Genomic DNA, 57,264 nt, shown 5'->3' with positions numbered 1-57,264 from the left:
CACGCCCTGCACCTCGACTGCCGTGACCTGTCCATCCGCCAGGTCCCCTTCGACTTGGCCGCCCAGGGGCTCGAACTGCTGGTCGTCGACACCCGCGTGAAGCACGCACTCGGCGACGGGGCGTACGCCGAGCGGCGCGAAGGGTGCGAGGAGGGCGCGCGGCAGCTCGGGGTGTCGCACCTCCGGGACGTCGCGTACGAGGGGCTCGAAGCGTCTCTCGCGCGCCTGGCGGACGAGCGCGTGCGCCGTTACGTGCGCCATGTCGTCTCCGACGACCACCGTGTCGATCAGGTCATCGCGCTGCTGGACGCGGGTGACGTCCGGGCCATCGGTCCCGTCCTCACCGACGGCCACGCCTCGCTCCGGGACGATCTGCGGATCTCCTGCGACGAGCTGGACCTGGTCGTCTCCACGGCCAACGCCGCGGGGGCGCTCGGCTCGCGTATGACGGGGGGTGGCTTCGGTGGCTCGGCGATCGTGCTGGTCGAGTCCGGTGACGTGGACACCGTCACCAAGGCGGTGACGGAGGCCTTCGCGGCAGCGGGCTTCACGGCACCGCGCGTGTTCCCGGCGGTACCGTCGGCCGGGGCCCGCCGCCTGAGCTGACCCGTCCCAACTCCAGGGGCTCCGCCCCTTCGACCCCGTTCGGTTGTGTGTCGGGTGCGGGTGAGTGGGGGCTGGTCCAAAAGATTGCGCAGTTCCCCGCGCCCCTGACGGCGCGGGGCTTCGCCCCGCGATCCCCCGCCCGCCCTGATTCGTTTGGCTGCGGGTGGGTGGGGGCTTGTCGCGCAGTTCCCCGCGCCCCTGAAAGGGGCGCGGGGAACTGCGCAATCTTTTAGGGGGGTCTGGGGGCGCAGCCCCCAGGGATGGGACGGGTAGGGGCGGCGGGGGCGAGGAAAGTCCTGGTCAGGGCAGGTGTTTTGTCAGCGTGTACTCCGTGGCCCCCGGTGGATAGTCCGGAATCACGCACACCACCTCGTACCCCTGCTTCTTGTAGAAGTCGGGGGCCTGGAAATCCCATGTTTCCAGGCGGGAGTTGAGGCAGCCGCGCTCGGCGGAGGCGAGGTGTTCGGCCTCGGTCAGGAGGCGGGTGCCGAGGCCCGTGCCGCGGTGGGGCGCGTCGACCCAGAGGTACGTCACGTGGAGCCAGGTCGCCCACGTGTGGCCCACCAGGCCGCCGGCGAGGGCGCCCGTCTCGTCCAACGCCCAGATATGGAGCGGAACTTCGCGTTCACCCGGGGTTCCCCGCAGCGCGCGGAGGATCGGAGACGCCGCCGTGTTGGTGTCCCGCAGTCGCTTGCGGAGCAGATCGCGGCGGTCCTTGTCGTCTCCTGTCTCAATACGAAACATACGGCTCACCATAAACGCGCTGGCCAACCAGTTCTGCAAATTACCTTCCGCTCCCCGCCCCCGGCCTTACCCTGATGAACAGCGCCGGTGGGGGCCGGTGCTGATCAGGGGGCGAGACAGTCGGGTACGACGCCCGTAGTGGGGGTAGCAGTTCCAGCACGGCGGCGGCCGTGTGGCTGTGGCGCCCTGCTTTCCGAGTCGTCAATGGCTCGGGATCACTTCGGGCGCCGTACCCGCACCGGCCGTCCCCCGACAGTGGGGGTTTCAGAGTGGTTCGCATCCGAGTACTGGTCGTCGACGACCACCGCATCTTCGCCGAGTCGCTCGCTGCCGCCCTCGCGGCCGAGCCCGACGTCGACGTGTCCGCAGCGGGCAGCGGTCCCGCCGCGCTGCGCTGCCTGGAGCGCGCGGCGGCGGAAGGCCGCAGATTCGATGTGCTGCTCGTCGACGCGGACCTGGGCGGCAATCTGCCCGGCATGCGTCCGGCGGTGCCCGTCCAGGAGAGCAACGAGGACGGGCTGGTGGACGGGATTTCCCTGGTCGCCGGGGTGCGGTCCGGGCAGCCGAGCGTACGGACCGTCGTGCTCGCCGAGAAGGACGATCCCCGGCGGGCGGCTCTGGCGCTGCAGGCCGGTGCCTCCGGCTGGGTCGCCAAGGACTGTTCGCTGTCGCGGCTGCTCACCGTCATACGGGGGGTGCTGCGGGACGAGACGCATCTTCCGCCCGCCCTGCTCACCGGGGTGCTGCGCGAGCTCACCGCCGCGCGCAAGCACCGCACCGAGAGCGAGCGGCTCGTCGAGTCGCTCACGCCCCGGGAGCGCGAAGTGCTGCGGTGCATGGTCGCCGGGCTGGGGCGGAAGGCCGTCGCGGAGAGGCTTTACCTCTCGCCGCACACCGTCCGGACGCATATGCAGAACGTCCTCGGGAAGCTCGGTGTGCACTCGACCCTCGCCGCCGTGGCGCTCGCCCGGCGGGCCGGGGTCGGGCCCGTCGACCTAACCGGGGATGTTGTCGAACGGGGCGGTCAACTGGCGTAGCAGGCCCGCCAGTTCACCTCGCTGGGCCCTGCTGAGCTCCGCCAGGATTGCGCGCTCCTGGTCGAGGAGACCGGCCAGTGCCTGGTCGGCGCGGTCCTGGCCCTCTTCCGTGAGGCGTACGAGCACGCCCCTGCGGTCGCTCGGGTCGGGGAGGCGCTCCACCAGGCCCTTCTTCGTCAGCCGGTCGATGCGGTTCGTCATCGTGCCCGAGGTGACCAGGGTCTGGGTCAGCAGCTGCCCCGGCGAGAGCTGGTACGGGGATCCCGCGCGCCGAAGCGCGGTCAGGACGTCGAACTCCCAGGGCTCCAGGCTGTGCTCGGAGAACGCGAGACGGCGCGCACGGTCCAGATGCCGGGCCAGTCTGCTCACCCGGCTGAGCACCTCTAGTGGTTCCACGTCGAGGTCCGGGCGCTCCCGGCGCCATGCTGCGACCAGCCGATCGACCTCGTCCTCCATGACGATCAGTGTAGTGGTTGTGTCGACATGAAGTCTCTTGATGTGGAGAGTCTTGACGTCGAGATAGCTTGCTGTGAGAGTTGTGCGAGTGGAGGCCCGAACGGTCCTCACTCTCACGACGCCGGTGACTTTCGAGGAGGCCCACCCCATGCCTGCCAGCACCAACCCCGCCTGGGACCCCAGCCAGTACCTGCGTCACGCCGAGCACCGCGCCCGCCCCTTCGCCGACCTCCTCGCCCACGTCCCGCGACTGCCCCGCGACCCGGCCCGCATCGCCGACCTCGGCTGCGGCCCCGGCAACGTCACCACCCAGCTCGCCGACCGCTGGCCCGCCGCGCACATCACCGGCTACGACAACTCCGCGGAGATGCTCGCCAGGACCGGGGAGCACGCGGGCCCCACGACCGGCGGCGGCCGCCTCGACTTCGCCCACGCCGACCTCACGAGATGGGCGCCGGCGGACACGTACGACCTGATCGTCTCGAACGCGGCGCTCCAGTGGGTGCCGGGGCACCTGGAGTCCTTCCCGGCCTGGCTCGACGCGCTCGCCCCCGGCGGCACCTTCGCCTTCCAGGTCCCCGACAACATCGACGCGCCCCTGCACGCCCTGATGCGCGAACTCGCCGCCACCGCCCGCTGGAAGGACCTCCTCGACGGCGTCCTGCGCCACGAGGACTCGGTCCACCACCCGCTCGTCTACCTGGACCGGCTGACCCGGCTCGGCTGCGACGTGGACGTCTGGGAGACGACGTACATGCAGCTGCTGGCCGGCGAGGACCCGGTCCTCGACTGGGCGAAGGGCACGGGGCTGCGGCCCGTCCTCACCGCCCTCGCCGACCGGCCGGCGGACCGCGACGCCTTCGTCGCCGAGTACCGGGAACTGCTCCGCGACGCCTACCCGACGCAGCCGTACGGCACGGTGCTGCCGTTCCAGCGCCTGTTCGCCGTCGCCAGAAAGGCCGCCTGATGCTCGCCGCCGTCGACCATGTGCAGCTCGCCGCGCCGCCCGGCTCCGAGGACCGGCTGCGTACGTACTACGTCGATGTCCTCGGCATGACCGAGATACCCAAGCCGCCCGTCCTCGCCGCCCGCGGAGGCTGCTGGTTCCGGGCGGGCGCCGTGCAGCTGCACCTGGGGATCGAGGACGACTTCCGGCCCGCGAGGAAGGCGCACCCGGGGCTGCGGGTCACGGGCATCGAGGCGTACGCCGCGCGGCTGGCCGCCCACGGGGTGCCGGTCACCTGGGACGACAACCTCCCTGGCCACCGCCGTTTCTACTCCGAGGATCCGGTGGGGAACCGGCTGGAGTTCCTTGAGCTAACCGGCTGATGGCTCTCAGGGCGTCCGCCCCAGCCCCAGCATGCGTCTGATTTCCTTGTGCGGGATGCCCTCGCCGAGGGTTCCCTCGGCCTTGCGTCGCTGGTAGTCGGCAACGGCCAGGGCGTCTTCGAAATCCTCGATCACCTGGGGCGAGATCAGGAGCGCGGCGACGCGTCCGTGATCAGTGAGGGCGATGGTCTCGCGGCCGTAGGCCACACGGCGGACCAGGTCGTCGAGCTGAGAGCAGGCCGCACTGATCGCGATCTCGGTCATGCTCACACGGTTCCACAAGATCAACCCAGTGGTCCCCTGATTCAACTCTTCCGATGACCTATCAACCGCGGCTTGGGCTCCAGCCCGTCCAGGCCGTGCCACGCCAGGTTCACCAGATGGGCGGCGACCTCCGCCTTGCGGGGCTTGCGGACGTCCAGCCACCACTGGCCGGTCAGGGCGACCATGCCGACCAGGGCCTGGGCGTAGAGCGGGGCGAGCTTCGGGTCGAAGCCGCGGCTCTTGAACTCGCGGCCCAGGATGTCCTCCACCTGCGTCGCGATGTCCGAGATCAGCGACGCGAAGGAGCCCGTCGACTGGGGGATCGGGGAGTCGCGGACGAGGATGCGGAAACCGTCCGTGTACTCCTCGATGTAGTCCAGGAGGGCGAACGCGGCCTGTTCGAGGAGCTCGCGGGGGTGCCCCGCCGTCAGCGAACCCGTCACACCGTCCAGCAGGCGGCGCATCTCGCGGTCCACCACCACCGCGTACAGGCCCTCCTTGCCGCCGAAGTGCTCGTACACCACCGGCTTCGAGACGCCCGCCTTCGCCGCGATCTCCTCCACCGACGTGCCCTCGAACCCCTTGGCCGCGAACAGGGTGCGGCCGATCTCCAGCAGCTGCTGACGGCGCTCGGCACCGGTCATGCGGGTGCGGCGCGCACGCCGCGGCTTTTCATTGCTGCTCGGGGTGCTGCTGGAGTCGGTCGCCACGCCTTCAATCATGCCGCGTCGGCGGTTTCCGTCTTGCCTCGGGAGCCGCTGCCGTCGGTGTTCCGGCGGGAATCGATACGCGAGCGTGATGGCCAGCGCACGTCAGAGGCCCAGCCGAGCTGCTCGCACCAGCGGATGATCCGCGCCGAGGAGTCCACCTGGCCGCGCATCACACCGTGCCGCGCGGACGTCGGGTCGGCATGGTGCAGGTTGTGCCAGGACTCGCCGCAGGACAGCACGGCCAGCCACCACACGTTGCCCGAACGGTCACGCGACTTGAAGGGGCGTTTGCCCACCGCGTGGCAGATCGAGTTGATCGACCAGGTCACGTGGTGCAACAGCGCCACTCGAACGAGTGAGCCCCAGAAGAAACCCGTGAACGCGCCCCACCACGACATCGTCGCCAGACCGCCGATCAGCGGCGGAAGGGCCAGCGAGAGCATGGTCCAGTAGATGAAATGGCGTGAGATCGCGCGGATCGCCGGGTCCTTGATCAGATCCGGCGCGTACTTCTCCTGCGGCGTCTGCTCCTCATCGAACATCCAGGCGATGTGTGCCCACCACAGGCCCTTCATCAGCGCCGGAACCGTCTCGCCATAACGCCACGGCGAATGCGGGTCACCCTCCGCGTCGGAGAACTTGTGGTGCTTGCGGTGATCGGCGACCCAGCGCACCAGCGGCCCCTCGACGGCCATCGAACCGGCGATCGCCAGCGCGATCCGCAGCGGGCGCTTCGCCTTGAACGAACCGTGCGTGAAGTAGCGGTGGTAGCCGATCGTGACGCCGTGGCAGCCGAGGTAGTAGAAGAACACCAGCAGGCCGAGATCCAGCCAGCTCACCCCCCAGCCCCACGCCAGCGGCACCGCCGCGAGCAGCGCCAGGAACGGGACGGTGATGAAGAGGAGAAGTGTGATCTGTTCGAGTGACCCCTTCTTCTCGCCGCCCAGTGTGGCGGACGGGAGCGGAGTGCCGTCGTCGTGCGCCTGCGGGGCGTCGTCGATCACATCGGAGCTCGTGGTCATGGGCGTCCCCTGTGGGGTTCGAGGGTGCGGAGAGTGGCCGGATGCGGGATTCCACGGTCCTCCCGGCGTCTGACGGGAAGACCTACGGGTCCGTAACCTACGGCGTCGTAAGTATGGCAGCGCGTAGCCCGGCGGCAAGAGCCCGTGAGCCTGCGCGTCCGCATGGACACCTATCCTTGGAGTCGGTCGGACAGCGCGGTCCGTTCTGAATTCTTCCCGGATGCCACGTCCCCTAAGCGGCACCCGCCGCGCGGTCGCCACCCGGGTTCCCTCCCAGACGAGCCTCAGACGAGATTCCAGACTCTTCAGAACTCTTCAGACGAGCTTCCACACTGCAAGGAGCCGCACCTGTGAGCAGTGCCGACGACCAGACCACGACGACCAGCAGCGAGCTGCGCGCCGACATCCGCCGCCTCGGCGATCTGCTCGGTGAGACCCTCGTCCGGCAGGAGGGCCCCGAGCTCCTGGAACTGGTCGAGAAGGTCCGCCGCCTGACCCGTGAGGACGGCGAGGCCGCCGCCGAGCTGCTGCGCGGCACCGAACTGGAGACCGCGGCCAAGCTGGTCCGCGCCTTCTCCACCTACTTCCACCTGGCGAACGTCACCGAGCAGGTGCACCGCGGCCGCGAGCTGCGCGCCAAGCGCGCCGCCGAGGGCGGGCTCCTCGCCCGTACGGCCGACCGGCTCAAGGACGCCGACCCCGAACACCTGCGCGAGACGGTCAAGAACCTCAACGTCCGCCCGGTCTTCACCGCACACCCGACCGAGGCCGCGCGCCGCTCCGTCCTCAACAAGCTGCGCCGGATCGCCGCGCTCCTGGAGACCCCGGTCATCGAGGCCGACCGCCGCCGCTACGACACCCGACTCGCCGAGAACATCGACCTCGTCTGGCAGACCGACGAACTGCGCGTCGTCCGCCCCGAGCCCGCCGACGAGGCCCGCAACGCCATCTACTACCTCGACGAGCTGCACGCCGGCGCCGTCGGCGACGTACTGGAAGACCTGACCGCCGAACTGGAGCGCGTCGGCGTCGCCCTCCCGGACGAGACCCGCCCGCTCACCTTCGGCACCTGGATCGGCGGCGACCGCGACGGCAACCCCAACGTCACCCCCGCCGTCACCTGGGACGTCCTGATCCTCCAGCACGAACACGGCATCAACGACGCCCTGGAACTCATCGACGAGCTGCGCGGCTTCCTGTCGAACTCCATCCGCTACACCGGCGCCACCGAGGAACTCCTGGAATCCCTCCAGACCGACCTGGAGCTCCTCCCCGAGATCAGCCCCCGCTACAAGCGCCTCAACGCCGAGGAGCCCTACCGCCTCAAGGCCACCTGCATCCGGCAGAAGCTGGAGAACACCAAGCAGCGCCTGGCCAAGGGCACCCCGCACGAGCCCGGCCGGGACTACCTGGGCACCGGCGAACTGCTCCACGACATGACGCTGATCCAGACGTCACTGCGCGAGCACCGCGGCGCCCTGTTCGCCGACGGCCGCATGAACCGTACGATCCGTACGCTCTCCGCCTTCGGCCTCCAGCTCGCCACCATGGACGTACGCGAACACGCCGACGCCCACCACCACGCGCTCGGCCAGCTCTTCGACCGCCTCGGCGAGGAGTCGTGGCGCTACGCGGACATGCCGCGCGAGTACCGCGCCAAGCTGCTCGCCAAGGAACTGCGCTCGCGGCGCCCGCTGGCACCGACCCCGGCGCCGGTCGACGCCGCCGGCGAGAAGACCATCGGCGTCTTCCAGACGGTCAAGAAGGCGCTGGAGGTCTTCGGACCCGAGGTCATCGAGTCGTACATCATCTCGATGTGCCAGGGCGCCGACGACGTGTTCGCTGCCGCCGTCCTCGCCCGCGAGGCCGGACTCCTCGACCTGCACGGCGGCTGGGCGAAGATCGGCATCGTGCCGCTCCTGGAGACCACCGACGAGCTCAAGGCCGCCGACACGATCCTTGAGGACATGCTCTCGGACCCGTCGTACCGCCGTCTCGTGGCGCTGCGCGGGGACGTCCAGGAGGTCATGCTCGGGTACTCGGACTCGTCGAAGTTCGGTGGCATCACGACGTCCCAGTGGGAGATCCACCGCGCCCAGCGGCGCCTGCGCGACGTCGCCCACCGCTACGGCGTACGGCTGCGGCTCTTCCACGGCCGCGGCGGCACCGTCGGCCGTGGCGGCGGTCCCTCCCACGACGCGATCCTCGCGCAGCCCTGGGGCACGCTGGAGGGCGAGATCAAGGTGACCGAGCAGGGCGAGGTCATCTCCGACAAGTACCTCGTGCCCTCGCTGGCCCGCGAGAACCTGGAACTGACGGTCGCGGCCACGCTGCAGGCCTCCGCCCTGCACACGTCCCCGCGCCAGTCCGACGAGGCGCTGGCCCGCTGGGACGCCGCCATGGACGTGGTGAGCGACGCCGCCCACGCGGCCTACCGCAGGCTGGTCGAGGACCCGGACCTTCCGACGTACTTCCTCGCCTCCACGCCGGTGGACCAGCTCGCCGATCTGCACCTGGGCTCGCGGCCCTCCCGCCGCCCCGGCTCGGGCGTCTCGCTCGACGGTCTGCGCGCCATCCCGTGGGTGTTCGGCTGGACCCAGTCCCGGCAGATCGTGCCCGGCTGGTACGGCGTCGGCTCCGGCCTGAAGGCGCTGCGCGAGGCCGGTCTCGACACCGTGCTCGACGAGATGCACGGCCAGTGGCACTTCTTCCGCAACTTCATCTCCAACGTAGAGATGACGCTGGCCAAGACGGACCTGCGGATCGCCCAGCACTACGTCGACACCCTCGTCCCGGACGAGTTGAAGCACGTCTTCGAGAACATCCGGGCCGAGCACGAGCTGACCGTGGCCGAGGTGCTGCGCGTCACCGGCGAGGCCGAACTCCTCGACGCCACCCCGGTGCTGAAGCAGACCTTCTCCATCCGCGACGCCTACCTGGACCCGATCTCCTACCTCCAGGTCGCCCTCCTCAAGCGCCAGCGCGACGAGGCTGCCGCCGGCGCCGAGCCCGACCCGCTGCTCTCGCGGGCCCTGCTCCTGACGGTCAACGGCGTGGCGGCGGGCCTGCGCAACACCGGCTGAGCACCCCCTCCGCAAACGGGCGGTGCCCCCATGCTCGTACGAAGCATGGGGGCACCGCCCGTTTCACGGCTGTGGCTAGTTCTGGCCGGCCTTGCGGCGGCGGAACACCAGGTAGCCGCCCGCACCGACCAGCGCGGCAGCGGCAGCCGAGAGGAGACCGACCGGGGCGCTGCTGCCAGTCTCCGCGAGGTCGCCGCCGCCCTGGGCGGACGGGGACGAGGAGACGGAGGGCGCCGCCTCACCGGAGGACGAGGACGCCGACGGGGCCGGGGAAGCGCTCTCGCCGACCGTGCTCGACGGCGAGGCCGACGCGGACGGCGTGGCCGACGTCGACGGCGTGCTGCCGCCGCCACCCGAGTCCTCGCAGTCCGTCCAGAACACCTTGTGCTTGGCGGCACCGTTCTCGCCGTCGAAGTTCCAGAACAGCTTGTAGTGGCCGTCGGGCAGCGACAGGTCGTTCGTACGGCCGTGGCCCTCGGCGTCGAGGGTGATCTCGCCGGACTTCACGGTCTCGCCCTTGGAGTCGGCGGTCGGAGCCCAGGCCTCGATGTGCCAGTCGACCTCCTGGACGCCGTCGAAGCCGAACGCGTCGAGATAGAACGTGCAGACGTGCGGCTCGTTCTTGCGGAGCTCGTCGCCGGTGGTGGCGTCGTGGATCTTGACGGTGCCGTTGTCGCCGGGAACGGTGGCGTGGGCGGCGGTGGGCGCGATCAGCAGCGCTGCGGAGATGCCGGCGACAAGCGCGCCGGCGCGAGTGAGGGTACGCATGGGCAGTCCATCTTCGGGCGGGGAAACGGAAGATGTGGAGGGGGCGGCTCAGCATCCATTTCCGATGGGGACGGGTCAAGCGGCAGAACGTCCCCCGTGCACCATGCGTTGCGGATCGCCCCGGTAATCGCGCATCACAATCAGAGAACGCACAGGTTTTCCATGAGCATGTGGATGCCGGACATGCGGACGCAGTGACATGCGGACGTACCCCAGGTCACAGCGCCAGGAACGTCACCGTCAGCAGCGCCAGCCCCGCCCCGCCCAGCACCCAGGCCACCCGGGTCATCCGCAGACCCCCCGCGACCACCACCGAGGCGAGCAGCAGGGCGCCCGCGAGAGGGACCCAGGCGTAGAGGATCCCGGCCGGGCCGGAGCGGACGACGTCATCGCTGCCGGGCTTCACGGTGACCGTGTAGACCTGGCCCTTCTTCACCGCCACCGACTGCTCGATACGCACACGCGCCCGCGCCTTCGAACCCGAGGACGCCGGAGTGTACGGACCCGTACAGACCCCCTTCGAGCACGCCTTCACCACCATCGTGCCCTGCTCGCGGCCCTTGCTCAGCATCACGTGCTGGGCGGTGCCCCAGGAGGCCCAGACGCCCGCGATCAGGATCAGCCCGGCGACCGCGCCCATCGCCGCGAGCCGCCCGAACCGCAGCGCCGCGTACGCGCCCTGGCGGGAGCCTTGACTTGAGGTGACGGCAGGCATGGCGGGGATCATTGGCCATGGCCGTGCACCCGGTCAACTCCGGTGGGGGACAAGTCAGCAGTTGTACGCGTACTTCGACCGGCTACGAGTTGTACGTGCCCTGCGCCCGCTCCAAGCCGTCGATCACGAGGCACTCCACGGCATCCGTCGCGCGGTCCACGAAGTAGCCGAGCTCCTTGCGCTCCGCCGACGCGAAGTCCTTCAGCACGAAATCCGCGACCTGCATACGGCCCGGAGGGCGCCCGATACCGAACCGCACCCGGTGATAGTCCGGGCCCATCGCCTTCGTCATCGACTTCAGGCCGTTGTGGCCGTTGTCGCCGCCGCCCAGCTTCAGCCGCAGCACGCCGTAGTCGATGTCCAGCTCGTCATGGACGGCGACGATGTTCGCCACCGGCACCTTGTAGAACTCCCGCAGCGCGTTCACCGGACCGCCGGACAGGTTCATGAACGACATCGGCTTGGCCAGGATCACCCGACGGTTCGCCGGACCGGGCGGGCCGATACGGCCCTCGATCACCTGCGCCTGCGCCTTCCCGGCCCGCTTGAACTTGCCGCCGATCCGCTCCGCCAGCAGGTCGGCCACCATGAAGCCCACGTTGTGCCGGTTCATGGCGTACTCGGGGCCGGGGTTGCCGAGGCCCACGATCAGCCAGGGGGCATTGGCATCGGTCGTCACGTCCGTGTCTCCCATGTGTCCTTGTTACGCGCCGTGTCCTTGATACGCGGCAGCCGCCGCTCCCGGTCGGAGCGGCGGCTGACACGGATGAAGATTCCCGGGGGAATCAGGCCTCGGCGCCGGCCTCGGCCTCGCCCTCCGCGGGGGCCTCCTCCGCCTGGGCGGCCAGGACCTGGAGGACGACCGCGTCCTCGTCGATCGCCAGCGTGGTGCCCGCGGGGAGCGGGATGTCCTTGGCGAGGATGGACGCGCCGGCCTCAAGACCCGCGATGGAGACGGTGACCGACTCCGGGATGTGGGTGGCCTCGGCCTCGACCGTCAGCGTGTTCAGCACGTGCTCGAGCAGGAAGGAGCCCGGCGCCAGCTCGCCCTCGGTCTGGACGAAGACCTCGACGGTGACCTTCTCGCCGCGCTTCACGAGGAGCAGGTCGACGTGCTCGAGGAAGCCCTTGATGGCGTCACGCTGGACGGCCTTCGGGATCGCGAGCTCGGTCTTGCCCTCGATGTCCAGGGTGAGCAGGACGTTCGGGGTACGCAGGGCGAGCTGCAGCTCGTGGCCCGGCAGCGCGATGTGGACCGGCTCGGTGCCGTGGCCGTAGACAACCGCGGGAACCTTGCTCGCGCGGCGGATGCGGCGGGCGGCGCCCTTGCCGAACTCGGTGCGGGTCTCGGCGGCGAGCTTGACCTCGGACATGTTCACTCCTCGTAGATCAGTTGGGGAAGGTGGTCACCCGGCCAAAAACAATCGGCCTGCTACGAAGAGCGCGTCGATAACGGACCGCCGTACCCGCCTCGTAAAGCGGTACGGCCTCCCTCGCCGAGCAACTGTGACAGCTTACTCGGCGGGGAGGCCGTACCAGAAATCGATCTACGGGATCGACCGGTGGAGCGGGGGCTTACTGCTCCTACTGCTCCTCGAACAGGCTCGTCACCGAACCGTCCTCGAAGACCTCGCGCACCGCGTTCGCGATCGTCGGCGCGATGGACAGCACCGTGATCTTGTCGAGCTCCAGCTCGCCCGGCGTCGGCAGCGTGTCCGTGAAGATGAACTCGCTGACCTTGGAGTTCTTCAGACGGTCGGCGGCCGGGCCCGAGAGGACACCGTGCGTGGCCGTGACGATGACGTCCTCCGCGCCGTGCGCGAACAGGGCGTCGGCGGCCGCGCAGATCGTGCCACCGGTGTCGATCATGTCGTCGACGAGGACGCAGACGCGGCCCTTCACATCACCGACGACCTCGTGGACGGTGACCTGGTTGGCGACGTCCTTGTCACGGCGCTTGTGCACGATCGCGAGGGGCGCGTCGAGACGGTCGCACCAGCGGTCGGCGACGCGCACACGGCCGGCGTCCGGGGAGACGACCGTGAGCTTCGCCCTGTCGACCTTCGCGCCCACGTAGTCCGCGAGGATCGGCAGCGCGAAGAGGTGGTCGACCGGGCCGTCGAAGAAGCCCTGGATCTGGTCGGTGTGCAGGTCGACCGTGAGGATGCGGTCGGCGCCCGCCGTCTTCATCAGGTCGGCGATCAGACGCGCCGAGATCGGTTCACGCCCACGGTGCTTCTTGTCCTGACGGGCGTAACCGTAGAAGGGCACGATCACGGTGATGGAGCGGGCCGACGCGCGCTTCAGCGCGTCGATCATGATCAGCTGCTCCATGATCCACTTGTTGATGGGAGCCGTGTGGCTCTGCATCAGAAAACAGTCGGCGCCGCGGGCGGACTCCTGGTAGCGGATGTAGATCTCGCCGTTCGCGAAGTCGAAGGCCTTCGTCGGGACAACCCCGACACCCAGCTTGTGGGCGACCTCCTGGGCAAGCTCGGGGTGGGCGCGGCCGGAGAAGAACATCATCTTCTTCTCGCCGGTCGTCTTGAACCCGGTCACAGCACTGTCTCCTCAGAGGTGTCTCAGCCGGTGCATGAAGAGGCCGTCTCAACTGGAGTGCGAGAGGCGTCCTCAGCTGGGGGGTGCGGGTGTGCACTTATCACGGTACGCCGTGTCAGACGCACCTGTTTCCGGTCAGGCTTCGCCTTCCGGCTCCCGGGAAGCCTCCGCCGCCGCCTTCGCGGCCGCGCTCCCCGGACGCTTACGGGCCACCCAACCCTCGATATTCCGCTGCTGGCCACGGGCCACGGCCAGCGAACCGGGCGGCACATCCTTGGTGATGACCGAGCCCGCCGCGGTGTACGCGCCGTCCCCGATCGTGACAGGAGCCACAATCATGTTGTCCGCACCGGTACGGCAGTGCGAGCCGACCGTCGTGTGGTGTTTGTCCTGTCCGTCATAGTTCACGAAGACGCTGGCGGCACCGATGTTGGTGTACTCGCCGATCGTCGCGTCGCCCACGTAGGACAGATGCGGGACCTTCGTGCCCTCGCCGATCCTCGCGTTCTTCGTCTCGACGAACGCACCGACCTTGGCCTTCACACCGAGGCGAGTACGCGGCCGGAGATACGCGTACGGCCCCACGTTCGCCTGCGGCCCGACCTCGGCGCCGTCGGCGACCGAGTTGTCGACACGGGCCCCCGCGCCCACCTTGGTGTCCTTCAGACGGGAGTTGGGGCCGACCTCGGCGCCCTCACCCAGGTGCGTCCTGCCCTGGAGCTGGGTCCCCGGGTGCACGATCGCGTCCTGCTCGAAGGTGACCGTGACATCGACCCAGGTGGTGGCCGGATCGATCACCGACACCCCGGCGAGCATGGCCCGCTCCAGCAGCCGGTCGTTGAGAATGCGGCGGGCCTCGGCGAGCTGCACCCGGTTGTTGATGCCGGCGATCTCACGGTGGTCGGCGGCCACGGCCGCGCCGACGCGGTGCCCGGCCTCACGCAGAATCCCGAGGACGTCGGTCAGATACTCCTCGCCCTGGCTGTTGTCCGTCCGCACCTTCCCGAGGGCGTCCGCGAGAAGCTGCCCGTCGAAGGCGAACACCCCGGAGTTGATCTCACGGATCGCGCGCTGCGACTCGCTGGCGTCCTTGTGCTCCACGATCGCGGTGACCGCGCCGCTGGCACCGTCCCGCACGATGCGGCCGTAGCCGGTGGCGTCGGGGACCTCGGCGGTCAGCACGGTGACGGCGTTGCCGTCGGTCGTGTGGGTGGCGGCAAGCCTCTGCAAGGTCTCGCCGCTGAGCAGCGGGGTGTCGCCGCAGACCACGACGACGGTGCCGTCCACGGTGCCGCCCAGCTCCTCCAGGGCCATGCGTACGGCGTGGCCGGTGCCGTTCTGCTCGGCCTGCACCGCCGTCCGTACGCCCGAGTCGGTCTCCGTGAGATGCGCGACGACCTTCTCGCGGGCGTGGCCCACCACGACGACCAGGTTCTCGGGGTCCAACTCGCGCGCGGCGGCGAGCACATGGCCGACGAGGGAGCGGCCACAGATGTCGTGCAGGACCTTGGGTGTGGCCGACTTCATACGGGTGCCCTCACCCGCTGCGAGAACGACGACGGCTGCCGGGCGATTGGCGCTCACGGGTATGCCCTTCGGCTTCGGATGGCTGGGGTGTGGACATCCGCAGGATACCGGGGCGTATCAGGGGTGACATGAGAGCGGGCCCTGACAGAGCTGTCAGGGCCCGAATCGAGCATGGCTCCCCCGCCAGGACTTGAACCCGGACAGATGGCACCAAAAGCCACAGTGCTGCCAATTACACCACGGGGGATCAAACTCGGCTAAACCGGACATTTGGTCAGGTCGCCGAGTCGGCACCCAACACTATGCCGTACCAGGCGCCTTCAATGCGACGGTACAGATCGGCACTCTGGCGAACGTAGATCACGAGGCAGCCCCGGTAGTTGTCGCCGACGTTCTTGCGGACCGTCTTGGGGTTGTGCTTCTTGAGGGTCGTCTTGTTGAAGAGGTGGCTGTCGCCTCCGATGTGATCGGCCCAGTAGCGCTCGGCCGCGGCCACATCGGCGGATTCGTGGATCATCACGCGGAAGCGCAGACGGTCCCGCTCGACCTGGAGGAGATTGAGCCAGGCGAGGAACACGGAGATCATTCCCGGGTCGCTGTTGACGAAGAGGACCTGCTCTCGGCGGCTGTAGGGCTTGTCTTTGGCGCCCTCTGCCCAGTAGAGGCCGACGCCGAGGAGGAAGAGCTCGCGGTCGGAGAGTTCTCCGATCTCTGCGGCAGCCGCCCGTTTGGTTTCCTCGCGTTCGCGGTCCTGTGAGGCGCGCAGTCGTGCGAGCCCCGCGTTCATGCGTGCGCGCTGTTCCTCCGGGGTGCAGCGGGGTTCCGGGTGAGGCAGATCTCGCACCCAGAGCGATACCGAACTCTTCGAGCACCCGAGCTCCGCCTGGATCTCGTTGTAGGTCCAGCCTTGCTGACGCAGCTCGCGAGCCCTGTCGCGCAGGTCGTCCTTCGCGTTCGGGCGCTTCGTCCATTCCGGGGGCGGCTCGCCCTCGACGAGGCGTTGAAGGGTCTCCTTGTTGTGGACCTGGAGCTCGTCGCGGATCTGCCGAAGGCTGAACCCCGCTCGCCGCAAGGTCACCGCCCGCTCCCGCAGCCCCTCGAAATCCGCGTACTTGCCCTGTGCGTGTGCCATAGGCATACCGTCCGGGCGGAATGGAGGCTTCCGGGGTCGAACGGTGAGCGATTCAGCAGTTCGAGGGATACCGGCAGGTTTCGCTTCTGTTCGATTGCGGAGCGTGGTGTAGGCCAGTAGCCGAAACTCACCGGAAAAGGGGCGGGGGCCGACCGTAGGCTGGAGGCATGACCACGACGGGGGAAGAGCACACCGCGGCCGGGACCGGGCCGTGGTGGTGGGTCAGGTGGCGCAGTGCGGTGCTCGACGCGAGTCTGGCGCTGGCGTCGGCGGTCGAATGCGCGGGCGAAGGGATTCGGTTCGCCCATGACGCGGGGTTGCCCGTTCCGGTGGGGGTGGGGTTCGGGGTTGTCGCCGGGTCCGTGCTGCTGCTGCGGCGGAAGTGGCCGATCGCCGTCGTGCTGGTGTCCATCGCCATCACGCCCGCCCAGATGGGGTACCTCATGGGCCTCGTCGGGCTGTACACGCTCGCCGCGTCCGAGCTGCCGCGGCGGATCATCGGGGCGCTGGCGGGGATGTCCTTCGCCGGGATGCTGATCGTCACGTACGTGCGGGCGCACCAGGGTGTGGTGCGGGGGGACGTGACCATGGGGGACTGGTTCGTCCCCTTCGCTTCTCTTACGACCGCCATCGGGATGACGGCTCCGCCCGTTCTGCTCGGGCTGTACATGGGGGCGCGGCGGCGGCTGATGGAGAGCTTGCGGGAGCGGGCGGACTCGTTGGAGCGGGAGCTGATGCTGCTTGCCGAGCGGGCGGAGGAGCGGGCGGAGTGGGCGCGGAACGAGGAGCGGACGCGGATCGCCCGTGAGATGCATGACGTGGTCGCGCATCGGGTGAGTCTGATGGTGGTGCATGCGGCGGCGTTGCAGGCCGTGGCTCGGAAGGATCCCGAGAAGGCCGTGAGGAACGCGGCGCTGGTCGGGGACATGGGGCGGCAGGCGCTGACCGAGTTGCGGGAGATGCTGGGGGTTTTGCGTACGGGGGACGGGTCGGGGGCGGGGTCGGCGGCGCGGGTGCAGCCGGTGCCGTCTGTGCCGTCTGTGCCGCTGGCGGCGGTGGGGGTGGCTGCTGCTGCGGCGGCGTCTCGGGCGGCCGGTGATTCCGGGTCCGCGGAGGGGCCGTGCCTTGCTGAGCTGGACGAGCTCATCGGGCAGTCGGCGGCTGCGGGGATGGTGGTTGATCTGTCGGTGGAGGGTGATGCGCGGGCCTATGCGCCGGAGGTCGAGCAGACGACGTACCGCGTGGTGCAGGAGGCGTTGACGAACGTCCACAAGCACGCGGCGGGTGCGAAGACGTATGTCCGGCTGGCTCATCGGGTTTCCGAGATCGCGATGCAGGTGGAGAACGAGTGCCCGCCGGAGCCGGGGGCGGTGTCGTCGGTGCATCTGCCCAGTGGGGGGAATGGCCTGCTGGGGATGAAGGAGCGGGTTGCCGCGCTGGGGGGCGTGTTTGTGTCCGGGCCTACTGATGGGGGTGGGTTTCGGGTGTCTGCGGTGATTCCGACGTAGGTGTTTTGTTGGGGGGGCGGGGCGGCTCGGCGGTTTGTTGTGGGGCGGGGCCGTGCCGGTACGTCCAGCCCGTCGCCGGTGGGCATTGCTGTTTGCTGCCACAGCATGAACTTGGCCATAACCACGTAAGCGACGGGCTGGACGTACCGGCACGGCCCCTTCTGTGCGTCGCCGACTGCGGGTGCGTGTAACGCGACGGTTCCTGGAGCGCCCCGTAAGGGGCGCGGGGAACTGCGCGACAAGCCCCCACCCACCCGCAGCCGACGAACAACCCCACTGCTACTTGCCGGAGGCCTTGGCGGCGGGGGCGAAGGAAGTCTGTGGGGTCAGCCGGCGGTGAGGCGGGGCGGTTCTATGCCGGAGAGGAGGGTGGTGAGGGCGGTGTCGATGTCGGGGCCGAGGTACCAGTCGCCGGTGTGGTCGAGGGTGTAGACGCGCCCCTCGGCGTCGATGGCGAGGAGGGCGCGGGTGTCGGGCTCCTCGCCGAGGGGGCACACCTCGGTGTCCAGCGCGCGGCCGAGGTCGCCGAGGGTGCGGGCCATGTGGAGGCCGTGCAGGGGGTCGAGATGGAGGGCGGCGGGGGCGACCTGACGGCCGGGGCCCTGCGCGGTGACGCGGAGGCCGCCGAACTCCGCCCACGCTTCCACGGCCGCGGGGAACACGGAGTGCCGGTGCCCGGCCGGCGACGCGTGTCCGCGCAGCGCGTCGGCCCAGTACTCGGCCTGCTTTATGTCCCAGCGCCCGGGCTGCCACCCCGCGGAGCGCAGCGCGGCGTCCACGGGTACGGAGAAGCGTGTGGAGGAGGAGCGGTCGGCGTGCATCTGCCCTTCGTTCGTCGAGGGTTGGGACATCGGCGTGGCGGGACGCCGTCGTAGTCGTGCGTGAGTGGGTGTCAGGCGTCCGGGGTTGCCGGGTCGACGATGCGTACGCCGAAGTGGTCGCTGAGTGCCGTGCAGGAGCGGCAGGGTGCGGCGAAGCTGCCGTGCAGGGGGTCGCCGTCCTCGCGGATGCGGCGGGCGGTGAGTTTGGCCTGCTTGAGTGCCTTGCGGGCCTCGCCGTTGGTCATCGGCTTGCGGGCGGCACGTTTGCTGCGGGCGGCGTCGACGGAGGCGATGTGCCGGGAGATGAGGATGGCCTCGGCGCAGCGGCCGGTGAAGCGGTCGCGCTGTGCGCTGGTGAGGGTGTCGAGGAAGTCCTGCACCAGCGGGTGGAGGGCAGGGGGCTGGTCGCCGCGGGCCGCTGTGCCGGTGAGGGTCGCGCCGCGTACGGAGAGGGCGGCGGCGACGGTGGGAAGTATGCCGTCGCGGCGGTGCAGGAGGGTGGGGGCGTGGGGTGCCTCGGCGCTGCTCCAGCCGACTCGTGGGTCCCCGGACGTGCCCGTATGCGTCGCGTTCATGATCGTTCTTCCCTCCCATGCATCCCCCGGTGCGGAGACAGACTGCCAAATGGCGTGGCGGGTGCGGAAGCTGGGGCGGTGCGACACGCCCGGTCTTCGTCGTACCGTCACGGCGGGGTGACGGCAGGTCACGGAACCGGAGGCCCGGTGACCGGTGTCGTTCAACCGCATAGGCTGTCGACATCCACGATCCATACCGCTATTGAGAACGCCGCAGGGGGCAACCGCCATGACGACAGGTCGGCTCGGGCAGCAAGCCGCGCCGCCGAACGCGGCCTACGCCGGGCAGGTCGTGCATTTCCCGGATCCGGTCCGGGCCGCCCGCCACCCCAGAGGTGTGCGGATCGACGAGCACGGCTACCCCGACTTCTCGCTCTACGCGCGTGCCGCGGCGGAGATCGCCGAGCCTCCTGAGGGTTTCGGTGTCGACGAGTTGAGGCTGACCGACTATGTCTCGGCGAACGCCGCGCTGGCCGCCACCGGGCATGACTTGTGGGACACGATTCCGTCGGTGGCGACCCCGCACGGCTGGACCTGGCACCACGTGCCGGGTACGCGGCGGTTGGAGCTGGTCCCCGTCGAGGTGAAGGCGTTGCTGCGGCATCACGGCGGTATCGCGACCTCGGCTGTGGACCAGAACAAGCGGGGCACGCGGCCGTTGCAGGAGACGCGGCCCGCGCACTTCGGGCTGCCGAAGGCGTCGGTCGCGGTGACCGAGCAGCAGGTGCTGGGGGTCGAGGAGGATCTCGGCTATCGGCTGCCGGGTGCCTATCGGTCCTTCCTGAAGGCGGCGGGCGGGTGTGCGCCGGTGGGTGCCGCGCTCGATGCCGAGTTGGGGCTGCTGGTGGATCAGCCGTTCTTCACGGTGCGCGACGAGGCGGCCGTCAATGACCTCGTCTATGTCAACAAGTGCCTGCGCGACCATCTGACCAAGGATTACTTGGGTGTTGGTTTCGTCCAGGGCGGGTTGTTGGCCGTGAAGGTGAAGGGCGACTCGATCGGGTCGGTCTGGTTCTGCGCGTACGACGATGCCCGCGACCAGGACGCCTGGGCGCCGGCGGAGCGGGTGCAGCGGCTGCTGCTGCGCTGCGGTGACGACTTCGACCAGTTCCTGTCCCGGCTCGCGGGCAATCCGCCGGAGCTGGAGACGGTGGCGAACCTGATGGTGGACGGCGGCTTCGCGCGCGCCGTGCCCGTCTCTTCAGTGTCTTCGGCGTCTTCAGTGTCTTCGACGTCCTCGGTGGGGGAGTGAACTTCCGATGGTGACCTTCGCGCAGGCGCAGGAGCGCGCGGAAGAGTGGATCAACGGGGATGTGCCCGGGTACCAGCATCGTGAGGTGCGGGTGCGCGAGTTCGAACTCGGATTCGTGGTGTGGGCCGAGGACCGTGTGGACGGTCCGCGCTCCGACGGGGGTGCGCAGCGGCTCGTCATCGCGCGGGACAGTGGTGAGGCCACGCTGTGGCCCGCGCTGCCGGTGGGTGAGGTGATTCGCCGGTACGAGGAGGAGTACGGGGTGCCGGACGCGTCCCCGGAACCGGCGCCGGCGCCTCCGGCCCGGGTCGACCTGAACCAGACGTCGTTCCTGTTGAGTCCCCCGGAGTGGCTGCAGGAGGCCGCGGACAAGTTGGGGATTCCGGATCGGCGGGCGGGTGCGGGTGCGGGCGCGTCCGACGGGGCTGGGTCTCGTCCGGCTGCCGCTTCCGGTGCTGTTCCGGGCGGGGATGCGTCCTTGGGTGGCGGGTCCGTGAATGGGGCTTCCGGGAGCGGGAGTTCGGTGCCGGGTGTGCCCGGGCAGTCGGGGGCGCCCGGGGTGCCTTCCGCGCCGGGGGTGCACGCTGCGCCTTCCGCGCCGGGTGCGCCTTCGGCTCCCGGTGGGGGTACGCCGTGGCCCGCGGCCGCGGCCGCCGACGAACCGGGCTCGGGTCCGCAGGACGCCGTGACGCCGGGTGTGCCCTCCGCGGCGACCCCGTGGGCGGGGACCGACACGAACGCCGACGCCGGTGACGACCGTTCGGTACCGCTTCCGGCGACCGTGTTCGCGCCGCCGCTCACCGATCTCGACGACGCCCACACCCCGCCGCCCGCCGCGACGCCGGATGCCAAGACCGCCCTGATGTCCGGGGGCAGCCAACTTCCGCGCACGGCGCTGGCGCCCGCGGTCGACGCCCCGAACGCGCCGCTCCCGTCCGGCCCTTCGCAGGGGCCGGGCATGCAGGGTCCCGGAGCGCCTCAGGGTGCGACGCCGCCGGTCGCGCCCTCGTACGGCTATCCGCAGGGGCCGGGTGGTGCGCCGGGTACGCCGCCGCCGGGTGCTCCGCAGGGTTCGGCCGTCCCCGGTACGCCTCCTCCTGGTGCGCCGGTTCCTGGTGGTGCGCAGGGCACGCCTCCGCCTGGTGCGCCCGCGTACGGGTTCCCGCAGGGGCCGGGTGGGGTGCCGGGTACGCCGCCGCCCCGCGCACCGCAGGCTCCGGGCGCCCCTGGCACGCCTCCGCCCGCCGCGCCCTCGCGCCCCCTGCCGCCCAACGCCGGTGACATCGCCGACGCCGCGACCAGCAAGGCGCAGGCGCCGCCTCGGGGGGCGCGCGGTGCTGGAGCGAGCGCGCCGCATCCGCCGAGCGCCCCCGGTGTGCCGGGTGCGCGGCCGGGGGGTACGCCGCCTCCGCAGTCCGGGCCGGGAGCTCCGGGCACCCCCGCGGGCGGGTACGTGCCGACACAGCTTGTCTCGCAGCTCGGTCCGGACGGACCCGAGGGGCTTGCGGGTGCGCCTTCCGCGCCCGGCGCACCGAGTGCGCCCGGGGCGCCCGGTGCTCCCGGTGCGCCGCAGCCTCCCGGTGGTACGCCTCCGGGTGGTGTTCACCATGCTGCGACGATGTTGGCGGGGCCTGCGGTGGGCGGGCCCGGCGCGCCGTTGCCGCCGGGCGCCCCGGGTATGCCTGGTGCGCCGGGCGCGCCCATGCCTCCGGGCGCTCCTGGTGTTCCCGGTGCGCCCGGCGTGCCTGGTGCTCCGGGGCAGGTCGGGGCGCCTGGTGCTCCTGGTGCGCCGCAGCCTCCCGGTGGTACGCCTCCGGGTGGTGTTCACCATGCTGCGACGATGTTGGCGGGGCCTGCGGTGGGCGGGCCCGGCGCGCCGTTGCCGCCGGGCGCCCCGGGTATGCCTGGTGCGCCGGGCGCTCCTGGTGCGCCGCAGCCTCCGGGGGGTACGCCTTCGGGTGATGTTCACCATGCCGCGACGATGCTGGCGGGGCCGCCCGTTGGTGGTCCCGGCGCGCCGCCGCCCCCGCAAGCCCCCGGTATGCCGATGGGCGCCCCCCAGCCGTTGCCGGGACAGCCCATGCCGGGGCAGCCGATGCCTCCCGGTCAGCAGCCGCCGGCGTACGGCTATCCGCAGGCGGGGCAGCCGACGGTCGGGCCCGGCTACCAGGCCGTACTGCGGTATCGCGCGCAGGACGGTTCGGAGCAGCAGCTGATTCGGCGTTCGGCGCCGGGTACGCCGCATCCGGAGTGGCAGATCCTGCATGAGCTGCGGGCGATGAATGTGCCGCCGCAGCAAGTGTTGGAACTGCACACGGAGTTGGAGTCGTGTGAGCTGCCGGGCGCGTACTGCGCGCGGATGATCCGGGAGACGTGGCCGCAGGCGCGGATCACGAGCATCGCGCCGTACGGTACGGACCACGCGAGCCGTCAGCAGGGCATGCACCAACTGCTGGCGCACCAGGGTGAGTTGCATCAGGTGGCGGACGGGCCGGCGCGTCCGGCGCCGGTGCGGGCGCCGATTCCGCCGGTGCAGCCCGCGCCGCCGATCCCGCCGGAGGCGATCGGGCAGGAGATGGCGGCGGCGTTCGGGCCGGGGGTGTTCCGGTTCGACCAGGCGGCGGTGTCGCGGCAGGGTGTGCCGAACATCGTGGCGCACACGCTGGTGGTGGCCGGACTTCCGGTCGACATGGGGCCGTTCTTCTGGGCGCAGGCCCAGCCGGGACGTCCGGTGCCCACGCTCGCCGAGCTGGCGCAGGAGCGTGGGGTGCAGGCGGCCTCGGACGCGGGCTCGTACCTCGTCATGGGCAGCGACTTCGGCAAGGCGATCTGTGTGCAGTACGGCACGGCGAACATCGTGGCCGTGCCGGTGGAGGCGGGTCCGGGCGGTGCCCCGGTGCCGCCGCAGTTCGTGAACACGGGCCTGCCCGAGTTCGCGCGCTGCCTGGCCCTGCTCGGCCGTATGTGGCGGCTGCGCTTCGGGCTCAACCAGGAGCAGGCGGGCCGCTGGACCGTCGACTTCCAGGCCCAGCTCGCCTCCCTCGACCCGGCGGCGCTCGGTTCGCCGGAGAGCTGGTGGTCGGTTCTGCTGGAGCAGATGTGGGATGGGCTGCTGTAAGTCCGCCGACATGGGCGGGCATAAGTAGGCAGACATGTTGATGAGGCGCTCGACCTGTGTGACGGGTCGGGCGCCTCTTTCGTGTGGTCATGAGTGCGGGGGTTCCCGGGCGGCGATGTCGTCGTGGTGGGGCCGTATGAAGGGCGAACAGTTCCCGTTGGTGGTGCCTCGCGACGGTGCGATTCCGGCTTCTGACCTCAAATGACTCATCTTTGGCCGGATGGATGGGCGGAGTGTCGCGTTATGAACACTTCCGTGTGATCCATCAAGATGTGCGCGAAATCGTTCGTCATTTCGTGTGTGTCAGGTGGAGAGGGGTCCGAGGATGAGCAGCGCATCGGTGTCGCCGCACGGCTTCATGGCTGTACGGGGGCGTGGTTACCGTCCCGAGCAGGTCGACGCGTACGCCGCGGAGCTCTCCCGGGACCGCGACGCCGCGTGGGAGCGGGCCGCGCGGCTGACCGTGCTGGCCAAGGAGATGGACGCCGAGGCGGAGCGGCTGCGCGAGGTCGTGGCGCGGCTCGCTCCGCAGACGTACGAGAAGCTCGGGGAGCGTGCCCGGCGGATCTTCGAACTCGGCGAGGAGGAGGCCGCGTCCGTACGTGACACCGCGCGCCGCGAGGCCCAACGGGTCGTCGACGAGGCGGAGGCGGCGGGGCGGCGGGTGCGCGAGGCCGCGCAGGCGTACGCCGACGAGGTGCGCGGCGACGCCGAGGAGCGCGCCCGGCAGCGGATGCTCGCCGCCCGTGCCGAGGCCGACGAGGCGCGGATCTCGGCCCGCCGCGACATCAAGGAGAGCCGTGGGGAGGCGCTGGCCGCGTTGCGGGAGATGCGGCACCGTACGGAGGGGCTGCTCGGTGAGCAGGAGAAGGAGTACGCCGAACGGTGGGCGGAGACGGAACGCGCGGCCGTCGAGCGGGAAGCCGCGCTCGACGCGCACCATGTCGAGCGGGTGGCGCGTGCCGAGGCGGGGCTGTCCGAGGCGGAGCGGGCGTTCGCCGAGGCGGAGGAGTCGGCTCGGCGGCGGCAGGAGGATGCCGTGGCGCGGGCGGAGGAGGTGCTGGTGGAGGCGCGGGTGCGGGAGGAGCGGATTGCTCGGGAGACTGAGCGGGTGTTGCGTGAGCACGGGGAGCGGTGGGACGACGTGCGGGCACATATGGACCATGTACGGACGAGTCTCACCGCCCTGACGGGGCGCGCCCCCGCGGAGTAGGCGGGCGCCGGCTCCCTCTAACCTCCCCTCCTCACCGCCCCCGCCAGAATCCACCCCTCCACCGCCTCGTACTGCCTCCTCTGCTCCTCCGCCTTCCGCCGCCCCGAAGCCACCGTCCCCAGCCACCCGTACGCGAAGCCCAGCGGGATGGACACGATGCCCGTCGTGGTGAACGGGAACCAGTTGAAGTCGGCTTCGGGGAAGGCGGAGGTGGGGGAGCCGGAGACGAGGTTGGTGCCGGGCATGAGGAGGAGGACGGTGAGGGTGCCGCCGATGAGGGTGGCGAGGAGGCCGGTGCGGGTGTAGCGGCGCCAGAAGAGGCTGTAGACCAGCGCGGGCGCTATCGCGGAGGCGCCGAGGCAGAAGGAGAGGGTGGCCAGGGGCTGCAGGCTGCGGTGCTGGACGAGGGTGGCCAGCAGGATTGTCGGGGCGCCGACCGCCAGGGCGGAGAGGCGTGCCAGGAGCATCTCGCGCCGGGGGGACAGTTCGTCGTCGTGGCGGCGGCCCCGCAGCAGCCCGCTGCGGGCGAAGACGTCGTGGGCGAGGGAGTTGGCGCAGGCGAGGATCATCCCGGCGACCGAGGCCAGCAGCGTCAGGAAGATCGCCGTGGTGACGGTGGTGAACAGGAGGGTCTCGAACGTCGAGACGTCCGGGCCGAACGCCGCGCGCGAGCCCAGCAGATACGCCGTGTTGCCCTGCGGATCCGCGCCCGCGATCGTCCCGCGCCCGATCAGCGCCGTGGCGCCGAACCCGACGACCGTGATGACCAGCACGAACAGCGCCACGCACGGCACCGCCCAGGACATCGAGCGGCGCACCTGCCGGGCGCTGCCCGCCGTGTACATGCGCATGGTGACGTGGGGGAGACAGGCTCCGCCGAGGACGACGGTCAGCTCCGAAGTGATCATGTCCAGGCGGGGGTTGGAGCCACCGGCGAACTGGAGGCCCGAGTGGAGGAACGCGGAGCCCACGCCGCTGTTCTGGGCCGCCGCGTCCAGCAGGGCGCCCGGGTTCCAGTCGAAGCGGCTGAGGACGAGTACGGCGACGACGGCGCCCGACCCGAGAAGCATCACGATCTTCAGGATCTGGATGAGGGCGGTGCCCTTCATGCCGCCGATCGCCGCGTAGCTGATCATCAGCGCGCCCAGCCCGATGACACACCCCGTCTTGAGGGAGTCGTTGGAGAAGCCGAGGATGAACGCCAACAGGTCCCCGGCGCCCGCTAGTTGCACCAGCATCAGCGGCAGCAACGCGACGAGGGTCACCGCACACGCCGTGATACGGACCGCGCGGCCCGGCATCCGTCGCGCGAGCGCGTCACCCATGGTGAACCGGCCCGCGTTGCGCAGCGGTTCGGCCAGCAGGAACATCAGCAGCATGAGGGAGAGGGCCGTGCTGAGCGCCAGTACGACACCGTCGTATCCGGCCAGCGCGATCACTCCGCCGGTGCCGAGCACGGTCGCCGCGGAGATGTAATCCCCGGCGATGGCAAGACCGTTGCGCATCGGCGACAGCGATCCGTACCCCGTGTAGAACTCATCCAGGTCGTCACGGTCGGGGCCGGTCATCACGCACAGCAGCAGCGTGATCGTGGCCACCGCCGTGAACGCCACCAGCGACATGGCCTGCGCGGAACTGCTGAACCCGGTCAACCCGTTCAAGCCGGTCACCCCGTTCGAGCCGGCCAACTCGTTCAAGCCGTTCACGCCGTTCAATCCGTTCGACCCCGTCATCGTGCCGCCTCCCGCTTCGCGTCCAGTTCGGCCTGCTTGCGGATCCGGTCCGCGATCGGGTCGACGCGCCGGCGCGCCGTGTACTCGTACAGCCCGATCGCCAGGCAGGTGACGGGCACTTGCAGCAGCCCGAGCAGCAGCCCGGTCGACAGCCCGCCGGACACCGTGCTCGTCATCAGTCCCGGCGCGAACGCCGACAGGAGGAGGAACAGGGTGAAGTACCCGAGCGCGGTGAGCGTCGCCACGCGCCGCTGCCACCGGTACGCGCCGCGCAGGAGCCGGATGTCGCTGTGGTGCCCCAGCGCGTGGTGGCGCGGCAGGCGCTGTCTCGCGGGTTCGGGCGGCGGGGGTTGCCAGGGATAGGTGACGTAGGAGGGGGAGTAACTGGTCGGGGACTCAGGGAACTCCGGGGACTCAGGGAACTCCGGAAACTCTGGGAACTCCGAGGACTCCGCGAACTGTTGGTACTGGTACGACGGTTGGTACGACGGTTGGTACGGCGGTGGGGACGACGGGCGGTGCGGCGGTGGTGATGAGGATCGGTACGGCGGCGGGCGTGGTGGCTGGTACTCGGGGGACGAGAACGCGTCTGGCATCCCGTTTCTCCTTGCGTGGCTCGGGCCCGGTGCGGACCGCAGGGAGCTGGGGGGTGAGCAGCGCGCACGCTACTCGCAGGTAGCCAAGGTGCGCGGCGCTTTCGCCAAACTGAGTGGTCGGTATGCGCTTACTTCCGTGACCTGGGGTGTTACCCGCGTTTACGCACATCCACCCGCGTGGCTGAAGGGGCGCGATCTGCTGGTGGGGCAGCCGGGTCGAGCCGGGTCCTTCTACGATGATCCGGTGGAACTCCGGCAGATGCGGTACTTCGTGGCGGTCGCCCAGGAGCTCCACTTCGGGCGCGCGGCGGCGCGGCTGCACATCTCGACGCCCACGCTCAGCCAGCAGATCAAGGCGGTGGAGCGTGAGGTCGGCGCGCCGCTGCTGATCCGGCACAGCCGCGGTGTCGACCTCACACCCGCCGGCCGGGTCCTGCTGCGCGCGGCCCAGGACGTGTTGCGCTCCGCGGAGGAGGCGCTGCGCGCGACCCGGCGTACGGCGGGCGTCGCCGCGCCGGTGCTGCGGCTCGGGCTGCTCAACGGGGTACCGCCGTGGTTGCCCGCCCGGATCGAGGACGTACTGGCGGCCCGGGTGCCCGGCTGCCGGACGGTCATGACGGGCGGCACCACGGCCGCGCAGGTGCGGCTGCTCGACGCCGGTGAGGTCGACCTGGCGCTGCTGCGCTCCCCGGTGACCCTGCCCGCCGCCCTGCGGCAGACGCCGGTCGCCGAGGAGGAACTCGGGGTGCTGATGTCGGCGGGGCATCCGCTGACGGACCGCGACACCCTCGACCTCGCCGATCTGGCGGGGCAGGAACTCATCCTGTTTCCCCGGGAGTCGGCACCGGGCCTGCACGACCGGGTGCTGGAGACCCTGCGGTCCGGCGGCGCCGGCATCGCACTCAGCGACAGCGCGATGGGCCATGCGCAGCTGCGGTCGGCACTTCCGCTGCTCCCCGCCGCGATCGGGCTGAGTTCGGCGCGCGGGGCCGCCCTGCCCGACCTGGCGTGGCGGCCGTTGCGGGGGCGGCCGCTCGTGGTCGGGTACGCCGCCGCCTGGCACTCCGAGAGCCGGGACCCGGCGGTGCACGCCGTCCTCGCGGCACTGTCCGGCGGCAGGGTGGAACCCTCCTGACCAGCGGCGTTAGCGTGCGCCTCACGCCAATTCGGGAATACGACATGGACGCTCGGCCGACGCCGGTGATCTCCTGCGGGCATGCCTGAATCTGTGTCTGCACCGGTATCAGCGGTACCTGCACCGGTATCTCCGGTACCTGCACCGGTATCTCCGATGCCTGCATCCGTACCCGCACCTGACACCTCGCCCGAACGCATCGTCATCGTCGGCGGCAGTTCCGGAATGGGCCTGGCCCTGGCCGAGAGCGCGCTCGCCGGTGGCGCCGACGTCACGATCGTCGGCCGGTCCCCGGAGCGACTCGCCGCGGCCGAACGGCAGTTGGGCGGGGGCGACCGGCTGCGCGCAGTCGCCGCCGACATCACCAGCGAGCCCGACACCGAGCGGCTCTTCAAGACGGTCGGGGAGACGGTCGGCGCGATCGACCACGTCGTCCTCACCGCGGCCGACGCCACCGGCGCCTATCAGCCGATCACCTCCTTCGACCTGGAGGCCGGACGCCGGCTCGTCGACTCCAAGCTGTTCGGGGCCGTGCTGCTCGCCAAGTACGCCGCGCCGCACCTTACTTCGGGCGGATCGATCACCTTCACCTCGGGGATCGCCGCCTACCGTCCGGCCCCCGGCGGCTCGATGGTCGCCGCGGTCAACGGTGCCCTCGCCTCGCTGACGTACGCCCTCGCCCTGGAGCTCGCGCCGATCCGCGTGAACGCCCTGTCGCCGGGCTGGGTCGACACCCCCATCTGGGACACCATCGCCGGTGACGGGAAGCAGGCGCGGCTCGACGCGATGGCGCAGCGGCTGCCGGTCGGCCGGATCGGCGCGCCGCACGACATCGCCGAGGCCCTGCTGGCGTTGATGCACAACAGGTTCATCACCGCGACAGTGCTGCACGCCGACGGTGGCCACCGCCTCGTCTGAAGGGCCGCCGGGGCCGTCCCGGCCGTCGGGGCCGCCCGGTCCATGGCCCCCTCGGACTCCCCCGGACTTCCTCGGACTCCCTCAGTCCCCAGGGTTGTTGAGCACCGGAAAGCGGCGCGGTGCGACGAACAGCAGGATCAGGAAGGAGAGCGCGGCCGCGCAGGCCGCGCCCAGATAGACGGCGTGGACGGCGTCGGCGACCGCGTGCCGCAGATGTTCGGTGGGGACGCCCGAGTCCAGGGCGCGGGTCACCGAGTCGAGGTCCCCGGCGCCGCCGAGCCGCGCGGCCAGTACCCCGTTGGCGACCGCGCCGAACAGGGCGGCGCCCATGGTCTGTCCGGTCTGGCGGCAGAAGAGGACTGACGCGGTGGTCGTGCCGCGTTCGGCCCAGCCGACGGTCGACTGGACGCCGATGAGCAGGGGGAGCTGGAACAGGCCCAGCGCGCCGCCCAGCAGGAGCATCAGCAGGGCGGGCTGCCAGGGCTCGCCCGGATAGGGCAGGAAGGGGAAGGCGAGCAGGAGCAGGGTGGCCGTGCCGATGCCGAGCATCGCGGTGTTGCGGAAGCCGATGCGCCGGTACACGTGCTGGCTGAGCGCCGCGGACACCGGCCAGCTCAACGTCCATACGGAGAGCACGAATCCGGCGGCGATGGGGGCCAGGCCGAGGACCGCTTGCGCGTAGGTGGGCAGGAAGACCGTGGGCGCGACCATGAGCAGGCCCAGCGCGCCGAGCGCCAGGTTCACCGCCGCGATCGTACGGCGGCGCCACACCCAGCCCGGGATGATCGGCTCGGCGGCCCGCCGCTCGACCACCACGACGACCGCGACCAGGGCGAGTCCCGCTCCGAACAGGGCGATCGAGGGCGCCGACAGCCAGTCCCAGGCGACGCCGCCCTGCACCAGCGCGGTGAGCAGGACGCCGCCGCAGGCGAAGACGGCGAGGGCGCCCGCCCAGTCGATCCGAGGGCGGTGAGTCGTCTCGCGTACGGGCTCGTGCAGATGGCGGGCGATCAGCCACAGCGCGAGCGCGCCGATCGGCAGGTTGATGAGGAAGATCCACCGCCAGTCGGCGTACGCCGCGAGGACTCCGCCCAGCGCGGGACCCGCGACCGCCGAGGTCGCCCACACGGTGGACAGCTTGGCCTGGATCTTGGGGCGTTCCTTGAGCGGGTAGAGGTCGGCGGCGAGCGTCTGCACCGTGCCCTGGAGGGCGCCGCCGCCCAGGCCCTGCACGATGCGGAAGGCGATGAGCGCGGCCATGTTCCAGGCGGTGGCACAGAGCAGGGAGCCGGCGAGGAAGAGGGCGGCGCCCGCGACGAGGACCGGTTTGCGGCCGAAGGTGTCGGAGAGTTTGCCGTAGACGGGGAGCGTGACCGTCACGGCCAGCAGGTATCCCGAGAACAGCCAGGAGAAGACGGAGAAGCCGCCGAGGTCGCCGACGATCTGCGGTACGGCCGTCGAGACGATGGTGGAGTCGAGCGCGGCCAGCGCCATCGCGAGCATGAGAGCGGCGACGACGGCGCGGCGCCGGCGGGTGTTCGGTGACGCGCCGACCGTGCCCGTATCCGCGGCCCGTATGCCGGTTTCCCCCTGGTCCACGAGATTCCTTCCCCCTGCATCTATCTGCCGAAGGCCACTCTCCCACTTGAGTCTCCCGCCGCGGGAGGGTGGACGCTCGGCGGGCTCAAGGGTGGAGGCGACCCCGAGAGGGACTCCTCCGAAGGGTGGAGGACCCCTAGGGGGATCTCCGTACCAGGGGTCGGGGAGGGTTCCTCCCGCTGGAGGAGGAGACCGGGTACGTGCCGTCCTTAACCTGGCTTTACGCCGCTGGGGGGCGGCGCACCGAACCCGCGAGGGTGGGGTTTTCCCCAGCAAAAGACTGCGCTGAGCACCAGCGCGCTCGACCCCTGTGCGGGACCAGACTCATCGGCGTAACCAGTTCTCGCGATTTACCCGCTAACCGAAATAGGAGACATACCGTGACATCGGCTGTGACCATTCCCAGGCACGGGGGCACTGGAGGGCGTACGGCCGTTGCCGCACGGGCGCGGCAGGTCGTGAAGGCGTACGGGTCGGGGGAGACCCGGGTCGTCGCCCTGGACCACATCGACGTGGACATCGCGCGGGGCCAGTTCACCGCGATCATGGGCCCCTCGGGGTCCGGCAAGTCCACGCTGATGCACTGCCTCGCCGGGCTCGACACCGTGACGAGCGGACAGATCTACCTGGACGAGACCGAGATCACCGGACTCAAGGACAAGAAGCTCACGCAGCTGCGCCGGGACCGGATCGGCTTCATCTTCCAGGCGTTCAACCTGCTGCCGACGCTGAACGCGCTGGAGAACGTCACGCTGCCGATGGACATCGCGGGCCGCAAGCCGGACAAGGGCTGGCTGGACCAGGTCGTGGAGACCGTCGGGCTCGCCGGCCGCCTCAAGCACCGCCCGAACCAGCTCTCCGGAGGCCAGCAGCAGCGTGTCGCGGTGGCCCGTGCGCTGGCCGCTCGGCCCGAGATCATCTTCGGTGACGAGCCGACCGGAAACCTGGACTCCCGTGCGGGGTCCGAGGTGCTGGGCTTCCTGCGCCGTTCCGTGGACGACCTCGGCCAGACCATCGTGATGGTCACGCACGACCCGGTGGCGGCCTCGTACGCGGACCGTGTGCTGTATCTCGCGGACGGCCGCATCGTCGACGAGATGCACCAGCCGACGGCCGACCAGGTCCTGGACCGGATGAAGGACTTCGACGCCCGGGGGCGTACGTCATGACCGTCCTGAAGACCTCGATGCGCAACTTCTTCGCGCACAAGGGACGCATGGCCCTGTCGGCCGTGGCGGTCCTGCTGTCGGTGGGCTTCGTCTGCGGCACGCTGGTGTTCACGGACACGATGAACACGACGTTCGACAAGCTGTTCGCGGTCACCTCGTCCGATGTGACGGTGCTGCCCAAGGCGGCCAAGAGCGACGACACCCCGCAGAACGGCAAGCCCGAGTCGCTGTCGGCCTCCGTACTGGAGCAGGCGAAGAAGGCGAACGGCGTCAAGTCCGCCGAGGGCGCGGTCAGTTCGATGAACGTGACCGTCGTCAACAGCGACAACAAGAACATGGGGTCCAGCAACGGCGCCCCGACCATCGCCGGCAACTGGACGAAGAACGACCTGCGGTCGATGGAGATCACCTCCGGGCATGCCCCGCGCGGCCCGACCGAGGTGATGGTCGACGCCGACACCGCAGACAAGCACCACCTGAAGATGGGCGATGAACTGCGCACCATCTCGGTCACCGGTGACTTCAACGCGAAGATCGTCGGTATCGCCACCTTCAAGGTGACCAACCCGGGTGCGGCGGTCGTCTACTTCGACACCGCCACCGCGCAGCGCGAACTGCTCGGTGCCACCGGCCGGTTCACGCAGGTCAACCTCGCCGCCGCGTCCGGTGTCAGTGACGCGCAGCTCAAGCAGAACGTCTCCCAGGCGCTCACCGGGTCGTACAAGATCCAGACGCAGAAGGAGAACGCCGACGAGAACCGCAAGGGCGTCGGCGAGTTCATGAATGTCATCAAGTACGCCATGCTCGGCTTCGCCGGGATCGCGTTCCTGGTCGGCATCTTCCTGATCATCAACACCTTCTCGATGCTGGTCGCCCAGCGCACCCGCGAGATCGGCCTGATGCGCGCCATCGGCTCCTCCCGCAAGCAGGTCAACCGCTCCGTGCTGGTCGAGGCGCTGCTGCTCGGCTTCTTCGGCTCGGTCCTCGGTGTCGGCGCGGGCGTCGGTCTCGCGGTCGGCCTGATGAAGATCATGTCGTCGATGGGCATGGACCTGTCGACCCGCGACCTGACGGTGAAGGCGACCACTCCGGTCATCGGTCTGATCCTCGGTGTCGTCGTCACGGTCCTCGCCGCCTACCTTCCGGCCCGACGCGCCGGCAAGGTCTCCCCGATGGCCGCGCTGCGCGACGCCGGCACCCCGGCGGACGGCAAGGCCGGTCTCGTACGCGGTCTGATCGGTCTGGTGCTGACCGGCGCCGGAGCCTTCGCGCTCTACATGGCGGCCACCGCCGACAAGGCGACCGACGGTTCGCTGGTGCTGGGCGCGGGTGTCGTCCTCACCCTGATCGGCTTCGTGATCATCGGCCCGCTGCTCGCGGGCGGCGTGGTCCGGGTCATCAGCGCCGTGCTGCTGCGGATGTTCGGCCCGGTCGGCCGGCTCGCCGAACGCAACGCCCTGCGCAACCCGCGCCGCACCGGCGCCACCGGCGCCGCCCTGATGATCGGCCTGGCCCTGGTCGCCTGCCTGTCCGTGGTCGGCTCGTCGATGGTGGCCTCGGCGACGGACGAGCTCGACAAGTCCGTCGGCGCGGACTTCATCGTCCAGGGCAACCAGAAGATCGTGCAGCAGGCCGAGAAGGCCATGGAGGCGACGCCGGGCCTGGCGCACGTCACCCGCTACAAGGAACTCAATGCCGAGCTGACCTCCCCGGACGGCAAGGTCGACGAAGACGGGCTCACCGCCGCCGATCCCTCCTACGCCCAGGACCTGCGCCGCAAGACGACCGCCGGTGAACTGTCCGCGGCCTACGGCAAGGACGCCATGTCGGTCGGCTCGAAGTACGCCGACAAGCACGGCGTGAAGCTCGGCGACACCCTGACCGTCGCCTTCAAGGGCGGCAGCACGGCGAAGCTCAAGGTCGCGGCCATCACCGACGACGACGTCGCCATCGACCAGGGCGCCCGGTACACCAGCATCGAGACGATGAAGAAGTACCTGCCCGCGAGCAAGGTCCCGCCGAACACGATCATGTTCGCCAAGGCCAAGGACGGCCAGGAGAAGCAGGCGTACGCGGCCCTGAAGAAGTCCATGGAGAAGTACCCGCAGTACCAGGTCCGCGACCAGACGGACTACAAGCAGGAGTTGAAGGACCAGATCGGCCAGCTCCTGAACATGGTCTACGGCCTGCTGGCCCTCGCGATCGTCGTGGCGGTCCTGGGCGTCGTGAACACCCTGGCCCTGTCGGTCGTCGAGCGCACCCGCGAGATCGGCCTGATGCGCGCCATCGGCCTCTCCCGCCGCCAGCTGCGCCGCATGATCCGCCTGGAGTCGGTCGTCATCGCCCTCTTCGGCGCCCTTCTCGGCCTCGGCCTGGGCATGAGCTGGGGCGCCACCGCCCAGAAGCTCCTCGCCCTGGAGGGTCTGAAGGTCCTGGAGATCCCCTGGCCGACCATCATCGGCGTCTTCATCGGCTCGGCGTTCGTGGGCCTGTTCGCCGCCCTGATCCCGGCGTTCCGGGCGGGCCGGATGAATGTGCTGAACGCGATCGCCACCGACTAGCGGCCGACAGGCCGCCGCACAGCCACCGCGAACGGGGGTTGCGGGGGACGCGGGCCCGGTCCGAGGAGAGTCGATCTCCTCGGACCGGGCCCGCGGCGTGTCCGCTAGCGGCGCTTGAGGAGTACGTAGCCGTAGCGGGCGCCGACGACGGCGTACTCGGCGTGCGGGTGCAGCTGACGGGCGTACGCCTGGACGTCGTGGATCCCGTGGGAGGTGTTGTCCAGGGCGATGAAGTCCGGGGTGACTCCGTGGGCGGTGCCGACCCAGAAGACCCGGCAGCGCGAGGTGAGCCGGCTGCTCGGCCCGGTGTTCGCCTCGACACTCGCCCCGTCCGGGACGCGCGCCAGCATCCGCTCGACGGCACTCACGCGCGCGGGTTTGCGATAGGCCTCGGGGTCGGTCAGCAGGGACAGCGGGAGCGTGGTCGTCAGCGCGAGGGAGGCCGCGGCGACGGCGGCGGGCAGGTGCAGCGCGTACGAGCGCAGCCACGGGCGCGGGCTGTAGCGGGCGCGGGAGAGCGCGTCGGCGAGGGCGAGCGAGAGGACCGGCATCAGGACCGCGCTGTAGTGCCAGTCCGTGCCCCAGTAGTGCGCGTCGGAGGAGAGGAAACGCCAGCCGAGGGTCGGCAGCGCGACCAGGAGGAGCGGGGAGCGCAGGGCGAGCAGGCCGGTGGTGGGGATCAGCAGCCAGGCGAGGGTACGGAGTTTGGTGCCGATGCCGTCGAGGAGGTGGCTGCCGCTGAAGGGGTTGCTGCCGTTGAGGGGGTTGCCCGGCGCGCCGACCTTGTCCCAGTAGACGTAGGTGTCCGCGGTGTTGAAGGCCGGTATCACCACGGTGAGGGTGACCACCGCGGCCAGTACGCCGAGGGCGGCGACCCCGAGCGCGCACAGGGCCGCCCGTCGGGACTCGCGCCGGGCCCGCACCGCGACGACCACGGCGATCGCGGCGACCGTGAACCCCAGGTCCTCCTTGACGAACACCAGGGGCAGGGCCCACAGCAGGGCCCCGCGCCGGCGCCGGGCCAGAAGCGCTTCGAGGGCGAAGGCGATCAGCGGGACGGCGAAGCACACCTCGTGGAAGTCGAAGTCGACGGCCCGCTGGAGCCCCCACGACAGCCCGTACGCCACCCCCAGCGCCAGCCCGCGGTGCCGCCCGAGCAGCCCGGCCGCCGCCCGGGTGACCGGCACGGCGGACAGGGCGAGCAGTGCGGCCTGCGCGACCAGGAGGGTGACGGGGGTCGGGAACATCCGGTACGCGGGCGCGAGCAGGGCCGTGACCGGGCTGAAGTGGTCGCCGAGGATGTTGGTGCCCGGGCCCTTCAGATCGGCCACCGGGGCCTGGAGGTGGGCGTACGCGTGGACCGCCTGCTCGAAGATGCCGAGGTCCCAGGACTTGGTGGCCAGATGCCGGTACCGGCCGATGGACAGCGCCGCGTACGCGAGGAACAACAGCACGGCCAGGAGGTACGGGTCGCGGGGGCGCCGGTCACGGGCGGGGCTTGCCGTGACCGGCGGGGGTATGTGGGCTGCTGCCGGGGCGTGGTCCTGCGGGGTGACGAGGGGCGCGTGCACGTGGGGCGGGTCCTTGGGCGGCTGGGGCTGGGGCTGGGCGGCTTCTGCGGGCGCCGCGGGTGTCTCGCCCCCGCCGCCCCTACCCGTCCCATCCTCCAGGGGCTCCGCCCCTTCGACCCCACCGGGTGGTTCGTCGGGTGCGGGACGGTGGGGGTTGCTCGCGCAGTTCCCCGCGCCCCTCAAGAGCGGGGCTTCGCCCCGCAATCCCCCGCCCGCCCCGGGGTCTTTTAGGGGCGCGGGGAACTGCGCAATCTTTTGGACCAGCCCCCACCCACCCGCAGCCAAGGAACCGGCCCCCGGGGTCTGGGGCGGAGCCCCAGGAACGGGATGGGACGGGTAGGGGCGGCGGGGGCGAAAAAGGCCACGGCGTCCGCGGCCACGCCCTGATCGGCAGGCGTTGTCCACAGGCCCGGCACGCCGCAGCCGGGCGACGTAGGCTGGGAACCCCCGGCCCGTCCCACGTGTCGGGCGGTTCGCGTTGCCCACTCCCCGGGATGGAAGCCCTTCATGAGCCTGCACGGTCTGCTCGACGCCGTCGTCAAGGACGCCGCCCTCGCGGAAGCGGTGAAGGCCGCCACAGACGGCAACCGTACGCACATCGACCTGGTCGGCCCACCCGCAGCCCGCCCCTTCGCGCTGGCGGCCCTGGCCCGGGAGTCCGGCCGCCCCGTACTGGCCGTGACGGCGACAGGCCGCGAGGCCGAGGACCTGGCCGCGGCACTCCGCTCCCTCCTCCCGGAGGAGGGAGTCGTCGAGTACCCCTCCTGGGAGACGCTCCCGCACGAGCGGCTGAGCCCGCGCAGCGACACCGTCGGCCGCCGCCTCGCCGTCCTGCGCCGCCTGGCACACCCCCGCCCCGACGACCCGGACACCGGCCCCGTCTCGGTCGTCGTCGCCCCCGTCCGCTCCGTGCTCCAGCCGCAGGTCAAGGGCCTCGGCGACCTGGAGCCGGTGGCCTTGCGCACGGGCACGACCGCCGACCTGGGCGAGATCGTCGAGGCGCTCGCGGCAGCCGCGTACTCCCGGGTCGAGCTCGTCGAGAAGCGCGGCGAGTTCGCGGTCCGCGGCGGCATCCTGGACGTCTTCCCGCCCACCGAGGAGCACCCGCTGCGCGTGGAGTTCTGGGGCGACGACGTCGAGGAGATCCGTTACTTCAAGGTCGCCGACCAGCGCTCCCTGGAAGTCGCCGAGCACGGCCTGTGGGCGCCGCCCTGCCGCGAACTGCTGCTCACGGACGACGTACGGCAGCGGGCGGCGCGCCTGGCCGAGGAGCACCCGGAGCTGGGCGAGCTGCTCGGCAAGATTGCCGAGGGCATCGCCGTAGAGGGAATGGAGTCGCTGGCTCCGGTCCTGGTCGACGACATGGAGCTGCTGCTCGATGTGCTTCCCGAGGGCTCGATGGCCGTCGTGTGCGACCCGGAGCGGGTGCGGACGCGGGCCGCGGACCTGGTGGCGACGTCGCAGGAGTTCCTGCAGGCGTCCTGGGCGGCCACGGCCGGCGGCGGCGAGGCACCCATCGACGTGGGCGCGGCCTCCCTGTGGTCCATCGCGGACGTACGGGACCGGGCGCGCGAGCTGGACATGATGTGGTGGTCGGTGTCGCCCTTCGCCGCCGACGAAGAGCTCGACGCGGACACCCTCAAGCTGGGCATGCACGCCCCCGAGACCTACCGCGGCGACACCGCCCGCGCACTCGCCGACACCAAGGGCTGGCTCGCCGACGGCTGGCGCACGGTGTACGTCACCGAGGCGCACGGCCCGGCCGCCCGTACCGTCGAGGTCCTCGGCGGCGAGGGCATCGCGGCCCGCCTCGAGACCGACCTCACCGGCATCAGCCCCTCCGTCGTGCACGTCTCCTGCGGCTCGATCGACTACGGCTTCGTCGACCCCGCCCTGAAACTCGCCGTCCTGACGGAGACCGACCTCTCCGGCCAGAAGGCGGCCGGCAAGGACGGCGCGCGGATGCCCGCCCGCCGCCGCAAGACCATCGACCCGCTGACCCTCGAAGCGGGCGACTACATCGTGCACGAGCAGCACGGCGTCGGCCGCTACATCGAGATGGTGCAGCGCACGGTCCAGGGCGCCACCCGCGAGTACCTGGTCGTGGAGTACGCGCCGGCCAAGCGCGGCCAGCCCGGCGACCGCCTCTACATCCCCACCGACCAGCTGGAACAGATCACCAAGTACGTCGGTGGAGAGGCCCCGACCCTGCACCGCCTGGGCGGCGCCGACTGGACGAAGACCAAGGCGCGCGCCAAGAAGGCGGTCAAGGAGATCGCCGCGGACCTGATCAAGCTGTACAGCGCGCGCATGGCGGCTCCGGGGCATGCCTTCGGCTCCGACACGCCGTGGCAGCGCGAGCTGGAGGACGCCTTCCCGTACGCGGAGACCCCCGACCAGCTGACGACGATCGCCGAGGTCAAGGAGGACATGGAGAAGACGGTCCCCATGGACCGCCTGATCTGCGGCGACGTCGGCTACGGCAAGACGGAGATCGCGGTCCGCGCCGCCTTCAAGGCCGTACAGGACGGCAAACAGGTCGCGGTCCTGGTCCCCACGACCTTGCTGGTGCAGCAGCACTTCGGGACGTTCGGCGAGCGCTACTCCCAATTCCCCGTGAACGTACGGGCGCTGTCCCGCTTCCAGACCGACACGGAGGCGAAGACGGTCCTGGAAGGCCTGCGCGAAGGCTCGGTGGACGTCGTCATCGGCACCCACCGGCTGTTCTCGTCCGAGACGAAGTTCAAGGACCTGGGCCTGGTCATCGTCGACGAGGAGCAGCGGTTCGGCGTCGAGCACAAGGAGCAGCTCAAGAAGCTGCGCGCCAACGTCGACGTACTGACGATGTCCGCGACCCCGATCCCGCGCACGCTGGAGATGGCGGTGACGGGCATCCGGGAGATGTCCACGATCACCACTCCCCCGGAGGAGCGGCACCCGGTACTCACCTTCGTCGGCCCGTACGAGGAGAAGCAGATCGGCGCGGCGATCCGCCGTGAACTGCTGCGCGAGGGCCAGGTCTTCTACATCCACAACCGCGTCGAGTCCATCGACCGCGCGGCCGCGCGTCTCAGGGAGATCGTCCCGGAGGCACGCATCGCGACGGCCCACGGCCAGATGGGGGAGACGGCCCTGGAGCAGGTGGTCGTCGACTTCTGGGAGAAGAGGTTCGACGTGCTCGTCTCCACGACGATCGTCGAGTCGGGCATCGACATCTCCAACGCCAACACGCTGATCGTGGAGCGCGGCGACAACTTCGGCCTGTCGCAGCTGCATCAGCTGCGCGGCCGGGTGGGCCGCGGAAGGGAGCGCGGTTACGCGTACTTCCTGTACCCCCCGGAGAAGCCGCTGACGGAGACGGCGCACGAGCGGCTCGCGACCATCGCCCAGCACACGGAGATGGGCGCGGGCATGTACGTGGCGATGAAGGACCTGGAGATCCGCGGCGCCGGAAACCTGCTGGGCGGCGAGCAGTCCGGCCACATCGCGGGCGTCGGCTTCGACCTGTACGTCCGCATGGTCGGCGAGGCGGTCGCCGACTACCGCGCCTCCCTGGAAGGCGGCGTCGAGGAGGAGCCGCCCCTGGAGGTCAAGATCGAGCTCCCGGTCGACGCGCACGTCCCCCACGACTACGCGCCCGGCGAGCGGCTCCGCCTCCAGGCCTACCGTTCCATCGCCTCCGCCAACACGGAGGAGGACGTCAAGGCCGTACGCGAGGAACTCGTCGACCGCTACGGCAAGTTGCCCGAACCGGTGGAGAACCTGCTGCTGGTGGCGGGCCTGCGCATGCTTGCGCGGGCGTGCGGCGTCGGCGAGATCGTGCTGCAGGGCACCAACATCCGCTTCGCACCGGTGGAGTTGAGGGAGTCGCAGGAACTGCGGCTGAAGCGGCTGTATCCGGGGACGGTCATCAAGCCGGCCGCCCACCAGATCCTCGTCCCCCGCCCCAAGACGGCGAAGGTCGGCGGGAAGCCGTTGGTGGGACGGGAGTTGCTGGGGTGGACCGGGGAGTTCCTGGCGTCCGTCCTGGGGTCGTGAGGCATCGGCGGACGTAACGCGCTTTACCTGCTCGGGTAAAGCGCCGCGCCGGGTTGGCCTGCCACCCTGGGGACATGTTCTACGGGGGGCGTCGGCAGCGGAGGGCGTGGCGCTGGGGGCTGTCCGCCGGGGCGGTCGCGCTGTCGGCCGCGGTGGCCGTCTGGGTCACCCGCGCGTACGAAGGCGGCCTGGGCAGCGGCGAGTTGCGCGGCGTCCTCGTCGGTGCCGTCATCGGCGTCGCAGCCCTCGCCCTGTCGGCCGCCGCGCTGCGACAACGGCCAGGGACCGAACCGGACCTCGTCGCGGCGGCGGCCCGGCTGGCACAGGCCGTCAAGAACGCCGAGTCGGCCCAGTGGCAGCATCTGCTCGGCGGCGACCGGATCGCCATCGACGTCGGCCTCACCTTCGCGGCCGTGGACGGACCGCGGAGCGCCGTCGTCGCCGGAGCGCCGACGCGCCGGCTCACCTCCGCGGTCGGGGCGTTCCGGGCGGCCCGGCCGCGGCGCCTCCTGGTCACCGGGGCGCGGGGCGCGGGCAAGACCGTGTTCGCCACCAGGCTCGTACTCGAACTCATCAAGGAGCGCACCCCCGACGAGCCCGTGCCAGTGCTGCTGACCCTCGCCGAGTGGGACGCGTCGCTGCCAGTACGGGCGTGGGTCGCCCGGCAGCTGACCCGCGACTACGACCTCGCCCCGGAGCTCTCCCATGATCTCGTCGACAACAACGTGATCCTGCCCGTGTTCGACGGGCTCGACGAGATGGACGAGCGGGCAGCCACCGCGCTCGACGCACTGGACAGCTGGACGGACGGAACCGACGCCGTACCCCTGGTCCTGACCTGCCGCAGCGCGCGCTACGCCGAACTCGCCGCCGACGGCCACCAGTTGCTGGACGCCGCCCGGATCGAGGTCTCCCCCGTACACCCGGACGAGGCCCGGCAGTACCTGACGGAACGGACGGTACGACGGCACACGGCCTGGCAGCCGCTGCTGGCCTCCCTCGCGCACGACCCCGCCGGAGCGGCGGCCCGCGCCCTGTCCACACCGTGGCTGCTGTCCTTGGCGGCCACCGTGTACGGGCGGGCCGGCGAACCGGCGGCCCTGCTGCGCTGCGGGACCCCGCGGGAGGCCTCCGACCTGCTGCTCGGCCAGTACGTGGCGGCGGCGATCCGGCTGGACCCCACCACACCCGCCCGGTACACCCCGCGCCGCGTCCACCGCTGGCTGCGGTCCCTGGCCGTGGGACTGGACGGGCGCACGGACATGGTGCCGGGGCCCTGGCTCGTTCCCCCGCGCCGGTTCGCCCTGGTGCGCGCGGCCGACATCGCGGTGACGACCGCCCTGACGGCGGCACTGCTGGCCGTGGCGCTCCCCGTCCTACGCCACCGGCCCTCCCCTGCCGTGCTCTACGCCCCGCCCGGCCTGCTCAGCGCCTCGGACCGGGCCTTCCTCTACGCGCTGTTCGGCCTCGCCCAGTGCGCCCTGTGCTGGTGGGGCGCGACCCGTCCGCTGTCCACCCGGCCGACCGTCGCGGCCGCGCCGCTGCACCGGCTGAGGCCGTCCCAGGTACGCCGCATCGTCGCCGCGGAGTTCCGGAACCCGGAGACGATCGGCCTCCTCGCCACGATGGCCGCGCTTTGGGCGGCGCTCGGTGTGCTGGGCCTGCCGCCCGGGCCGTCGCACCGGAACGCCGTGCTCGGCGGGGTCGTCGCCGTCTGCGGGCTCGGTTTCTTCGTCCTCGTACGGCCCGTCCTCCTCGCGCTCCGCGGCGAAGGGCCCTCGGCCCACTTGGCACCGGCCTTCGTCAGCCCACGGGACGTGCTGCCCGCCGACTGGCTGTACGGGGCCGTCCTCAGCCTGGGCTGGCTGCCGACGCAGTTCTCGACCGGGGTGTGGGCGTTGCCCGTCGTGATCGCCCTGACCATGTGGACCTTCAGCCGCTCCTCGTGCCGCTGTCTGCTGGCCCTCCTGCTCGGGGGCGGGCAGGTGCCGTTCCGCCTGAGCCGGTTCCTGCGGTGGGCACATGGGGCAGGGTTGTTGCGGGTGTCGGGGCCCGCGTACCAGTTCCGCCACCGGGAGTTCCAGGAGTGGCTGGTCCGGCATCCGGGGCCGGTGGTGGAACCTCGGGGCGGCGCGGGCTGACCTGGTGGTTGTTCAGGGGGACGCGGGCTGAACTGGTGGTTGTCGGTCAGGGCATGCGGGCTGGATTAGTGGTTCTTCAGGGCTGCGTGTGCTGAACTGGTGTTCTTTCAGGGCTACTTGGACTGGAAGAGCATCCCTGTCAGCGCGTGGAAGACCTCGTCGGGGTCCTCGTCGCCCACCTGGCCGTCCAGGTTGTGGCTGAGGAGCAGCGTGGCGAAGCCGTGGGCGAGGGACCAGGCGGCGACACCGGCGAGGCGGGTGTCGGGGCCGCGGCCCTCGGCGGGTAGTGCGGAGACGGCGGTGCGCAGGCGTTCGCCCGCGAGGGTTCTGGCCGTCGCCAGCTCCAGGTCGTTCTCGCGGAGCAGCTCCGGGGAGAACATCACCTGGAAATGGGCGGGATGCTCGCGCGCGAACCGTACGTAGCGCACGCCCGCGTCCCGCAGATCGTCGGCCGCGTCGAGCGCGGCCGCGAGCAGCTCGTACCCCTCGGCGGCGATCACCGTGAGCAGGCCGGTGCGGTCCTTGAAGTGGTGGGCGGGGGCGGCGTGCGAGACGCCCGCGCGACGGGCCAGGTCGCGCAGGCTCAGCGCGGAAGGGCCTTCGGCGGTGATGACGTCGAGTGCGGCGCTCAGGATCGCTCGGCGCAGGTCACCGTGGTGGTACGGCCGCGCGGAGCCGCTGGTCTTCGCGGGGTTCATGGTCAGCAGCGTACGCCGAATCTAGGCATTGACAAGTTCGAGGGGTTCGGGCAATCTAGTCAGTGTCAAGTTGTGGAGCGCCCGGCGCTAGGCCGGAACGGGGCGAGGGGTCGAGTCATGTCGGAGAACGTCAGCGAGACCAGTCGAACGGAAGAAGAAGCAGGCGCGAGTGTCGACCTCGGCCGGGTGCGCCAGCTCTGGCACCTGCTGGAACCCCTGCACGCCGTGCTCTACTACGCGCCGGAGGCCTTCGAGGAGGCGGCCGCGCTCGGGTACGGCACCGAGGAACGCTGGCCGAGCTACTTCCCTTACCGCGCGGCGCCGTTGGGGGCGGCCGGCAGCGAGCGCGTGACCTCCGCCTTCTACAGCTTCAGTCCGCGCATGGTCGCCGAACACATGAAGTCCGCCTGGCAGACCGCGAGCCCCGAGCAGATGCTGCGGGCCCGGGAGCGAGCCGTCGACCGGGCGTACCGCGCGATACTCGGCGACCGCATAGCGAGCCCCGAACTCGCCGAGGCCGCCGGGCTGGCCCGCCGCGCCGCCGAGGCCGCGAACACCGCGGGCCGCCCACTCGCCGCCGCCAACGCGGAGTTGGCGTGGCCCGAGGCCCCCCACCTCCAGCTGTGGCACGCGGCGACGATCCTCCGCGAACACCGGGGCGACGGCCACCTCGCCGCACTCCTCATCGCCGGCCTGGACCCCGTCGAGTCGCTCGTCTCCTTCGCGGCGATAGGCGCGGCCTCCGTGGAGCGCTTCGAGAGCCGCGGCTGGACCCCCGAGGAGTGGACGTCCGCCCGCGAACGCCTCACCGTCCGCGGCCTGCTGAACGACGACGGCACCGCCACGCCCACCGGCCACGAACTGCGCCGCCAAGTCGAACAGCACACGGACGAACTCGCCGCCACCCCTTGGCGCACCCTCGGCCCCGACGCCACCACCCGCCTTGCCGACCTGCTCGGCGAGTTCTGGGTTGCGGTGCTGAGCTCGGGACTGCTGCCTTCGGAGACGACGTTGGGGATCGGGAAGGTGTGAGGGGGCGGGGGAGCCCCCTATGTCTTTGGTCAAGCTGGTCGGCAGGTGGTTCAGGGCGCCTGGAACGATGTGCTCGTGCATGCTGATGATCGGATTGGCGAGGGTGTCTCTGCGGAGCTCGCGGTGTTTCTCCGGGGTGCTGTCGACGGCCGTCGGGTGAAGATCGTCCCTTCCGTCTGTGGGGAGTGCGATGGCCGGCTGTTCTTCGTGCTGGTCAATGCGTCCGGAGCCGAACGGGAGTGTTCGGGCTGTGGCAGCCGTGCGTTCATCGCGGACAGCGAGGAGTACTGGAACGAGGAAGCCTGGGAGGACGATGAGCCTGGTGCGGCCGGCTGCCCGTGCGCGAGTGAGGAGTTCGAGGCCGCGGTGGCGTTCTCGCTCGCCGATGACGGATCGGTCCGCTGGGTGACCGTGGGCTTGAGGTGCGTCCAGGACGGATTCTCGGGCGTCTATGCGGACTGGAAGATTGACTACGGCCCCGCGGACCACCTCCTGACCATGGTCTAGGTCCGTCGGGCGGCGGACCGGGCAGGATGCGGTTCGTGGACGGGTTCCGTCGCGGAGCATCGCGAGGAGGGCATCGGCCCGGCGTCTTACGAAACAGGGTGGGGCCGGGGTGTGGTGCTTTCCCTGGGCGATCTTCTTGCCGGATTGGGCCCGCGAGGTCGTGTCGGCCAGGGAGACGAACGCGGAGAGGGGGGAGCCTCGTTCGAGCTGCTCGCCTTCTCTCCGGGGGAGGATCCCGAGGGCGGAGGTGTCGCTCGACAAGCGAAGCCGCCCGCGGGACATGCGTGTCCGCGGACGGCCTTCGTCGTAAAGGGTTCAGGGTGGCTCTGTCGGCGCGAGCCTCTGTGCGTCTCCGGGCTATGGCTGATCGGGCCGGTCGCGGTCGATGCCCATGGAGCCTTCGATCTTCTGCTGCGTGTCGTCGACCTTGTCCGTGTACTTGTTGCCCGTCTTCTCGTTGACTTCTTTTTCCGCGGCGTCAGACATGTCCTTGGCCTTGCTGTGGCCATGGCTCTTGAATCTGTCGAAGATGCCCATCCAGAGCTCCTTCCGGAGATGACTCACCACCGACGATACGCCCGGCGTGCACCGATTGCCCGTTGAGGACGGGTATGGCCGAGGGTTCCCGGCCGCTACCGTGGGAGCAGGGGAAACGCGCCCGCACAGGGCGGACCCGGGAAGGCAAGGGGAGGGGCGCCGTGCTGCGTCTGAGGGGTGGGGCGGCCGTGGCCGCGCTGGTGCTGTTCGCCGTCGGTGCCGGTGTCAGTGGCTGCAAGAAGGAGAGCACGGGTTCCGCGGGCCCGGAGGAGACGGCGGCCGGTGGTGCCGCACTCGCCGCCGTGGACTCACTGACCGTCAAGGGGCGTGCACCCAAGACGGGGTACAGCCGGGAGCGGTTCGGCACGGCCTGGGCCGACACGGACTCAAACCGGTGCGACACCCGCGACGACATCCTCAAACGGGACCTGAAGGACGTGAAGTTCAGCGACGGGAAGTGCAAGGTGACCTCCGGGCTTCTCGCCCCGGACCCGTACGGCGGTCAGGACGTGACCTTCGCGCGCGGCCGCAGCCTGGTGGACATAGACCACCTCGTCGCGCTCTCCGACGCCTGGCAGAAGGGCGCCAAGTACTGGGACGCGAGCAAGCGGATAGCTCTGGCCAACGACCCGCTCAACCTCCGTGCCGTCGGCGCGAGCGCCAACCGCAGCAAGGGCGACGGTGACACGGCGACCTGGCTCCCGCCCGACAAGGCGTACCGCTGCACGTATGTCGCCTCCCAGGTGGCCGTGAAGCAGAAGTACGGGCTGTGGGTCACCGCCGCCGAGAAGGCGGCCATGAAGAAGGTGCTCTCCGGCTGCCCCGGCCAGAAGCTCCCCTCGGGCGGCAACCCGACACAGGCCCCGAAGCGGTTCCACGCGAACTAGCCGTCGCCCGGCCGCTGTCGCCCGAAAGCCCGTCGCGAACCGGCACCGGGACGCCGTGATGTCGTGGCGGCCGGCGCGGCAAAACCGTTTCACCCGGGCCGATTCCCCGCCTACCGTGTCCGACATGCAGCTGAAGTTGTCGAGTCTCGCCGAGCGCCCCGAGATGCTCGGGCAGGTGGTCGGTATGGCCAACAGCTGGCCGGAGTTCCTGCTCCACGACCCGGTGGGAGACACGCACTACGGCCGGATCGCCACCGAGCTTCCGGAGTATGTGCTGTTCGCCGAGGACGAGCACGGACAGGTGGTCGCCCACGCGTACAGCGTGCCGTTCGCCCTCGCAAGCGCGGACGACGACCGGGGCGAACTGCCCGCCCGGGGCTGGGACGAGGTGCTGGCCTGGGCGTTCGCCGACCGGCGCCGCGGCACACCGCCCGACACGGTGAGTGCCATCTCGATCGTCGTCGCCCCGCACGCCCAGGGCGGCGGCCTGTCGGCCCGGATGCTCTCCGCGATGCGGGACAACGCCCGGGCGCACGGCTTCGACGAGGTCGTCGCCCCCGTCCGCCCCAGCGGCAAACACCTGGAACCGCGCACCCCGATGGAGGAGTACGCGTTCCGGGAGCGGGCCGACGGGCTGCCCCACGACCCGTGGCTGCGCGTCCACGTCCGGGCGGGCGGCGTCATCGAGGCGGTGGCGCCGGCCTCCATGACGGTGGCGGCCTCGCTGGAGGAGTGGCGCGACTGGACGGGGCTCCCCTTCGACACCGAGGGCCTCGTCGAGGTGCCCGGCGCGCTGGTGCCGGTGCACTGCGAACCGGGGCGCGGATACGCCGTATACGTCGAGCCCAATGTGTGGGTGCGGCACACCCTGTGAGCTCGACGTATGGCGCGTGCGAGGTATTGCGCGTGCGACGTGTGGCGCGTACGACGTGTGGTTCGTGAGACGTACGGCTGTGACGCCTGTGTCTTGCGACGTGCGGGGCCTCAGCCGCCCAGCTTGTCCAGGTCGAGGATCTTGCCGGCGGGCTTCTCGGCCGGGACCGGCTTCTCGTACTCGCTGAAGGTGAGTGTGCCAGGGTCCTTGGCGGAGGTGCTGTCGACCCGCAGCAGGTAGGGCTTGCCCTCGGTGGCGACGTAGAGGGTGTAGCGGTCCTTGCCGTCCTTCTCGTGCAGGACGATCGCGGGGGTGCCGTCGATGGTGGTGGTCTTGCCGCGGGTGGCGTCGGAGTTCACGTTCTCCGCGTCGGCGAGCACGCTGTCGAGGTCGCAGAAGCCCGCGATGTCCTTGGCGTCGGAGCCGGTCGCGGACATCTTGGTCCACTTGCCGGCCAGCAGTTCCACGACCCCGTCGGTCTCGGACTTCGACTGGCCCTTGCCCTGGGCGCGCAGGAACGCCTCGTCGTACTTCATGTAGACGGTGTCGCCGGTCTTGATGAGATCGGCCTTGCCCTGGCCGGCCATGCTCATCGTGCCGGCGCACTCGCCCTTCTTGTTGAGGGCCATGTCGATGCCGATCGTGCCGCCGTCCTCGTCGTCGGGGACGTCGCCCTTCATGCGGAGCGAGTTGGCGCCCGTGGTGGCCTTCACGGCGCGGTCGGCGATTTCGCCCCCGGTCAGCCCGGCGAATGGGCCCTTCGGCTTGCTGTCCGCCTTGTTCTCGCCGGACAGACAGCCGGTGAGGCCCGCGGTGGCCGCGGCGGCGAGACAGAGGGCGGCAAGTGCGGTGCGACGCATGAGAGTTCCTTGAAGTGATGTGAGGTGGTGAAGAGGTGTGGGGGGAGTGGGGGGTGGGGACTGACCGCGGGTGGCGACAGCGGTGGCGTCAGCCGGTCTTCTTCCAGTCGCCGCAGCCCGTGGTCTTGAAGTAGCCGTCGCCGGCGCTGATGGTGACGACGGCCGTGCCGGTCACGTTGTTGTTGGCCACGATCGAGTCCATGGAGTGCGTGGCGTCCTTGTCGCGCTCCCAGTAGCAGGAGTCGTCGGTGTTGCCGGTGGACTTGTAGGTGCCGGGAGCGATGTCCGCGCCGACTCTGTACATACCGCCGTTGCCCTTGATCTGCGAGGCCGGTGAACCGGACGCCTTCGCGTCGACGGCCTCCCAGTCCTTGCAGCCGCTGGACTTGAAGAGCTTGTCGCTCGCCTTGATGGTCACGTAACTGGTGCCGCTGACGTTGTCGTTGGCGAGCAGGGAGTCCACCTCGCCCGAGGCGTCCTTGGCGCGCTCCCAGTAGCACATGTCGTCGGTGTTGCCCGTGGTCCGGTAGGTGCCGGGCTTGATGTCCGTACCGACCTGGAAGTCGCCGTCCCCCTTGAACGCGACCTTCTTCTCGGCCTTGGCCGCCTTGTCGCCGGTCTTGGCGTCGGCCTTCTTGCCGGACTCGCGGTCGGCGGAGGCGGAGGTGTCCTTGCCCTTGTCGCCGGAACCGCTGTCGCCGCCGGCGTTCGCCGAGACGACACCGATGACGACCACGCCCACGACGGCCCCCAGCGCGATCTTGCTCTTCATCCCCATGACAGTCCCCTCCCCAACGGCGGCGACCGCCGCTTCCCGACGGCCGCTCGTTCGATGGGTCAATAACAGCAGAGCGTGTGAACCGAGTCAACACGATTCACGCGGAAGGTTGTGTACACGCATGTGAAGGGATAGATCTTGCATACGTCGGTATGCTCGGCGTCACAGACGTGGACGGGGCTACGGGCGTCACAGGCCGGAGACGACGCAACGGGCGTCACAGGCCAGGACGGGGCCACGCGCGTCGCAGGCCGGAACGAGGGGAGCCAGGCGGGTGCAGGACAACGCGACAGAGGTGACCGCTGCCGGGATCGCGCGGCTCGCCGGGGTCGGCCGCGCCGCCGTCAGCAACTGGCGCCGCCGCCACGCCGACTTCCCCAAACCGGTCGGCGGCACCGAGACCAGCCCCTCCTTCGCACTCGCCGAAGTCGAGGCATGGCTGCGCAACCAGGGCAAACTCGCCGAGGTCCCGCTGCGTGAACGGGTCTGGCAGCAACTTGCCGGACACCCCGAGGGCCCCGTCACCGCCCTTGTGCATGCCGGCTGCGCCCTCCTGCTCATCAACGACCGCCCCACCGACTGGCTGGAGCTGAGCGCGGGCTCCGACGAACGCCTCGCCGCGATGCTGCCCGCCGCGCTCGACCAGGTGATCACCCCGCGCTTCGGCGCGCCCCGCGAGCGCGCTGTGAACACCCCGACCGGCCCCGAGCTCCTCCCCTCCGCCCCGCTCCTGCGCGGCGCCGCCGAGCTCGCCGCCGAGCTGGGGGCGCGCCAGACGTACGAATTCCTGCTGGGGCGGCACCTCGACAACAACCCGCGCCAGTACACGCTCACGCCGGGCGACCTCGCCACGCTGATGGCCGAGCTCGCAGGACCGGCGCGCACGGCGCTCGATCCGGCGTGCGGCACCGGCGCACTCCTGCGCGCCGTGGCGCCCAGGCCGGACCAGGAGCTGTACGGCCAGGACAGCGCCCCCGAGCTGGCGGCCCTCTCCGCGCTGCGGCTCGCCCTGCAGGGGAAGGCCGCCGTCCGCACCGCCGCCGGGGACACCCTGCGCGCCGACGCGCACCGCACGCTCCAGGCCGACGTCGTGCTGTGCCACCCGCCGTTCAACGAGCGCAACTGGGGGCACGACGAACTCGCCTACGACGCCCGCTGGGAGTACGGCTTCCCGGCCCGTACCGAGTCCGAACTGGCCTGGGTGCAGCATGCGTTGGCCCACCTCAAGGACGGCGGCAGCGCCGTCATGCTGATGCCTCCGGCCGCCGCCTCGCGCCGCTCGGGCCGCCGGATCCGCGCCGACCTGCTGCGCCGCGGCGCCCTGCGCGCGGTGATCGCCCTGCCGATCGGTGCGGCACCCCCGTACAACATCCCGCTGCACATCTGGGTGCTGCGCCGTCCCGAGAAGGCGCCCGCGCAGCCCGAGTTGCTGCTCATCGACACCGGTGCGCTGGCCACCGACAGCCGGGGCGGCCTCGACTGGCCGACGGTGCGTACCGCGGTCCTCGACGCCTGGCGGCCCTTCGAGCGCACCGGCGGCGCGCGGGAGGAGCCGGGGTTCAGCCGTGCGGTGCCCGTCATCGAACTCCTCGACGACGACGTCGATCTGGCCCCCGCACGCCATCTGCCGCCGGCCGCCGCGGGGGGCGGCAGCGAGCAGCTCGCGAGCGTACGCGAGCGCCTCGGCGCGACCCTGCGCCTGACCGCCGATCTCACGCCCCCCGAGGCGCAGCCCGCGCAGCCCGCGCGCTGGCCCCTCATCACCGTCGGCGAACTGGCGCGCGGGGGCGCGCTTTTGCTGCGCACGGGAGGAATCGGCGCCCCCGCGCGCGTGCCGGTACTCACCGACCACGACGTGCTCGCCGGTACCGCGCCCTCCGGAACCCTCCCCGAAGGGGAGGAGGAAGCCGTGCTGGTCGAGACGGGCGATGTCGTCGTCCCGGTGCTCGGAGGCGGCTCCATCGCGCGCGTGGTCGACGAGAACACGGCGGGCGCCGCCCTGGGGCGCAACCTCACGCTCCTGCGCCCCGATCCCGCCGCGCTCGACCCGTGGTTCCTGGCCGGCTTCCTGCGCGGCACCGCCAACAACCGCCAGGCCAGCAGCTATGCGTCCACCGCCACCCGGCTCGACGTGCGCCGTCTCCAACTGCCCCGGCTGCCGCTCGACGAACAGCGCCGCTATGGCGCACGTTTCCGCGCGCTCGCCGAGTTCGAGGACGCGCTCCGGCGCGCGGGGCGGCTCGGCGAACAGCTCGTGCGCGGTATGTACGACGGACTGACGGACGGGACGGTCGCGCCCCACTGAGGCCCTGGGGACGGGCGAAGGAGCCGCGGCGGAACGGGCGAACACGCGGCGGTGGGACGGGCGAAGTGATCAGCACGACAACGGTTCGGTACAACCCGTGACCGGTTGTCCTTGTCGGCCTATACGCTCGGACTCCGAACTCGTACGTCCGTCCTCATCAGGCCTCCAGGAGCAGCCATGCAAGGCCACGGCCAGGCGCATCCGGTGAAACCGCCACCCCCGACCGGGTGGCTGGTCTTCCTGCGCGTGTTCTTCGTGGTGATCTCGGTGTTCACCCTCGGCCTGCTCGCCTGGACGATGATGCTGCGCCTGGCGATCGTGACCCGCAAGTCGCTCGACTGGGGGCTGTTCGTGGCCGCGATCGCGGCCGAGGTCCTCAGCCTCGTCCTGCTCGCCGCGGAGCCCGGCGACGAGATCCACACCGCGGGCGGCTGGACGGGACTCGCCCTGCTCCTGGGCTCGCTCGTGATCGCGATCTCGTACTACCTCGCGGCGGACATCCGCCACTTCCACCAGCTCCGCTTCGCGGGATATGCCCCGCAGCAGCTTCCGGCGCCCGCGTACGGCTACCCGCCGCAGCAGCCGTACACCGCCACGACGGTTCCGCAGACCCAGATGCCGCAGACCCCGGTGCCGCCGATACCCCAGGCGCAGCCGCCGGTGCCGCCCGTGTCGCCGCCGCCGCTCCAGCGGCCCGCGCCCGCGCGGATCGACCAGGTGCGCGCCGAGCTCGACGAGCTCAGTGACTATCTCCGCAAGCACGACGGCCATCACGACGACGGCAGGGACGGCAGGTGAGCGTGGCGACGGGGCGTGTGGTCGCGAACCGCTATGAACTGTCCACGCTCATCGGGCAGGGCGGCATGGGCCAGGTCTGGACGGCCTACGACCAGCGCCTCGACCGGCGTGTCGCCGTCAAGCTCCTTCGCCCCGACAAGGTCGCGGGCCAGGAGGCCGACGAGCTGCGCCGCCGCTTCGCGCGCGAGTGCCGGGTCACCGCACAGGTCGACCACCCCGGCCTGGTCACGGTCCACGACGCGGGCAGTGAGGGCGAGGAGCTGTTCCTCGTCATGCAGTACGTCGACGGGGCCGACCTCTCCGACCACCTCGCCGAACACGACCCGTACCCCTGGCAGTGGGCGGTCGCGGTCGCCGCGCAACTGTGCGCCGTGCTGAGCGCCGTACACGCCGTGCCGATCGTCCACCGCGACCTCAAGCCGCGGAACGTGATGGTCAAGCAGGACGGCACAGTCACCGTCCTCGACCTGGGCGTCGCCTCCGTCATGGACACGGACACGACCCGGCTCACCCACACCGGTTCGCCCATCGGCTCACCCGCCTACATGGCCCCCGAGCAGGCGATGGGCGGCGCGGTCGGCCCGTACACCGACCTGTACGCACTCGGCGTGCTGCTGCACGAACTCCTCAGCGGAGACGTGCCGTTCTCCGGCTCGACGGCGCTCGGCGTGCTGCACCGCCACCTCTACGAGCCGCCGCTCCCGGTGCGCCGTCTGCGCCCCGAGGTGCCGCCCGCACTGGAGAGTCTCGTCCTGCGCCTGCTGTCCAAGGACCCGCAGCACCGGCCGGCGTCCGCGCAGGAGACGTACGAGCAGCTGCTCCCGCTGCTCCCGGCGCGCGGCATGCCCACGGGCGCCCCCCTGGATCCCACGCGCCCCTTCCTGCGCCCGCACGCCCCGTGGCCGGACCGGGCGCGCACGCCGGCGCCCCAACCGCAGCCCGCGCCCGCCGTGGAGAAACCCGATGTCGCGGGCGCCGTCGACGAGGTCAAGCGGCTGCTCGGCGAGGGCCGCATCACGCAGGCCGTCGACATCCTCGGCTCGATCCTCCCGGCGGCCGCCGTCGAGCACGGGGAGCACTCGCCCGTTGTGCGCACCCTGCGCAAGCAGTACGCCGCCACTCTCATGGACGACGGACAGTACCGGCGCGCGCTGCCCGAACTGCGCCGTCTCGCCGACGAACGCGCCGCCGAGGCCGGCCAGGCCGACCCGCAGTCCCTGCGCTTCCGCTACGAGGCCGCCCAGTGCCTGGAGCAACTCGGCGAACCGGCCGCGGCGCTCGCGGAGTACCGCGCGCTGCTGCCGTACTACGAGAACCAGTACGTCGCCGGAGACCCCGAGATCTCCCTCGAAGTCCGCCGCCGCATCGGCCACTTGCTGCTCGCCCTCGGCGACCGCGGCGCCGCCCACGACACCCTGGCCAGACTGCTGCACGACGTGGAACGGCTGCGCGGCCCCGGACACCCGATGGCGGCGGAGATCCGGCGGACGCTGCAATGGCTGGGACAGGTGCGGGGCTGACCCGAGGCCCGAGGCCCGAGGCCCGAGGCCCGAGGTCAGAACCTTGAGGCATCGCAAGCTTTGCGCCACCTTGGCGGATTCTTGTAGTGATCAAGGTGCGGGGTTTCCCGAACAGTGGGGGCGTGCCGGATAGGTTGCGATCCGTTTTGTGCGCCACGCGCGCGCGTGCACGCCGCCCATCGCATACGCATCGCATGCGCATCGAATGCGCGGGGCACGCGCGCGTGCCCCGCGCACCCGTCACTTGAACCATGGGGTGGGGATTTCATGTCCAGCCATCGGCATTCCAAGAAGCGCAGATACGTGGCATGGGCCGCGGCCGGCGCCGCCGTGGTCGCCGGAGCCGGGATCGCCGCGCAGACCTCGATGGCCGCCACCACGTGGCCCGCGCAGCGCACGTTCACCGGGCGCGCCTTCGACACCTGCGCCGCGCCCTCGCTGTCCGCGATGAAGGCGTGGAACACCGGCTTCTACGGCGCCGCCGCCGTCTACGTCGGCGGGAAGAACCGCGGCTGCAGTCAGCCCAACCTGACCGCCTCCTGGGTGAAGTCGGTGAGCGCGGCCGGCTGGAAACTCATCCCGCTGTACGTCGGCGCCCAGCCGTCCTGCGAGACCGGGTCCAGCCCCGAGAAGCTCACCGCATCCACCGCCGCCTCGCTCGGCGCCACCGACGGCGCGGACGCGGTCGCCAAGGCCTCCGCGCTCGGCATGAAGGCCGGCAGCCCGGTCTACCTGGACATGGAGGCGTACGACACCACCGACACGGCCTGCAACAACGCCGTGCTGACGTACGTGCGCGCCTTCGACAAGGCCCTGCACGCCAAGACGTACCGCACCGGGTTCTACGGCTTCACCAGCTCCAGCGCCAAGGCCATCGCGACCGCGACCGACAAGACGGACCTGCCGGGCAACCTCTGGTACGCGCTGTGGGACAAGACGAACACCACGACCACGGACTGGCCGTGGGGCTCCACCCAGTTCACCCCGCACAGCCGCGCCCACCAGTACATGGTGAACAGCAAGGAGATCCGCGGCGGTTACACGATCACCGTGGACCGGGACGCGTGGGACGCGCCGGTGGCGATCACGGGCTGACGCCCCTGTGATGCCGTTGATGCCGATGTGATGGTGCGACGGTGCCTGAAGGCTGGGCGAATCGTTGGTCGAAAGGGTGGCCGAGAGCTGGGCCACTGCCTACCATCGATCACCGCAAGACTTTGTGCACCGTCGCACAATCTCCTCGGGAGGCTTCCTTGCACCGCCGCCGTCGCACCGCGCTCGTCCTCTCCGCCGCGATCGTTGCCGCGGCCCCCCTTCTCACCGCATGCGGCAGCGAGGCGCATCCAGGCGCAGCGGCCGTCGTCGGCGGTCAGCGGATCACGGTCGCGCAACTGGAGAGCCGGGTGAACGAGGTGCGTGCGGCGCAGCGGGCCGCCACCAAGGACGAGGCCCAGTACGAGCAGGCCATCGCCAAGACCGGCAGCCTCACCCGCGACACCCTGCACGGCATGGTCCTCGACCGGGTCCTGGACCGGGCCGCGAAGAACGCGGGCGTGACCGTGACCCGCAACGACACCCAGCAGATGCGAACGGCCCTCGAACAGCAGGCGGGCGGCGCGAAGGCGCTGGAAACGGCCTGGCTGCAGAACTACGGAGTGGCGCCGACGCGCCTCGACGGCAGCCTCCGCACCGAGATCGAGGCCCAGAAGCTGGCCGCCACGCTCGGCGCCGACATGAACACCACCGAGGGCAAGACCACGTTCTGGAACGCGATGTCCTCCGCCTCCAAGGAACTCCACGTCGATCTGAACCCGCGCTACGGCGCCTGGGACGTGCAGAAGAGCAGCCGCGTCGACGCGAAGACGCCGTGGCTGCGGGAAGTCACCGCGGCGGCGACCCAGCAGACGACATAACGGGTACCGGGGCGCGGGGGCTGTGGATAAACGGTTCGGTCGGGCGGCTCGCGGATAGAGTGGTGCGGCTGTCCAGCCTGCTGCTGCGGCAGCCCGGGCCGCGGCCCAAGGAGCTTTGAGGCCGCGCTCACCCGCTGATCCACGGGTCGGCCACGCGGCCTGTGGATAACTCCAGGGGCTGTCGGCGGCGTGGGTTACGTTCGAGGGGTGAACGCAACCAGCAGCTTCGACGGAGACCCGACCGCGACCGGCCCCGACGGCGCCCCGACCGCCACCGACCCCGGCCGTATCGTCCTGCTCACCACCAGCCACCGCGTCGCGCCCGGGCTGCTGTCCTGGCCCGCCTGGCAGGCGCTCCGCGACGCCGACCAGGTCCTGTGCGCGGACGGCGCACACCCGCAGCTGCCGTACCTGCGCGAGGCCGGCATCACCGTCGACGAGGCGTCCCCGTCCGCCCAGGAGCTGGTCGACGCCTGCGCCGGCGGCCGCACCCTGGTCGTCGTCGCCACCGGCGAGGGCGAGCCGCGGCTCACCGACGGCCTGGCCCGCCTGGCCGGCTCCGGCCGCATACAGATGCCGGACCTGGAGCTGCTCCCCGCCTCGTACGACCTGCCGGGCGCCCGCCTCCTCGACCTCGTCCAGGTCATGGACCGCATCCGCCTCGAGTGCCCTTGGTCGTCCCAGCAGACCCACAAGGGCCTGGCCAAGTACGGCATCGAGGAGGCGTACGAACTCGTCGAGGCGATCGAGGAGGGCGACCGGGACGAGCTGCGCGAGGAACTCGGCGACGTCCTGCTCCAGGTCGTCTTCCACGCCCGCATCGCCGAGGAGGACGAGGAAGCCCCCTTCTCCATCGACGACGTGGCCGGCGCCATCGTCGCCAAGCTCATCCACCGCCACCCGCACGTCTTCGGCGAAGAGACGGCCACCACCCCCGAGGAGGTCAAGGAGCACTGGCTGCGCACGAAGGCGGAGGAGAAGCAGCGGACGTCCGTCACCGAAGGCATCCCGCTCGGCCAGCCGGGCCTCGCCCTGGCGGCCAAGCTGGCATCGCGGGTGCGTACGGCGGGACTTGAGGTGCCGCTTCCGACAGGGGAGGGCGTCGGATACGAGCTGCTCGCCATAGCCGCGCGCGCCGAGGCCGAGGGCGTGGACCCGGAGGCGGCACTGCGGGCGGCGGGACGGGCGTACCGGGACGCGATTCGTGCGGAGGAAGGCATTGCGGAGGAGAGCGCCGCGGAGTTGGACGCGGAGGACTGAGGGGCCGAGAGCTGAGGCCTGAGGGCGGGGTGCCGGGGTGCCTGACGGAGGGGTGGAGGCGGAGGGCTGAGGCCGGGGCGCCTGATGGCCCGGTGGAGCAGGAGACCTGACGGTCAGGGGCCGGAGTACAGGGGAGGCCTGACGGGCGTCGGCCGGAGTGCGGAGAGGAGCCCTGACAGGCATGAAAGCGCAGTGCGCAGGGGGGAGGCCTGACAGACGTGGGCCGGAAATCCGAGCGGCAGGCATCTGACGGTCAGGGATCGGGGCCGGAGTTACGTCTGCGGGGCTCGGCTCGACGGGTTGTGCCAGGTCGGCTGGGGGCGGTCGAGGAGCCATTCCGCCGTGCCCACCGGCCGGGGCCGCTCCTGAGCGGTCGGTGGCAGGGCGTCGTGGAAGATGCGCTCGGCCGGTGTGCCGAGCTTGGGGAGGGCCTCGCCGATCTCTTCGACGAGTCTGGGCGGACCGGCCAGATAGACGTCGTGCTGGGTCCAGCCGGCGCGGTTGCCCAGCGCGGTCAGGAGGCGTTCGGTCGCCTGGACCCTGGGACGGCCGGGCGCGGGGGTGATGAAGGTGACGGTGAGCCGGGGAAGCCGGGCCTGGAGTCGCTCGACGGCGTCCCGGTCGTACAGGTAGGAGGTGTCGCGGGCGACGAGGAACAGGCGGGCCTCGTGGGTGTCGTCGAGCTGTTCCAGCAGCGCCTTCACGGGTGCCCATCCCGTGCCGGCCGCGATGAGGGTGAGGGGCCGTTCCGCGGGGGTGCGCAGGATCAGCCCGCCGCCGGGCGCTCCCAGCCGCAGGACGTCGCCCTCCCGGGTCTGCCGGACGAGGGCGGTGGAGAGCACACCGTTTTCGACCCGGCTGATGTGCAGGTCGAGGGTGTGGTCGGCGCGGGGGGCGTTGGCCAGCGAGTACGGGCGCCAAATGCCTGGGAGATGGGGGACGTTGACGGTGACGTACTGGCCGGGGGAGTAGCGGAGCCGGTGGTGTGGGCGCAGGGTCAGCACGACGAGGTCGTCGCCGTGCCGGGTCCGGGCGGTGACCTCGGCGTCCCACCAAGGCGGTTCGCCCTCGTGCTGCGACTCCCAGGCGCCCTGCAGCATCACGTTCGTGATCGCCCCGTATGCCTCGCCCCAGGCCTTCTCGACCTCCGCGTTCCACGCCGACCCCGCGACGACGGCGAACGCGGCGATCAGACTCGCCCCCACGGCGGCGTAGTGCTCCGGTTCCGCCAGATATTTGCGGTGGTCCCGCCCGAGTTCCCGTAAATACCCCGGCAGCCGCGGGTCCTCCAGCCGCTCCATCACATACGTGAGCGCCGCGAACAGTCGGTCCCGCTGCCGCTCCATGTCCTCCGGGAAGTCCAGCGGAAACAGCCCGCGGACGTCCGGGTTGTGC

At 70.8% G+C, this 57,264-nt stretch carries 48 protein-coding genes and 1 tRNA gene (2 of these 49 only partly in view); 25 read left to right on the top strand and 24 right to left on the bottom strand.

What is annotated here, in order from left to right; translation table 11 throughout:
• A protein-coding gene (gene galK / locus AB5J50_RS21285) for a galactokinase (RefSeq protein WP_369265466.1) crosses the window boundary here: on the top strand, positions 1-606 show its 3' portion. It extends 531 nt beyond the left edge of the window; only the last 606 of its 1,137 coding nucleotides appear in the window; its start codon lies beyond the left edge, outside the window; it ends in the stop codon at positions 604-606.
• A gap of 300 nt (positions 607-906) precedes the next feature.
• Here galK and AB5J50_RS21280 read toward each other — a convergent pair whose 3' ends face one another.
• Complete coding sequence (locus AB5J50_RS21280; protein WP_369265465.1) at positions 907-1,362, bottom strand: GNAT family N-acetyltransferase; 456 nt, start codon at positions 1,360-1,362, stop codon at positions 907-909.
• 257 nt (positions 1,363-1,619) lie between these two features.
• Here AB5J50_RS21280 and AB5J50_RS21275 point away from each other — a divergent pair, with 257 nt between their 5' ends.
• The gene (locus AB5J50_RS21275; protein WP_369260017.1) at positions 1,620-2,387 is read left to right on the top strand and encodes a LuxR C-terminal-related transcriptional regulator; all 768 of its coding nucleotides are present in this window, start codon (positions 1,620-1,622) and stop codon (positions 2,385-2,387) included.
• On the opposite strand, the gene AB5J50_RS21270 is transcribed toward AB5J50_RS21275, so the two are convergent.
• Positions 2,346-2,843 carry a MarR family winged helix-turn-helix transcriptional regulator gene (locus tag AB5J50_RS21270; RefSeq protein WP_369260016.1) on the bottom strand — a complete coding sequence of 166 codons (498 nt, stop codon included), beginning with the start codon at positions 2,841-2,843 and terminating at the stop codon, positions 2,346-2,348. The genes AB5J50_RS21275 and AB5J50_RS21270 overlap by 42 nt on opposite strands.
• 148 nt (positions 2,844-2,991) lie before the next feature.
• Between AB5J50_RS21270 and AB5J50_RS21265 the strand changes: the two genes are divergently transcribed.
• Both AB5J50_RS21265 and AB5J50_RS21260 read left to right on the top strand, forming a co-directional pair.
• Entirely contained in the window at positions 2,992-3,810 is an 819-nt protein-coding gene (locus tag AB5J50_RS21265; RefSeq protein ID WP_369260015.1) for a trans-aconitate 2-methyltransferase, read from the top strand.
• Entirely contained in the window at positions 3,810-4,172 is a 363-nt protein-coding gene (locus tag AB5J50_RS21260) for a VOC family protein (RefSeq protein WP_369260014.1), read from the top strand. Before AB5J50_RS21265 ends, AB5J50_RS21260 begins: the two co-directional genes overlap by 1 nt.
• Positions 4,173-4,178: 6 nt before the next feature.
• Here AB5J50_RS21260 and AB5J50_RS21255 read toward each other — a convergent pair whose 3' ends face one another.
• The 3 genes from AB5J50_RS21255 to AB5J50_RS21245 are packed head-to-tail and all read right to left on the bottom strand — an operon-like array spanning position 4,179 to position 6,168.
• Complete coding sequence (locus tag AB5J50_RS21255; RefSeq protein WP_369260013.1) at positions 4,179-4,436, bottom strand: type II toxin-antitoxin system prevent-host-death family antitoxin; 258 nt, start codon at positions 4,434-4,436, stop codon at positions 4,179-4,181.
• Between the two features lie 41 nt (positions 4,437-4,477).
• The gene (locus AB5J50_RS21250) at positions 4,478-5,158 is read right to left on the bottom strand and encodes a TetR family transcriptional regulator (protein WP_369260012.1); all 681 of its coding nucleotides are present in this window, start codon (positions 5,156-5,158) and stop codon (positions 4,478-4,480) included.
• Complete coding sequence (locus AB5J50_RS21245; RefSeq protein ID WP_369260011.1) at positions 5,155-6,168, bottom strand: acyl-CoA desaturase; 1,014 nt, start codon at positions 6,166-6,168, stop codon at positions 5,155-5,157. Before AB5J50_RS21245 ends, AB5J50_RS21250 begins: the two co-directional genes overlap by 4 nt.
• Positions 6,169-6,518: 350 nt before the next feature.
• On the opposite strand from AB5J50_RS21245, the gene ppc reads away from it, so the two are divergent.
• Positions 6,519-9,251, top strand: a complete 2,733-nt coding sequence (gene ppc, locus AB5J50_RS21240) for a phosphoenolpyruvate carboxylase (protein ID WP_369260010.1) — start codon at positions 6,519-6,521, stop codon at positions 9,249-9,251.
• Positions 9,252-9,326: 75 nt separating this feature from the next.
• Here the strand turns inward: ppc and AB5J50_RS21235 are convergent, their stop codons facing one another.
• The 8 genes from AB5J50_RS21235 to AB5J50_RS21200 form a co-directional block, all read right to left on the bottom strand.
• Entirely contained in the window at positions 9,327-10,019 is a 693-nt protein-coding gene (locus AB5J50_RS21235; protein ID WP_369260009.1) for an LPXTG cell wall anchor domain-containing protein, read from the bottom strand.
• A gap of 217 nt (positions 10,020-10,236) precedes the next feature.
• Complete coding sequence (locus AB5J50_RS21230; protein ID WP_327429317.1) at positions 10,237-10,746, bottom strand: hypothetical protein; 510 nt, start codon at positions 10,744-10,746, stop codon at positions 10,237-10,239.
• Positions 10,747-10,816: 70 nt separating this feature from the next.
• Entirely contained in the window at positions 10,817-11,428 is a 612-nt protein-coding gene (gene pth / locus AB5J50_RS21225; protein ID WP_327429316.1) for an aminoacyl-tRNA hydrolase, read from the bottom strand.
• 91 nt (positions 11,429-11,519) lie between these two features.
• Positions 11,520-12,107 (bottom strand): 50S ribosomal protein L25/general stress protein Ctc, encoded by a 588-nt coding sequence (locus AB5J50_RS21220; protein WP_369260008.1) that lies wholly within the window; start codon positions 12,105-12,107, stop codon positions 11,520-11,522.
• Between the two features lie 211 nt (positions 12,108-12,318).
• Positions 12,319-13,293, bottom strand: a complete 975-nt coding sequence (locus tag AB5J50_RS21215) for a ribose-phosphate diphosphokinase (RefSeq protein ID WP_327429314.1) — start codon at positions 13,291-13,293, stop codon at positions 12,319-12,321.
• A gap of 135 nt (positions 13,294-13,428) precedes the next feature.
• The gene (glmU, locus tag AB5J50_RS21210) at positions 13,429-14,877 is read right to left on the bottom strand and encodes a bifunctional UDP-N-acetylglucosamine diphosphorylase/glucosamine-1-phosphate N-acetyltransferase GlmU (protein WP_369260007.1); all 1,449 of its coding nucleotides are present in this window, start codon (positions 14,875-14,877) and stop codon (positions 13,429-13,431) included.
• A gap of 115 nt (positions 14,878-14,992) precedes the next feature.
• Positions 14,993-15,067: transfer RNA gene (locus AB5J50_RS21205), tRNA-Gln, on the bottom strand.
• A 27-nt stretch (positions 15,068-15,094) separates the two neighbouring features.
• Entirely contained in the window at positions 15,095-15,952 is an 858-nt protein-coding gene (locus AB5J50_RS21200; protein WP_369260006.1) for a hypothetical protein, read from the bottom strand.
• Positions 15,953-16,119: 167 nt separating this feature from the next.
• Here AB5J50_RS21200 and AB5J50_RS21195 point away from each other — a divergent pair, with 167 nt between their 5' ends.
• A complete protein-coding gene (locus AB5J50_RS21195; protein WP_369260005.1) occupies positions 16,120-17,460 on the top strand; it encodes a sensor histidine kinase in 1,341 nt (446 codons plus the stop codon).
• A 326-nt stretch (positions 17,461-17,786) separates the two neighbouring features.
• On the opposite strand, the gene AB5J50_RS21190 is transcribed toward AB5J50_RS21195, so the two are convergent.
• Positions 17,787-18,281: an SUKH-3 domain-containing protein gene (locus AB5J50_RS21190; protein WP_327435061.1), complete on the bottom strand. Its 495-nt coding sequence runs from the start codon at positions 18,279-18,281 to the stop codon at positions 17,787-17,789.
• Positions 18,282-18,352: 71 nt separating this feature from the next.
• On the bottom strand, positions 18,353-18,856 hold the full coding sequence (locus AB5J50_RS21185) for a YwqJ-related putative deaminase (RefSeq protein ID WP_330305115.1): 504 nt from the start codon (positions 18,854-18,856) through the stop codon (positions 18,353-18,355).
• 229 nt (positions 18,857-19,085) lie between these two features.
• Between AB5J50_RS21185 and AB5J50_RS21180 the strand changes: the two genes are divergently transcribed.
• The 3 genes from AB5J50_RS21180 (at position 19,086) to AB5J50_RS21170 (ending at position 24,439) form a co-directional block, all read left to right on the top strand.
• Positions 19,086-20,108 carry an SMI1/KNR4 family protein gene (locus AB5J50_RS21180; protein WP_369260004.1) on the top strand — a complete coding sequence of 341 codons (1,023 nt, stop codon included), beginning with the start codon at positions 19,086-19,088 and terminating at the stop codon, positions 20,106-20,108.
• Positions 20,109-20,115: 7 nt separating this feature from the next.
• Positions 20,116-23,226 carry an SUKH-4 family immunity protein gene (locus tag AB5J50_RS21175; RefSeq protein WP_369260003.1) on the top strand — a complete coding sequence of 1,037 codons (3,111 nt, stop codon included), beginning with the start codon at positions 20,116-20,118 and terminating at the stop codon, positions 23,224-23,226.
• Positions 23,227-23,551: 325 nt separating this feature from the next.
• The gene (locus tag AB5J50_RS21170; protein ID WP_369260002.1) at positions 23,552-24,439 is read left to right on the top strand and encodes a DivIVA domain-containing protein; all 888 of its coding nucleotides are present in this window, start codon (positions 23,552-23,554) and stop codon (positions 24,437-24,439) included.
• Between the two features lie 17 nt (positions 24,440-24,456).
• On the opposite strand, the gene AB5J50_RS21165 is transcribed toward AB5J50_RS21170, so the two are convergent.
• Together AB5J50_RS21165 and AB5J50_RS21160 are read right to left on the bottom strand one after the other, a co-directional pair.
• Positions 24,457-26,091, bottom strand: a complete 1,635-nt coding sequence (locus AB5J50_RS21165) for a cation acetate symporter (protein ID WP_369265464.1) — start codon at positions 26,089-26,091, stop codon at positions 24,457-24,459.
• Positions 26,092-26,168: 77 nt separating this feature from the next.
• Complete coding sequence (locus AB5J50_RS21160; protein ID WP_369260001.1) at positions 26,169-26,768, bottom strand: DUF485 domain-containing protein; 600 nt, start codon at positions 26,766-26,768, stop codon at positions 26,169-26,171.
• A gap of 244 nt (positions 26,769-27,012) precedes the next feature.
• On the opposite strand from AB5J50_RS21160, the gene AB5J50_RS21155 reads away from it, so the two are divergent.
• Both AB5J50_RS21155 and AB5J50_RS21150 read left to right on the top strand, forming a co-directional pair.
• Positions 27,013-27,903, top strand: a complete 891-nt coding sequence (locus AB5J50_RS21155; protein WP_369260000.1) for a LysR family transcriptional regulator — start codon at positions 27,013-27,015, stop codon at positions 27,901-27,903.
• A 156-nt stretch (positions 27,904-28,059) separates the two neighbouring features.
• Positions 28,060-28,821, top strand: a complete 762-nt coding sequence (locus AB5J50_RS21150; protein ID WP_369259999.1) for an SDR family oxidoreductase — start codon at positions 28,060-28,062, stop codon at positions 28,819-28,821.
• 81 nt (positions 28,822-28,902) lie between these two features.
• On the opposite strand, the gene AB5J50_RS21145 is transcribed toward AB5J50_RS21150, so the two are convergent.
• Entirely contained in the window at positions 28,903-30,399 is a 1,497-nt protein-coding gene (locus AB5J50_RS21145) for an MFS transporter (protein ID WP_369265463.1), read from the bottom strand.
• 401 nt (positions 30,400-30,800) lie between these two features.
• On the opposite strand from AB5J50_RS21145, the gene AB5J50_RS21140 reads away from it, so the two are divergent.
• Both AB5J50_RS21140 and AB5J50_RS21135 read left to right on the top strand, forming a co-directional pair.
• Complete coding sequence (locus tag AB5J50_RS21140) at positions 30,801-31,589, top strand: ABC transporter ATP-binding protein (protein ID WP_369259997.1); 789 nt, start codon at positions 30,801-30,803, stop codon at positions 31,587-31,589.
• Complete coding sequence (locus AB5J50_RS21135) at positions 31,586-34,150, top strand: ABC transporter permease (protein ID WP_369259996.1); 2,565 nt, start codon at positions 31,586-31,588, stop codon at positions 34,148-34,150. The genes AB5J50_RS21140 and AB5J50_RS21135 overlap by 4 nt, the downstream gene beginning before the upstream one ends.
• A 104-nt stretch (positions 34,151-34,254) precedes the next feature.
• Here AB5J50_RS21135 and AB5J50_RS21130 read toward each other — a convergent pair whose 3' ends face one another.
• On the bottom strand, positions 34,255-35,670 hold the full coding sequence (locus AB5J50_RS21130; RefSeq protein ID WP_369265462.1) for a DUF2079 domain-containing protein: 1,416 nt from the start codon (positions 35,668-35,670) through the stop codon (positions 34,255-34,257).
• 558 nt (positions 35,671-36,228) lie between these two features.
• Between AB5J50_RS21130 and mfd the strand changes: the two genes are divergently transcribed.
• On the top strand, positions 36,229-39,759 hold the full coding sequence (mfd, locus tag AB5J50_RS21125; RefSeq protein WP_369259995.1) for a transcription-repair coupling factor: 3,531 nt from the start codon (positions 36,229-36,231) through the stop codon (positions 39,757-39,759).
• Positions 39,760-39,833: 74 nt separating this feature from the next.
• Positions 39,834-41,900 carry an NACHT domain-containing NTPase gene (locus AB5J50_RS21120; RefSeq protein WP_369259994.1) on the top strand — a complete coding sequence of 689 codons (2,067 nt, stop codon included), beginning with the start codon at positions 39,834-39,836 and terminating at the stop codon, positions 41,898-41,900.
• A 113-nt stretch (positions 41,901-42,013) separates the two neighbouring features.
• Here AB5J50_RS21120 and AB5J50_RS21115 read toward each other — a convergent pair whose 3' ends face one another.
• Entirely contained in the window at positions 42,014-42,598 is a 585-nt protein-coding gene (locus AB5J50_RS21115) for a TetR/AcrR family transcriptional regulator (RefSeq protein WP_369259993.1), read from the bottom strand.
• A 117-nt stretch (positions 42,599-42,715) separates the two neighbouring features.
• Between AB5J50_RS21115 and AB5J50_RS21110 the strand changes: the two genes are divergently transcribed.
• Complete coding sequence (locus AB5J50_RS21110; protein ID WP_369259992.1) at positions 42,716-43,630, top strand: hypothetical protein; 915 nt, start codon at positions 42,716-42,718, stop codon at positions 43,628-43,630.
• A 45-nt stretch (positions 43,631-43,675) separates the two neighbouring features.
• Positions 43,676-44,137, top strand: coding sequence for a hypothetical protein (locus AB5J50_RS21105; protein WP_369259991.1), 462 nt, complete (start codon positions 43,676-43,678; stop codon positions 44,135-44,137).
• A 357-nt stretch (positions 44,138-44,494) separates the two neighbouring features.
• Here AB5J50_RS21105 and AB5J50_RS21100 read toward each other — a convergent pair whose 3' ends face one another.
• Positions 44,495-44,674, bottom strand: a complete 180-nt coding sequence (locus tag AB5J50_RS21100; RefSeq protein WP_369259990.1) for an Rv0909 family putative TA system antitoxin — start codon at positions 44,672-44,674, stop codon at positions 44,495-44,497.
• A gap of 161 nt (positions 44,675-44,835) precedes the next feature.
• Here AB5J50_RS21100 and AB5J50_RS21095 point away from each other — a divergent pair, with 161 nt between their 5' ends.
• Positions 44,836-45,561 carry an HNH endonuclease family protein gene (locus AB5J50_RS21095; protein ID WP_369259989.1) on the top strand — a complete coding sequence of 242 codons (726 nt, stop codon included), beginning with the start codon at positions 44,836-44,838 and terminating at the stop codon, positions 45,559-45,561.
• Positions 45,562-45,685: 124 nt separating this feature from the next.
• On the top strand, positions 45,686-46,435 hold the full coding sequence (locus AB5J50_RS21090; protein ID WP_369259988.1) for an N-acetyltransferase family protein: 750 nt from the start codon (positions 45,686-45,688) through the stop codon (positions 46,433-46,435).
• 110 nt (positions 46,436-46,545) lie between these two features.
• Here AB5J50_RS21090 and AB5J50_RS21085 read toward each other — a convergent pair whose 3' ends face one another.
• Positions 46,546-47,295, bottom strand: a complete 750-nt coding sequence (locus AB5J50_RS21085) for a hypothetical protein (RefSeq protein WP_327429293.1) — start codon at positions 47,293-47,295, stop codon at positions 46,546-46,548.
• An 88-nt stretch (positions 47,296-47,383) separates the two neighbouring features.
• A complete protein-coding gene (locus AB5J50_RS21080; protein WP_369259986.1) occupies positions 47,384-48,073 on the bottom strand; it encodes a hypothetical protein in 690 nt (229 codons plus the stop codon).
• Positions 48,074-48,347: 274 nt separating this feature from the next.
• Here AB5J50_RS21080 and AB5J50_RS21075 point away from each other — a divergent pair, with 274 nt between their 5' ends.
• The 6 genes from AB5J50_RS21075 (at position 48,348) to AB5J50_RS21050 (ending at position 55,869) form a co-directional block, all read left to right on the top strand.
• Positions 48,348-50,378 (top strand): N-6 DNA methylase, encoded by a 2,031-nt coding sequence (locus AB5J50_RS21075; RefSeq protein WP_369259985.1) that lies wholly within the window; start codon positions 48,348-48,350, stop codon positions 50,376-50,378.
• Positions 50,379-50,555: 177 nt separating this feature from the next.
• Positions 50,556-51,176: a hypothetical protein gene (locus AB5J50_RS21070; protein WP_369259984.1), complete on the top strand. Its 621-nt coding sequence runs from the start codon at positions 50,556-50,558 to the stop codon at positions 51,174-51,176.
• A gap of 38 nt (positions 51,177-51,214) precedes the next feature.
• Positions 51,215-52,696 (top strand): protein kinase, encoded by a 1,482-nt coding sequence (locus tag AB5J50_RS21065; protein WP_369265461.1) that lies wholly within the window; start codon positions 51,215-51,217, stop codon positions 52,694-52,696.
• Positions 52,697-52,963: 267 nt separating this feature from the next.
• A complete protein-coding gene (locus AB5J50_RS21060) occupies positions 52,964-53,791 on the top strand; it encodes a glycoside hydrolase domain-containing protein (RefSeq protein ID WP_369259983.1) in 828 nt (275 codons plus the stop codon).
• A gap of 158 nt (positions 53,792-53,949) precedes the next feature.
• Positions 53,950-54,609, top strand: coding sequence for a SurA N-terminal domain-containing protein (locus tag AB5J50_RS21055; RefSeq protein ID WP_369259982.1), 660 nt, complete (start codon positions 53,950-53,952; stop codon positions 54,607-54,609).
• 207 nt (positions 54,610-54,816) lie between these two features.
• A complete protein-coding gene (locus AB5J50_RS21050; protein ID WP_369259981.1) occupies positions 54,817-55,869 on the top strand; it encodes a nucleoside triphosphate pyrophosphohydrolase in 1,053 nt (350 codons plus the stop codon).
• A gap of 272 nt (positions 55,870-56,141) precedes the next feature.
• Here AB5J50_RS21050 and AB5J50_RS21045 read toward each other — a convergent pair whose 3' ends face one another.
• A protein-coding gene (locus tag AB5J50_RS21045) for a globin domain-containing protein (protein ID WP_369259980.1) crosses the window boundary here: on the bottom strand, positions 56,142-57,264 show its 3' portion. Its footprint extends 89 nt past the window's final position; the window shows 1,123 of its 1,212 coding nt (coding positions 90-1,212); the start codon falls outside the window, past its right edge; the stop codon is at positions 56,142-56,144.

The organism is Streptomyces sp. R35 (assembly GCF_041053035.1).
In the GTDB taxonomy this organism is placed as follows: Bacteria; Actinomycetota; Actinomycetes; order Streptomycetales; family Streptomycetaceae; genus Streptomyces; species Streptomyces lutosisoli.
The sequence above is the reverse complement of the archived record's forward strand: the minus strand, read 5'-3'. Positions and strand labels throughout refer to the sequence as shown.

Coding starts and splice junctions, on each gene's coding strand:
- AB5J50_RS21280 (WP_369265465.1), bottom strand. CDS start 1,362: ATGGTGAGCCGTATGTTTCGTATTGAGACAGGAGACGACAAGGACCGC.
- AB5J50_RS21270 (WP_369260016.1), bottom strand. CDS start 2,843: ATGGAGGACGAGGTCGATCGGCTGGTCGCAGCATGGCGCCGGGAGCGC.
- AB5J50_RS21265 (WP_369260015.1), top strand. CDS start 2,992: ATGCCTGCCAGCACCAACCCCGCCTGGGACCCCAGCCAGTACCTGCGT.
- AB5J50_RS21260 (WP_369260014.1), top strand. CDS start 3,810: ATGCTCGCCGCCGTCGACCATGTGCAGCTCGCCGCGCCGCCCGGCTCC.
- AB5J50_RS21255 (WP_369260013.1), bottom strand. CDS start 4,436: ATGACCGAGATCGCGATCAGTGCGGCCTGCTCTCAGCTCGACGACCTG.
- AB5J50_RS21250 (WP_369260012.1), bottom strand. CDS start 5,158: ATGATTGAAGGCGTGGCGACCGACTCCAGCAGCACCCCGAGCAGCAAT.
- AB5J50_RS21245 (WP_369260011.1), bottom strand. CDS start 6,168: ATGACCACGAGCTCCGATGTGATCGACGACGCCCCGCAGGCGCACGAC.
- AB5J50_RS21235 (WP_369260009.1), bottom strand. CDS start 10,019: ATGCGTACCCTCACTCGCGCCGGCGCGCTTGTCGCCGGCATCTCCGCA.
- AB5J50_RS21230 (WP_327429317.1), bottom strand. CDS start 10,746: ATGATCCCCGCCATGCCTGCCGTCACCTCAAGTCAAGGCTCCCGCCAG.
- pth (WP_327429316.1), bottom strand. CDS start 11,428: ATGGGAGACACGGACGTGACGACCGATGCCAATGCCCCCTGGCTGATC.
- AB5J50_RS21220 (WP_369260008.1), bottom strand. CDS start 12,107: ATGTCCGAGGTCAAGCTCGCCGCCGAGACCCGCACCGAGTTCGGCAAG.
- AB5J50_RS21200 (WP_369260006.1), bottom strand. CDS start 15,952: ATGGCACACGCACAGGGCAAGTACGCGGATTTCGAGGGGCTGCGGGAG.
- AB5J50_RS21195 (WP_369260005.1), top strand. CDS start 16,120: ATGACCACGACGGGGGAAGAGCACACCGCGGCCGGGACCGGGCCGTGG.
- AB5J50_RS21190 (WP_327435061.1), bottom strand. CDS start 18,281: ATGCACGCCGACCGCTCCTCCTCCACACGCTTCTCCGTACCCGTGGAC.
- AB5J50_RS21185 (WP_330305115.1), bottom strand. CDS start 18,856: ATGAACGCGACGCATACGGGCACGTCCGGGGACCCACGAGTCGGCTGG.
- AB5J50_RS21180 (WP_369260004.1), top strand. CDS start 19,086: ATGACGACAGGTCGGCTCGGGCAGCAAGCCGCGCCGCCGAACGCGGCC.
- AB5J50_RS21175 (WP_369260003.1), top strand. CDS start 20,116: ATGGTGACCTTCGCGCAGGCGCAGGAGCGCGCGGAAGAGTGGATCAAC.
- AB5J50_RS21170 (WP_369260002.1), top strand. CDS start 23,552: ATGAGCAGCGCATCGGTGTCGCCGCACGGCTTCATGGCTGTACGGGGG.
- AB5J50_RS21160 (WP_369260001.1), bottom strand. CDS start 26,768: ATGCCAGACGCGTTCTCGTCCCCCGAGTACCAGCCACCACGCCCGCCG.
- AB5J50_RS21150 (WP_369259999.1), top strand. CDS start 28,060: ATGCCTGCATCCGTACCCGCACCTGACACCTCGCCCGAACGCATCGTC.
- AB5J50_RS21135 (WP_369259996.1), top strand. CDS start 31,586: ATGACCGTCCTGAAGACCTCGATGCGCAACTTCTTCGCGCACAAGGGA.
- mfd (WP_369259995.1), top strand. CDS start 36,229: ATGAGCCTGCACGGTCTGCTCGACGCCGTCGTCAAGGACGCCGCCCTC.
- AB5J50_RS21120 (WP_369259994.1), top strand. CDS start 39,834: ATGTTCTACGGGGGGCGTCGGCAGCGGAGGGCGTGGCGCTGGGGGCTG.
- AB5J50_RS21115 (WP_369259993.1), bottom strand. CDS start 42,598: ATGAACCCCGCGAAGACCAGCGGCTCCGCGCGGCCGTACCACCACGGT.
- AB5J50_RS21110 (WP_369259992.1), top strand. CDS start 42,716: ATGTCGGAGAACGTCAGCGAGACCAGTCGAACGGAAGAAGAAGCAGGC.
- AB5J50_RS21100 (WP_369259990.1), bottom strand. CDS start 44,674: ATGGGCATCTTCGACAGATTCAAGAGCCATGGCCACAGCAAGGCCAAG.
- AB5J50_RS21090 (WP_369259988.1), top strand. CDS start 45,686: ATGCAGCTGAAGTTGTCGAGTCTCGCCGAGCGCCCCGAGATGCTCGGG.
- AB5J50_RS21085 (WP_327429293.1), bottom strand. CDS start 47,295: ATGCGTCGCACCGCACTTGCCGCCCTCTGTCTCGCCGCCGCGGCCACC.
- AB5J50_RS21080 (WP_369259986.1), bottom strand. CDS start 48,073: ATGGGGATGAAGAGCAAGATCGCGCTGGGGGCCGTCGTGGGCGTGGTC.
- AB5J50_RS21070 (WP_369259984.1), top strand. CDS start 50,556: ATGCAAGGCCACGGCCAGGCGCATCCGGTGAAACCGCCACCCCCGACC.
- AB5J50_RS21060 (WP_369259983.1), top strand. CDS start 52,964: ATGTCCAGCCATCGGCATTCCAAGAAGCGCAGATACGTGGCATGGGCC.